This is a genomic window from Alicyclobacillus sendaiensis NBRC 100866, assembly GCF_001552675.1.
GTDB lineage: Bacteria > Bacillota > Bacilli > Alicyclobacillales > Alicyclobacillaceae > Alicyclobacillus > Alicyclobacillus sendaiensis.
Genome location: NZ_BCRQ01000008.1, coordinates 1 through 54,810, shown reverse-complemented (window position 1 = coordinate 54,810; position 54,810 = coordinate 1). Strand labels below are relative to the sequence as shown.

The window sequence follows — 54,810 nt, the reverse complement described above, 5'->3', positions numbered from 1 at the left end:
CTGGTCGAAGAGTCGCCTTGTCCTGTCATGACCGAGGAGAAACGGCAGGAGATGGGAGATGCCGCGGTGCGGGCCGCTCGGGCGGTGGACTATGTGGGCGCGGGCACGGTCGAGTTCATCTACACTCCGGATGGAGATTTCTACTTCATGGAGATGAACACGCGGATTCAGGTGGAACATCCCGTGACCGAGTGGGTCACCGGCGTGGATCTCGTGCGCGAGATGATCCTGGCGGCCGCCGGGGAGCCCCTCTCGGTCAAGCAGGAAGACATCGTGCTGAGAGGGCACGCCATTGAATGCCGGATCAATGCAGAGGATCCGTTCCGCCAATTCGCGCCTTCGCCGGGCACCATCCGGTCGTACCTGGCGCCGTCCGGTCCGGGTGTCAGGGTGGATTCCGCCTGTTACCCAGGCTACACCATCCCGCCATACTACGACTCGATGGTGGCCAAGCTCATCGTTTGGGCGCCGACCCGCGAGCAGGCCATTGCCCGAATGCTGTCCGCGCTCAGCGAGTACGAGATTGAGGGCATCCAGACGACCATTCCGTTCCATATGGCCCTCCTGCAGAACGAGCGTTTTCGCAAAGGCGACGTATCGACTCGCTTTTTGGAGGAAAATCCAATACTCTAGACGAAGAACGTTCGCATTCGTTCCATTCGCAGGGGGAGCCTGAAACGGGTGAGGAGGAAGATGGAGATGGCCGACATGCAGTACGCGTTGAGCGAGCGCGGTTCGGTGCACATTTCGGATGAAGTCGTGCAGATCATCGCGGGCGTGGCGACGAACGAGGTAGACGGCGTGCTGAGCACGAGCGGTTCGCTGTACGGGGGCCTCACGGAGTCCATCACGGGAAGAAAGAACATGGCCAAGGGCGTCAAAGTCCAATACGACGAAGCGGGTCACTCGTGCACCATCGACGTGTGGGTGCAGCTTCGGTTCGGCGTGAGCATCCCGGAGGTCGGGTACCAAATTCAGGAGCACGTGAAGTCTTCCGTCGAGTCGATGACGGGCCTGCGCGTCGACGCCGTGCACGTGCACGTCGTGGGCGTGGCCTTCCAGACGGATGTCGAGCGCGCCCAGGATGCGGATCAGATTGGAGCTGCGTTCTCGCAGGAGGAGCGCTCGTCGGGAGGGATTGAATGAACGTTGGCGATCGATTCCTCTTGTTCCTGTTGTCGATCTTCGGGCTCGTGTTGGGTGTGCTGCTCGCCCTGCTCGGCGCGGGCGTCATCTCGGTCACGTGGGCCGCGAGCGAGCTCATGGTGCAGCCCTGGAACACGGTGTGCCTTGTGGTGGGCGTGGTTGGCGCACTGCTAGCCATCCGCTTTCTGTTCTATCGATCGCGCCGCGGCGGCCCGGGCGTTCCCGCCGAGTCCGTGCTTCTGGCGGGCGATCATGGCCAAATTCGCATTTCGTACGAGACCTTGCGTCAGTTGGCAAACCGCCGCGGTTCTCAGTTGAAAGGGGCCGAGTCGTTTGACTCCCGCGTGCGACAGGGACGCGACGGCGTTCTTATCGCTTGCCGGATGCAGGTGTTGCCCGACATCGATATCGCGGCGCTCAGCCGAGAAGCGCAAGCCGCTGTCAAGGAGTACGTCGAGCGGACGGCCGGTGTCAAGGTGGAACGCGTCATCGTCCATGTCACGGAGATCGCCCCGAACGGGCAAGCAGGCAAGGCGTGGCGTGGCGCATGAACCGCCTGGAGCGAGCTTGGCACTGGTTTCAAGGCCGTCCGCGGAGATATCAGGGCGTGGCCGCCGGCATTTTGTTCTGGATCCTGTGGATGATCTTCGGGTTCTGGCGCGCCCTGCTCCTCTTGGTCTTCGCTGCCCTGGGCTATGCGGGCGGGCGCGTCTGGGAAGAAGACCAGTCCTGGCGGCGCATCCTCGAACGCTTGTTGACAGATCGATAGACGGAGTGAAGCCGATTGACTCGACATGAAGCCAGAGAGTGCGCGATGCAGGCGCTGTGCGTGCTCGATGTCCAGGGCGATCTCGGCGCCGGGGAGGCGATAGCCTCCGTGTTGGCCGAACGTGGGTTGGGCGCTGAGGCCGATGTGAGGTACATCGAAGAACTCGTCCAGGGCACGCGCCAGCATTTGGACGAGATCGACCAGTTGCTCGCCCGGCACATGGAGCGCTGGTCGCCGCAGCGCATCGGGCGCGTCGAGCGGAACGTTTTGCGCCTGGCTGCGTACGAGCTCTTGTTCGAGCCGGAGTTGCCGATTGCCAGCGCCATCGATGAGGCAGTGGAGATTGCGAAGACGTTCGCCACGGAGCAATCCGGTCGCTTCGTGAACGGCGTGCTCGCGAAGCTTTTGCCGGCCGTGGCGGACAGGCGGCGCGCGGACCGGCCGCTGTCAAGCCAGGAAACGGGGGCAGCGGGCGCGGTCGAACCGGCGCAGGAGGGCGTCGAGGATGGCGCGTGAAACGCCGCTCGTGCTCGGCGTGGATACGAGCAACTACACGACTTCGGTGTGCGCGGTGGACGCCATCCATGGGCGGATGGTGGCCGAGGCCCGGAGGCTGCTGCGCGTGCCGAGTGGAGAACGCGGCCTGCGCCAGAGCGATGCCGCTTTTCAGCACGTGCGGAACTTCCCCGAGGTGATGGCCGAACTCTTGGACAGGATGGCGGCACAGGGCGTGCGGCCTGCGTGGCGCCGCGTCGCTGTCTCCGTTCGGCCGAGGCCGTGGGCGTCCTCGTACATGCCCGTGTTTCAGACCGGACTTGCCGTGGCTGCCTCGTTGGCGCAGAGTCTCGGCGTTCCGCTGACCCGAACCTCGCATCAGGAAGGCCATCTCGCCGCCGCGGAATACTTCACGCCCCTGCATGGCGCCCCATTTGTCGCCGTCCATATGTCGGGAGGCACCTGCGACGTGGTTCTGGCGCGGCGCACGCCGTTCGGATATGCCATCTCGCGCCTTGGAGAGGGGCTGGACCTTCATCCCGGTCAGTTCGTCGATCGCGTCGGTGTCGCGCTGGGACTTCCGTTTCCAGCTGGACCCCACCTCGAGCAACTGGCGCGGCAGTGCGGAACCTCACCTGGCGCGCTGTTGTTGAAGTCCCCGGTGCGCGGCGCGAGCATGAGCTTCTCGGGGCCACTCACGGCGGCGCTGCGCGCCGCAGAGACCGGTGCGCCGGCTCACGAGGTGGCGCGGGCCGTCGAGGACTGCATCGCGCGTTCGGTCGCGAAGGCGGTGGAATACGCCGTTCGCCGCAGTCACACTGCGCGACACGTGCTCATCGCGGGCGGCGTCGCGTCGAATCAGTACATCCAGGGCACGATCCGATCGCGCCTGGCGCGGCGCGTGCCCGGCATCCGCGTGGCCTTTGCACCGCCGGAGTTCGCGCGGGACAACGCGCTCGGCGTGGCGACCATCGGCTACTGGCGCGAGTTGGAACGTTGACACCTTTGCAAAATCTCAAACAGAAAATTGTCGACAAAGCACATGGGCATTGATAGTCTTTTCGGACCTATCTTGCTATAATGAGGCGCGTAGTGTCGTGAACAAAGGAGGTTCTGCGTTGTCGGAGAACGTACAGGTGCCAGAGAATGTCACAGATATGCTGATCATCGGGGGGGGCCCGACCGGACTTTTCGCTGCGTTTTACGCGGGGTTGCGTAACTGTTCTTGTAAAATTATTGATAGTTTGCCTCAATTGGGCGGACAGCTTGCGATGCTGTACCCCGAAAAGTATATTTACGACGTCGCCGGATTTCCGAAAATTCGCGCGCGTGATCTCGTCGATCAGCTGATCGAGCAGGCCATGGCCTTCAAGCCGGGCGTTCACTTGAACGAGTCCGTCGAGCGGCTCGTCAAGCGAGAAGATGGGCTGTTTGAACTGCACACGAATCAGTCGGTGCACGTTGGCAAGGCGGTCATCATCTGCGCCGGTATCGGGGCCTTCACGCCGAGGCCGCTTCCTGCGGAGTCCGCGAAGCACTTTGAGGGGCGCGGCGTGGCGTATTACATCGATAAGATCGATCATTATCGCGGCAAGCGGGTGCTCGTGATCGGCGGGGGCGACACAGCGGTGGATTACGCATTGATGCTCGAGGAAGTCGCCGAATCGGTCACCCTCATCCATCGCCGCGACGGCTTCCGGGCTCATGAGGACAGCGTGCGCAAGCTGTTTGAGTCTCGCGTGCACGTGAAGACGTTCTACGAGTTGGTGGACGTGCAGGGTGGGAATTGGGTCGAAAAGGCCGTCATCGTGAACAACCAGACGAAGCAACACGAGGAACTCGAAGTCGACGCGATTGTGAGCGGCCTCGGATTTCACGCCTCGCTCGGCCCCATCAAGGAGTGGGGGCTTGAGATTGAGAAGAACGACATCGTCGTGAATTCCAAGATGGAAACCAACATCCCCGGCGTCTACGCAGCGGGAGATATCGTCACCTATCCGGGCAAGTTGAAGCTCATCGCGACGGGCTTTGGCGAAGCGCCGACGGCGGTGAATAACGCAAAGACGTACATCGACCCCAAGGCGAAGCTGTTCCCGGGTCACAGCACGAGTATGACGAACCTCGGGCACTGAGGATGGCGGACAGGCTGTTCGGCTCCGCGGAGCGGACAGCCTGTCGCTTTCTGTCTTCTGGATGGAGGCGTGAGGCGAAATGGCGCAGCGGTTGGACGGCAGACGAACCGCCGAGCGCGTGCAGGAAGCGCTCAGGCGGCGCGTGGATCAGCTCGTGTCGCGCGGCATCGTGCCCAAGTTGGTGATGCTCGTCTCCGAGGCGGACGAGATATCCCTTGGACACGTGCGGCGGAAGGCGCGCTTTGCGCGCGGAGCCGGGCTTGTGGCGGAAATCCGAACGTTTCGCCCGTCCGACGGCCCCGAGGCTCTTCGTTTGGCGATTGGCCGCCTGAACGAGGACGACGACGTGGATGCCATCCTGGTTCAACTCCCGCTTCCCGCAGGGTGGGACGAGGTAGACATGCTGTCGCACCTGCGCCCCGACAAGGATGTGGATGGGCTTCACCCGCAGAACCTGGGGCGGATCGCTTTCGGCCGGCCTCGGGTTTGGCCGTGCACCGCGCGGGGCATCGGGGAACTTTTGGAACACCATGAAATTGGTGTGCGCGGCAAGGTGGCGTGCGTGATTGGGCGGAGTCCGCTGGTCGGATGGCCCATCGCGCAGTGGTTCATGGCGCACGGGGCCACCGTGATACAATGTCATCGGCAGACGCCGTCCATCGCGGTGTGGACCAAACAGGCGGATATCGTCGTGAGCGCGGCGGGTGCACCGGGGTTGGTTGGCGCGGAGGAGGTGCGGCCTGGCGCGGTCGTGATCGACGTGGGAATCACGTACACCGAGGACGGGCCGCGCGGGGATGTGGATCCAGGTGCGGCAGCGCGCGCTTCGTGGATCACGCCGGTACCGGGCGGCGTGGGGCCCATGACGGTTGCGATGGTGGCCCAAAACGCTGTGGATTTGTGCGCGATGCGGCGAGGGAGGTAGACGTGGATGAACGCGCTGACGCGCGCCGCAGACGCGGCGGAGGCTGTGCTCTCCGTCACCGAACTCAATCGGCGGATCAAAGAGCGCTTGGAGTCGGACCCGAGACTCCTTCAGTGCCGCGTGGTCGGAGAGATTTCGAATTTCAAACACCACCCGAGCGGCCACATGTATTTTACGCTCAAGGATGAGACGAGCCGCATTCGCGCGGTCATGTTCAGCAGTCGAAATCGCCGCCTGCAATTTCAGCCGGAGGACGGCATGCGAGTCATTGCCTTCGGATCCGTCGGCGTCTTCGAGCGGGACGGCCAGTACCAGCTGTACGTGGAGGACCTGGAGCCGGACGGACTGGGCGCCCTGTACGTGCGCTACGAGCAGCTTCGCCAGCAACTCGCCGCAGAGGGGCTGTTTGCCCAGGAGCGGAAGCGGCGACTGCCTCGGTTTCCGCTGCGCGTGGGCGTCGTCACCAGCCCCACGGGTGCGGTTATTCGGGACATCTGCACGACTATCGAGCGACGTTATCCGCTCGCGCGTGTCGTCCTCGCGCCGGCGCAGGTGCAGGGTCCCGATGCGGCACCCACCATCGTGCGCGCCCTCGAGCTGCTGTACGGGCTGGAACCCAAGGTGGACGTCATTATCGTCGGTCGAGGCGGCGGTTCCTTGGAGGAGCTCTGGCCCTTCAACGAGGAAATGGTGGTGCGGGCTGTGGCGCGATCGCCCGTGCCCGTCGTGTCGGCGGTCGGGCACGAGACCGACGTGACCCTGTGCGATTTCGCGGCGGACGTTCGAGCTGCGACGCCAACGGCGGCCGCGGAGCTTGTGTGTCCTCACCAGGCTGAACTCCGGGCGTACCTGGAACAGGCTTTGGCGAGGGCGCGGAAGGCCGCCTTCGTCAAGGTCGCCTGGTGGCGGGATCGCCTATCCGATTTGGCGACACGGCCCGTGCTTCGCGATCCGGCGCGCATCATCGCCGCGAGGCGGCAGCTCGTGGACTACATCGAGACGCGCGTGCGCGAGGCGCAGCGCCGCCCCATTGGGCTTCGGCGTCGAACGCTGGCGGAGTTGGAACGAAGGCTTCAACGCGTGGAGCTCCGCGGGGCCATTCAGGCGCGAAGGCGGGACTTGATGCGGCTCGAGCACCAGTTGCAATCGCTCGCCGAGCGCCAGGTGCTCTTGCAGAGCCGAAAGCTCGACGCGATGATCGGCAAGCTCGAAGCGCTGAATCCTCTGGCCGTGTTGCGGCGCGGATACGGCGTGATTCTCGACGAAGACGGGCAATCCGTCATCACCTCGGCCCAATCGCTTGTGCCGGGCAAGCGAATTGGGATCCGAATGCACGATGGCACGGTGGAAGCGGAGGTGAAGGCGCGTGGAGGAGACGCGGGCGGCCGAGTGGAACAGCTCCGGTTGGACCTTTGAGCAGGCCATGCGGCGGCTGGAGGAAATCGTGCGCCAGCTGGAGGCAGGGGATCTGCCGTTGGATGCGTCCATCCGGGCGTACGAGGAGTCCATGAAGCTCGTGAAGTTTTGTCGGGAGCAGCTCGATAAGGCGGAATTTCAGCTCGAAAAGCTCGGTCAGGAGCTGGCGGACGAGTCCGTTTCGCCCTGACCGGCGCTGGCCAATCCGGGGGTGGATGTGTTGCAGACGTACCTCGAGGCGTGCAAGGCGGCGGTCAACGACTTTCTCGCGCGCTTGTTCGAACCGACGGGCCTTCACGCTCGGCTAAAGGAAGCGATGAAGTACAGCCTGATGGCCGACGGCAAGCGACTCCGCCCGGCGCTCGTCATCGCGACGGCCGAGACCTTTGGTGTGCCGAGGGATCGCGTGCTGCCCGCCGCCGCTGCGGTGGAGCTCATTCATTGTTATTCGCTGATTCACGACGACCTTCCGTGCATGGACGACGACGATCTCCGGCGGGGACAGCCGACGAACCACGTCGTCTTTGGCGAGGCCATGGCGCTCTTGGCCGGGGACGCGCTCTTGACGGAGGCTTTCCATTTGTTGTCTCGTCCGCTGGAAGGCGTCCCAGCCGAGAGGCAGTTGGCGATGATCCGCACATTGGCTTCGCGGGCCGGCGTGGACGGCATGGTGGGCGGACAGGCCGTCGACATCGAGCGCACGGGGGGGCAGGGGACCCTTCAGGACGTCGAATTCATTCACCTCCACAAGACGGCTCGGCTCATCCAGGCGTGTGTCGAGATTGGAGGCTATTTTGCCGATCTCGACGATCAGGTGCGGCAGTCGCTTTCATGTTACGGCGAGTGCCTGGGTTTGGCATTTCAGATGATCGACGACGTGCTGGACGTGACCGCGTCGACCGAGCAACTCGGCAAGACGGCCGGAAAGGACGTCGAGGAAGGGAAGCTGACCTATCCACGTTTCGTCGGCGTGGAGAGGACGCGCCAAATGGCACAAGACGTCATCCGGCGCGGCGAGCAGGCGTTGGCCCAGGTTGGGGTGCGCTCGGAACCGCTGCAGGTCCTCCAGGCGCTCATCGTGGAGCGGGACCGGTGACGGCGTCATCTCGCCGCAATGGAGAACGCCCCAGCGTCTCCCTCTGTGGGACCGCGAGCAGTGTGGTATAATGACGTTGAGCGCAGTCCGACGAAACGTCCCTGCGGGTGGCGCAGTATTCTAGTCAACCGTCCGCGCCTGAAGACGGGGCTAAAAATCCGTCAAAGGGCACATCGATGAAGTTCCTGGTGTGGGCTTGGGGCGCCCAGCCCTGGGCTCATGCTGGGAGTTAAGAAGGTTGGGCAGCCCGCAATGGCATGCGGGACGTGACCCAGCCTTCGCGGAGGCCCAAGTTCGTAGCTGGAACCATGGTTTTTGCTATGGCTTGGGGTATGAACCTGCATGCGGAGGCAATCTGTGTGCAGCGTAGCCTGCCTTGAGTGGTACTGAAGGATCCCAGGAATTCAGGTGGTCGGCCGCGGCCACGGCGCGACCACCGGTGCTGGGTGAAATCCGTACTGCAAAAGAGGCTAGGGCGCGGGAGCGGTTGTCGCGGAAAACGCCTAGACTGTTCGCCACGAGGCGAGGCTCCCTGAGGATTATAGTGTGGACTAAGTGGTAATCCAGTCTGGCTGTCGGCGACGCGGCCAAGGCGCTCTGAAAGGGAAACCGCCGGGACGGCGACGTCTCGGTGAGCGCTTGGGAAAACCTACTGGACCTAAGCCACAGCGTTTACTCAGGGAGTTGCCACCCGGGCATCGATACATACACGAATGGCGGCCGCGGTCCTGCGGCGCGCCGAGGGAGCGCGCGTGAGAAAGACGACTTCGAAAACCGCAAATTACGCGTTTGCGCTGACGATTGCCGCACTGACCTTGCCCATCAGTGCGGTTTTCGATACCTCGACCATTTTTCTGAATTCGGCCCGCTGGTACATCGGGGCGTCCATCGTGGTCGTGATTGTCCTGGTGGGGGCCTTGTTTGATATGCTCGGCATGGCGGCCGCGGCTGCGCGGGAGACGCCCTTTCACGCGATGGCGGCCAAGCGGGTGTTTGGCGCGCGCCGCGCCATTGTCATTGTGCGCAACGCGGAGAAGGTCTCGAGCGTGTGCAGCGACGTGATCGGCGATATCGCCGGCGTCTTGAGCGGTGCGGGCGCTCTTGCCGTGAGCGCTCAGGTAATCCAGGCCATTCAGGCGCACGGGTGGGCCCCGGAGGCGCTTCGCATCGGTATCACGGCGGTCATCACGGCGCTCACGGTGGGCGGGAAAGCCATCGGAAAGACCATCGCCATTCACTCCCCGACGCCCATCATCTTGTTTGCTGCGCGCGTGTGGGAGTCGTTCGCCGTGCTGTGGGGTCGACGCGCGCCGTCGCAAAGGCGGCGGGCGGATCGGGGGCGGGACGGATGACGAAGACGAGACTGGATCTCCTGTTGGTGTCGAGGGGGCTTTTTGCGAGCCGGGAAGCGGCCAGGCGCGCCATTATGGCCGGACTCGTGCGCGTGGACGGCGTGCGCGCCGACAAGCCGGGCTTGCGGGTCGCGGACGAGGCGCGCGTCGAGGTGGAGCGGCCGAGACGCGAGTACGCGTCGCGCGGCGGGCTGAAGTTAGAGCACGCGCTCGACACATTCGGCATCCGCGTGGACGATCGCGTCGCGGTCGACGTCGGGGCGTCGACGGGCGGGTTCACCGATTGCCTCTTGCAGCGCGGAGCCCGGTTGGTCTACGCGGTCGACGTGGGCTACGGCCAGCTCGCGTGGCGGCTGCGCCAGGACGAGCGGGTTCGCGTGATGGAGCGCACCAACTTTCGTCACGTCGACCCGCTGCGATTTGACCCGCGGCCAGATCTCGCGGTGATGGACGTGTCCTTCATCTCTATTCGCCTCCTGTTCCCCAAACTATCCGAGGTCTGCCGCAGCGACGCCGACATCGTGTCGCTCATCAAACCTCAGTTCGAGGCCGGGCGGGATCGCGTGGGCAAAGGCGGCATTGTGCGCGATCCGGAGGTTCATCGGGCCGTGCTCCTGGACATCCTGAAGAGTATCGAGTCCATGGGTTGGTGCTGCCGCGGGCTGACGTATTCTCCCATCACCGGGGGAGACGGAAACGTCGAGTTCCTGGGTTGGTTCCGCATGCATCCGGATGCCGACGAGACCATGCGGTGGATGGCGGAGAGCAGGCACATCGTCGAGGCCGCATGGGCCCGCCTGAAGAGCGGCACGGACCCGAACGGGGGCACGGCATGATCTCAACGCTTGCGCTGGCGTGCGCCCTCGCGGCGATGGCCATAGGGCTCCGATCGCTCGCCGGGGCGCTGTGGCATCGGAACGAAGAGGTTCCTGTGGAGGGGCTCAAGACCATGGGGCGGCGGTGGCTCGAGGCGAACGGGTACGAGCTCGTCCCCCACAGCGAAGGGGTCACCCACGTGACCCGGACGGCATCCGCTCGATGGTCCGGATCGCTTCGCCCGGACTTCATTGCGCGCAAAGAAGGGCGGGAGTATGCTGTTTTTGTTCGCACGGAGCCGGTCCCGGAGGAAGCGCTGCATGAGCGGTATGCATTGGTCGCTTTGCTGCACGGAGCGAGCGGCGTGATCGTCATCGATGTGATGCAGGAGTCCGTCCAGACCGCGCTGTACGAGTGGCACCGCCCGCGCCATGTTCGGCGCAAAGAAGCGGTTCGTCGCGCCCTGTGGGCGCTTGGCGGCGCGCTGGTGGCACTTGTCGCGTGGAAGCACGGCTGAGGATGGGGGAGGACGTTGCGCCAAATAGGCCTGTTGTACAATGTGCACAAGCAGGAAGCGTGCTCGGTGCGGACCGACATCTTCCGGCAGTTGGAACGAACAGGGGTTCGCGTCGTCGATGTGCCGATCGACCACGACACCGCCATTGTCGAGACGCACCCAGAGCTGAAATCCTGTGAACTCGTCATCGTGCTCGGTGGAGACGGCACGCTGCTCGGCGTGGCCCGCCAGTTGTCGCCGTTTCATGTCCCCATGTTTGGCGTCAACATTGGCCACCTCGGGTTTTTAACGGAGTCGGAACCTTCGCAACTGGAGATTGCGCTCGAGCGCATCATGGCGGGGGAGTACAACCTGGAGACTCGCCTGATGCTCGAGGCGTTCGTGTATCGGGATCTACGCGAGATCGCGCGTTTCACGGCGCTCAACGACGTGGGCGTGGGCAAAGGCTCGTTTGCGCGCATGGTCACGCTCGACGTCCACGTGGACGACGTGTACGTCGACACCTACACGGGTGACGGCGTGATTGTCGCGACACCCACAGGATCCACCGCCTACTCGCTGTCCTGCGGAGGCCCCATCGTGAGTCCGCATTTGCAGGTGATGGTCCTGACGCCGGTGTGCCCGCACACGCTGTTTTCCAGACCCTGCGTGATCGATGCCTCCTCGTGGGTGCGGCTTTCCGTGCATGCGCGGCACGGGGATGTGGAACTCGCGGTGGACGGGCAGGAGGGCATGCGGCTTCTCGCCGGAGACGAGGTATTGGTGCGGAAGGCTCCGTTCCAAGCGACGCTCGTGCGCTTGCCGGATCGCGAGTTTTTTGGCGTGTTGCGGAGCAAGCTCCACGGAGATCCATCCTCCACGTGAGGGGGGCGGAGACATGCTGCAGGAGTTGTATGTGCGCCACTTCGTGTTGATTGACGAACTGCGGCTTCAGCTCGATCGCGGCCTGCACGTGCTGACCGGTGAGACGGGGGCTGGCAAGTCGCTCGTCCTCGACGCCACGCGCGCTATCTTGGGCGGGCGCGTCGCGAGTCCTACGGCGTCGGACGGCTCGCCGGCGCTGGTAGAAGCGGTGTTCGACATCCAGGCGAACGAGGCGGCGGACCGGCTCCTTCAGTCGTGGGGCATTGATCACAGCGGCGAGATCGTCATCTCCCGGACGTTTCATCCGAACGGTCGGGCGCAAAATCGCATCAATGGCCGATCCGTCACAGTGCAGATGCTCCGAGAGCTCGGCGATACTCTGGTTGAACTCCAAGATCAACACGAATCCATCGCCCTCATGACGACTTCGTATCAGCGCCGCCTGCTCGATCTCTACGGGCAGCACGACGAGCTTGTGGCCTCGTGCGCCGACGCGTATCGCGCCTGGCAGGACGCGGCCCGCGACTGGCGCGAGGCCTTGGTGTCGGATCGCGAGCGCGCGCAGCAAATGGACCTCTACGCCCTCCAGGTACGCGAACTCGAGGAAGCCGGGCTTCGCCCCGGCGAAGAAGACGAGCTGCGCGCCGAACGCGAGCGCCTCAAGCGCGCGCAACAGATGGCGGAGTCGCTGGGGCAGATGGCGGCGCTTTTGGACGACGGGCAAGCCGGCGCCATTGCGAGACTTCACGAGGCTTGGCGCTTGGCCGCGGACTTGGCCGGATCGAGCGATCGCGTCGGCGAGATCGCCAAGCTGCTGGAGACTGCCCGCGTTCACGCCGAGGAAGCGTCCTTCACGCTTCACCGGTTCTTGTCGCGACTGGCGCACGATCCGGCGCGCCTCGCGGAGATTGAGGAGCGTCTGGCGCTCATTCGCAAGCTGTCGCGCAAATACGGCGCGACCACCGAAGAGATGCTCGCTTACCTCGAGCGCGCAAGAGCCCAACTGGACGCCTGGTCGAAACATGAGGAGCGCCTCGCAGAACTGGAGGCCGAGGTCGGGCGGCGCGAAGCCGCATATCGCGAGATCGCAGCGCGCCTTCACGAGGCGAGGGCCCAAGCCGCGAAGTCTCTCGGTGAGGCGATTTCCCGCTCGCTCGCTCGACTCTCGATGGCGGGTGCCCAGTGCGAAATCGAGGTGGCTCCGCGGGAGGACGCGCCGAGCGAACATGGGTGGGACGAGATTCGTTTTCTGTTTCGCGCAAATCCGGGTCAGCCCTTGATGCCCTTACAGAAAGTTGCATCCGGTGGCGAGCTTTCGCGCATGCTACTCGCAGTCAAGGTCGTGATCGCCAGCCTCGAACGCACGGACACGTTGATCTTCGACGAGATCGATCAGGGCGTGAGCGGAGAAGCGGCGCTGCGCGTGGCAGAGATGCTGAGAGAACTTGGACAAGAGAAACAGGTGCTCTGCGTCACCCATTCGCCGCAGGTGGCCGCCGCGGGTCATGTGCACCACCTCGTCGCCAAAGCATCGGAGGCCAATCGCGCCATCACCCGTGTGACGCGATTGGATGACGGCGGCCGCATCGAGGAGATCGCGAGGCTTCTTGGATCCGATTTGTCGGATGCGACGGCCCGGGTGCACGCGCGCGCCCTTTTGGAAAGCTTCCGAAGCCAGTCCACGTGACGGCGGTTCGGGGAGCTTTTTGCGGTCATACGACCACCCGCCGGGGGCACCTTAGATGCACGCGACACGAGGTGTTACTCACGGGAAGGGGGATGCACCATGGCGGGGTGGCTGCGCGCGCTCAAGGTCGCCGTCCTCGTGGCTGCGACCGCGCTCCTCTGGATTCCGCCGGTTCGCCACCTGGTGGAATTGCCCACATCGGTCGAAATGTCCACGGACGACGAGATGGCCCTGCAGTCGTCTCATCCCTTCTCCATGCATGCGTGGGTTCGGCCGGTCGATCCGCTTGAAGCCGTCACGGTAACCTCGGATGCGGGCGATTTTGACGTGACGGATCGCATCCTCGGCTTCATTCCATGGCGCACGCGGGTGCATGTGCAGCCCGCCGAACGGGTGGTAGTGGGAGGGCAGGCTGTCGGCATTCGCCTGCTGTCCGAGGGGCCCATGGTCATTGGATACCGGCGCGCGGCCCAAGGCGTCAGTCTCGCCGAGATGCACCACATCGAGGTGGGGGACGTGATTCTCTCGGTAGACGGTGTCCCCGTGCACACGGCGAAGGACCTGCAGGCCGCGCTCCGGGATAAGCGCGGGCCGTTTCGCCTGCTCGTGGCGCGGGGCGACAAGCTGCGCGAAATTGAGATTCGAGACGCGCGCGGTGTGCCAGAGCTTGGCGTCTACGTGCGGGACAAGGCGGTCGGCGTGGGAACGCTCACGTTTTACGATCCGGCCACGGGGCGTTTTGCGGCGTTGGGGCACCTCGTGACGGATGCCGACACAGGCCAGCCCATTCAAGGGCGCGGCTCGGTCTACCAAGCGGCCATCACGGGTGTCCAGGCCGGAAGGGCAGGGCAGCCCGGTGAGAAGAAGGGCGTGTTCACCGGCCTGAATCGCGCGGTGGGCGAGATCGACGAAAATACGCCGTACGGCGTGTTTGGGCGCATGGATCCGTCTTTCGCAATGCGCACTTCGCCGCTCGCCGGGCCCATTCCCGTGGCACTGCCGGGGCAGGTCCATCCGGGCCCAGCCGTTCTGTACACCGTGCTGCATGGCGAGAAGATCGAAGCGTTTCAAGTGGTGATTGAACATACCGCACGGCAGATGAGCCCGTCCACCAAGAGCATGATCATCCGGGTCGTCGACCCCAAGCTCCTTCAGGCCGCCGGGGGCATCGTTCAGGGCATGAGCGGCAGTCCCATCGTGCAGGACGGGAGGCTGGTGGGCGCCGTCACTCATGTGTTCGTGTCCGATCCCGTCCGCGGTTACGGCGTCTACGCCTACTGGATGCTGCATCCCAACCGGCACGAGCTCACCTTTGCACCCACCGGAGCCGATCGATTGCAGGCGGCGTGAGCCCCAAGGGCCACCGCGAGCGGGTGGCCCTTGTCGATTTTTCCTTGTCGATCTTTGTCGAAAAAGGTGACATAAAGGCGAATTTTTTTACATAGTTTTGACAGGAGTCTTGGGGTTTGCGTCGAATTGGTATGTCCGGAGAAGTGCAGAGGGGGTATGGTCGTGTCCACACGCATGAAGATCTTACTGGCCGATGACCACCATGAATTCGCGGAACTTTTGAGCGAATTCATTTCCGGGCAGCCGGATATGGAGGTTTGCGGGATTGCGCACAACGGCACCGAGGTGCTCAATCTGGTTCGCGAGACGAAGCCGGACGTGCTCATCCTCGACATCATTATGCCGGTATTGGACGGGCTCGGCGCGCTGGAGCGGCTTTCGGAAGTCACGGAACATCCGCCGAAGGTCATCATGCTGACCGCGTTCGGTCAGGAGAGCGTGACTCGGCGCGCCGCGGAGCTCGGGGTCTCCTACTTTATCCTGAAGCCTTTTGACATGCCCGTGCTGGCCGAGCGGATTCGCCAGGTGATGTTCGAGGCGCCCGCCCCAGTGGCGGCGACGTCTCCGGCGCCGATGATGGCCGCACCGTCGCCGCCGTCGCGCCGCTCCATTGACGCGCAGATCACGCAAATCATCCACGAGATTGGCGTGCCCGCGCATATCAAGGGATACCACTACCTGCGCGAGGCGATAGGGCTCGTGTATGAAGACGTGGAGATGCTCGGCTCCATCACGAAGGTGTTGTATCCGAAAATCGCGCAGCGATTTAAAACCACGCCCTCGCGCGTCGAGCGCGCGATTCGCCACTCCATCGAGGTCGCGTGGGGCCGGGGCAACATGGAGGCCATTCGCCGGGTGTTTGGGTACACGGTCTCGGCCTCGAAGACTAAACCCACCAACTCCGAGTTCATCGCGATGATCGCTGACCGGCTGCGAATGGAACACCGCGTGGGGTAGGTGGCTGAGCGGAGCGCCGCCGCTTCCTGCCTCGCCATGCCCCGGTCGCCGCGAGCGCGCCGAGAAGGGCGCAGGCTCCGCACCAGAGCCAGACCGTCTCGTCCTGATAGTACCAGGCGAGCGAAGCGGACCAGAGCGCATTCGCGAAGGACAGGACCGCGGAGGCCGACAACGTCCAGACGGCGGCGCATCCCGTCAGCACCCAGGCCAGGGCCGCGGTCAACTCCGCCGCGCCGGCAGCTTCAAGTTGGGGAATGCCAGCGGCCGCGCCGGCCCGTGCCAGCGCGAGCGACGACCAAATGCCATAACCGCCGAGGATCCAACATGCGGATGCGAGCGACACTTTCCACGTGCGCATCAGATCACCCCTTCGGGCGAAGTCTCTCGAGGACATGGTATGCATGGCGTTGAGCCTGCATGTCCCTCTCCGTCGATGCCTTTTGGCGGGTCAGGGCTGTTGTGATAATGTGTACGGCAGAGGGAGGTTGACACGATGCCGGCACCGCACACGCTGGACGGATGGTATGTGCTGCACGACTTCCGCGCGATCCGCCGACAGGCGTGGAAAAACACCGACCCGCACACGGCGGCCGCCGTGCTGCGCGACTTCAGCGCGTTTGCTCAGGGCGAGATCGAGGCGCAGCGCCAGCGGCTCGGCAGTTTCGGTCAGTTTGTCGTCGCGGGCACCAAGGCGGATCTTCTGTTTGTGTACATGCGGCCCACGATTGGCGAATTAAACGATGTCAAAGCGCGGTTTGAGGCGACGCGCCTGGCGGATTTCACGGAGCGCGCGTACTCGTACGTCTCCGTGGTGGAGTTGGGCGGATACCTGGCGAAACCGGGCGTGGACATTGAGCAAGACGAGGCACTCCAGCTGAGGTTGAAGCCCCCCGTGCCCGAGATGCGGTACGTGTGCTTCTATCCGATGAACAAGCGCCGCACACATCCCGACAACTGGTACATGCTCGATGAAGACGAACGGCGGAAGCATCTCATCGCACACGGCCAAATCGGGCGCCAATTCGCTGGAAAGGTCAAGCAGATCATTTCGGGATCCGTCGGACTTGACGATTGGGAGTGGGGCGTGACGCTCTACGCGGACGATCCCATCCATTTCAAGAAGCTGATCTACGAGATGCGGTTTGACGAGTCGAGCGCGCGTTTCGCCGAATTTGGACCGTTTTACGTCGGCGAACAGGTCGACGTCGAAGGCTTGACGAAGTGGATGATGACGCTCCACGGCTGAGAGGGGAGAGGACCGGAGATGGCGGATCTCGCGCGGGAAGTGGAGGCCATCCGCGGCGATCTCGTCGCGTGGCGCCGACATTTGCATGAGCATCCGGAACTCAGTTTTCAAGAACGGGAGACGGCGGCGTTTATCGAGCGCGAACTGGCGAAGATGGGGGCGTTCGAGATCAGCCGGCCCACGGAGACGAGCGTGGTCGCTCGCTTGGTCACGGGTCGGCCGGGCCGCGTTCTCGCGCTGCGCGCGGATATCGACGCGCTTCCCATTGAGGAGGAGACCGGGCTTCCGTTCGCTTCGAAGAACCCTGGCGTGATGCACGCGTGCGGGCACGACGGGCACACCGCCATGTTGCTCGGCGCCTGCAAGGTGCTCGCCGCGCACCGCGACCAACTTCACGGAGAGATCAGGTTCATTTTTCAACATGCGGAAGAATTGACGCCCGGCGGCGCTCAGGAACTGGTCGATGCGGGGGTTTTGAACGGCGTCGACGCCGTGATCGGCCAGCACCTGTGGCAAGACATGGAGAGCTGCCGCATCGGGGTGCGGGCCGGCGAACTCATGGCCGCGCCCGATACGTTTCACATCCGGATCATCGGGCGAGGGGGACACGCGGCGCAGCCCCATCTCACCGTGGATCCCATCGCCATCGGCGCGCAGGTGGTCGTCAGTCTGCAGCAACTCGCCAGCCGGCGGGTGGACCCGTTCGAACCGTTTGTGCTCAGCGTCACCAAATTCGTCGGCGGAACCGCGGACAACGTGATTCCGAGCGAAGTGGAACTTTGCGGCACGGTGCGCACGTTCCGAGAAGAACGCCGCGCCTGGGCCGCGCAGGCGATGGAGGCCTTGATCAAGGGAATCGCCGAGGCGCAGGGCGCGTCGTACGAATTTCGCTATGAGCGGGGCTATCGACCCGTGGTGAATGATCCGGAGCTCACCGCATTCGTTCGCGCTACGCTGGTGGAGGAATTCGGCGATCTCGTCACAGAGGCCGAGCCGACCATGGGCGGCGAGGATTTTTCGGCTTACCAGACGGTGGCGCCCGGTACATTTTTCTTCACAGGGATCCGGCGCGCTGACCGAGAGGCATATCCCCACCATCACCCGCGCTTTGACATCGACGAGGACGCGCTCGTCGTCGGGTGTCGGGCGCTTGTCGCGCTCGCGACCAAGTACCTCGGGCAGCCGTGAAGCCCGAGGCTTAGGCGTTCGTCTCCAGATCCAGCCGGAACAGTTCGTGGCCGTGCAGGCGCAGCCAAGCGCGCTGCGCCTTCCAGTCCGGCTGAAAGCGCGCCACCAGTCCCCAAAACTCCGGGCCGTGGTTCAAGTGAACCAGGTGGGCGAGCTCGTGAACTATCACGTAGTCCACCACAGCTTCCGGGGCCTGAATGAGCTTCCAGTTCAGGTAGATGTGTCCCTTGCTCGTGCAGCTCCCCCATCGGCTCCGCTGCGCCTTGATCGCCATGCGGGTCGGTCGAAGCGCCATTTGCTCCGCCCACATCGCCCCTCGCGCCAACAGGTGCCTGCGCGCAAGCTCGCGAAGCAGGAAGTAGACTTGCGCGTGCACGCCGTCCTCGTGCGCAGGCACCCACACGGTGCGGCGCTCGTGATCGACGCCGCCGTGGGCCTTCGTCCACGCGCGGATGACGTACCATCGGCCGAGAATTTGGACCTCGTCGCCCTCCGCGAGGCGCTTCGGCTTGGCTGCGGCCGCTTTCGCGTGGGCCTCCCTCAGCCAGTCCAGGTTCTGCCGGATGACCTGCTCCACATCGCGCGATCTCGCCCACGGCGGCGCACTGACGGAAAATCCGCGCTCATCCGCGCGAAGGACGATGCGCTTCTGCGTGCGTTTCCCGGTTCGCACGCGAATGGTCATCACGTCCTGACCTATTTCGATTTCGTACGCGACGATGGCTCCTTCATGGTTCCGAACGGTTGTCCATCTCATATCCCCACTTTACCGCAACGAAGCGCGACGCGCGATGTGCATACCCCAGACTCCCGGCGCGCACACTACCGCCAACACGCTCGTGTCTTGGGAGGGATATCTTCCATGCGCGCTCGCCGTGCTTTTGCTGCGGTTCCTGTTCTCCTGGCGCTTATGCTCTCCGGCGTCTTCACCGGCTGCGGGCGAGAATCGGAGGTGCATCCGTCCGCGCTCGTCGGGCAGATGCTGCCGCCCTCCATCGCCGATCCGCCGGCTCGCGTGCCGTTAGCGCACTATCAGATGCGCAACCCACATTTCGAAGTGCAGAGTCACGGGCCCGCCCTGCACATCTGGTCGGACGACCACGGTTGGAACGGCCACCGGGTCGATCTGTACTATGCGCCAGCCGCGATCGTGACTGCCTATCACGGCGACTACACGCTCAAGTCCGACGCGCATTTGCAGCACATCGCATCGGTTCCCATTCGTAGCAATCAGACGTGGTTCGCCGCGTGGAACGTCGGATCGTACAGGCTTCCTGACGAATTTTATCTGCTTGCCAAGACCGACGTGGGTCAAGCCACCATTGAAAAGGTGGCGTGGCAGCAGGGCCACTACGTCGAAGGCGGTGTGGACTCGCCGGTTCAGTGACGCGCTTACCGAAAGTGGGACCACGCGCTCCAGAGCCATTCGAACAATAGGCCGCCCGCCACCGAGATGACGAGCGAGGTCGCAAACCGCACGAATGTGAACGGTACGCCGAAGAACGGGAATTCGGCAGGGAGTCGCGCCAGGGAGGTCAGCTGCCAGGATGTGGTGAACGCCACGACCGCACCGGGCGAGGCATCGGCAGCGAGCAGGCTCACCGCAAGCGGGTAGACCGCAAACCGAGACCCGGTTCCGAGCATTCCAAGCGCGGCGCCAAACACGATGCCCGCGAGTCTCGCTTCACGCCCCAACCACCGCGCCACCCATTCGGGTTCGAGCCATTGGCTGACGAGTCCCGCGAGGAACATGGAGACGAGAATCCATGGCAGCGACTGCGCGAGCATGCTGATGGAGGAGCGAGCCGCTTCCAGGGCGTCGACCGGTTCCTGTGCACACGCTAGCGCGTATCCAAGCCCCGTCGCCATCGCGATCCAGACTAGTGTCCGATCCACGTCATCATCCCCGTTTCAAGGTGAACCGTTGAGGTGCAGCGCGTGTACGGTGGTCGCCCAGGTGTTGGCGTCGGACCAGGCGAGCGACCACACGGCGACGCCTGCCAGCCCGTCGTCGGTCACGAGCTTGAGCCAGTCCTCGTACGTCTGAGACGTGGGGTACCAGACCTCTGCGTAGCCCGTCTTGGTGGGATACTGGGTAAACATCAGATCGAGGGAGTCGTTCCATGTCCCGAGCGGCAACTTATACTGGTTGAGAATGGCTTGCACGGCGCCGGCGCTGACCGCGTCGCTCTGCACGCTCCCGTCCCTGTTGACGTACCAGAAGCGCGTGTAAAGCGGGATGCCGAGGACCAGCTTGTTTGCAGGTACGCCCGTGTCCAACAGATCGTTCACGCTGCGCTCCACCCAGGGGAAGTCGGCCACGGGGCCCGGGTCTGGGTCGGTGGCCCAGTGCTCGTCATACGCCATCAGCACCACCTGGTCCACTTCGTCCGCGAGCGCGGCGTGGAAGAACGCAGCGGAGTCATCGAGCTGCACAATGTCCGGTGTCAGGTCGAGCGAAAGATCAATCCCGAGCGAGTGCAGCCGAGCGTGAAGCTGTTGCACAAAATCTGTGAAACGATTTCGGTCGGCTGCCGCCACGTTCTCAAAGTCGAGGTTGATGCCGTTGACGTGATACGTGCTCGCCTGATAGGCGATCTCGTCGATCAAATTTGCCTCTGCGCGAGGATTGGCGAGAACTTCGTGCGTGAGCGATGCGGAGAACTGGTTATCCACGAGCACCCACACTTGGATGTGGCGTTCCTGCGCATACTGCACAACCGTCGGTAGGACGCTTCCGGACAAGTTGCCCGAGGCGTCCGCGAGGTGAAGCCAGGTCGGGCTGACGACGTTGATGCCAGGGTTGTCCTGGATCCAGCGAACGCACGTCGCCGGATCGGGCGAAGGAAGCCAACCGATGACAAGCGTGTGGCGACCGCCAGCCATGGCCGCGATGGAGTTGAGCAAAGACGTCTGCAGTCCGCCCGCTGGGTCGCCGGGCGCGACCTGCGGGAGCATGTTACGAAGTATGGCGGCTGGATTGAGGAACATGGACTGCAGTCGCTCGGCCACAGCGCGGAACGGGTTCGACGTCTGAAGTTGGTCGCCGGATGGCCCGTCATTCCCGAAGAGGGCGCTCACCTCGATGGAAGCGAGCGCTTCGACCTCCGACTGTGCCAAGCGGTCGCGGAGGGGTTGTCCAATCGCGGATGCCATGGAGATCACGAAGCCTGCCGCAAGGAGCAAGAGCGCGGAGACGGCTGCGATCAGTTCGGCGATGAGGCGGGAAGGTTTGCTGCGGTTCACGCGTAGCACGCTCCTCGTCCATTGAGCCTCTGGCCCATATCTATGACGAGAGCGCCGCCATTATGTAAACCACGCGCTACGGATTCGGCCTCCATTCGGCAGATCCGTCCGCGAAAAACTCCTTCTTCCAGATGGTCACCCGAGCTTTGAGGCGGTCGATGAGCGCTTGGCACGCCGCAAACGCCTCCTTGCGATGCGGGTGCGCGGCGCCACAAATGACCGCGACATCCTCCGGATACAGCGTACCCACGCGATGCCACACGAGCGCCTTCACGCCCGCAAACTCCTCTTCGATTTCGGTCACCAACTGCTCCAGCTGGACTCGCACCATCGCCTCGTACGCCTCATACTCGATGCGCTCCGTCTGCCGAGGGCCTGTCCAAGCGCGCACGGTGCCGAGGAAGAACACGCAACCTCCGTGCCGCGCATCGGACAACAGCGCCTCGGCTTCCTTGACGTCGAGGGGGTCCCTCGTGAGCCGCGCATAGGGATGTTCGTCCTCCCCACCGCCGACAGGAGGGATGAGCGCGATCTCGTCGGTCGCGTGGACGCGCCGGGAAGGATCGGCCAGTTCCAGGTTCACGGCAACCATGACGTGCTCAAGCGCGTCGCGGAGCGATGGATAGGCTTCCGTCAGCGCGCGCAGGACATCGTCGACCGTGGCGTCGTCCGGGACGTCCAACGCCAATTTGTCTCGCCCGGCGATCTCCTTTACATTTGCGAATAGGCGAATCTCGACACGCATCACAGGATCACCTCGAGGTCCAATCAGTTGCGAGAAGGAGCGATGGACGTGGATGTTCAGGATGTGTTCCATCATTTTACTCCCGAAGGGCGCCCGCACATGGTGGACGTCAGCGAAAAGGCCGTCACCACACGCGTGGCGGTCGCGGAAGCCTACATCCGCATGTCGCGGGCGACGCGCGATGCTATTGTACACCACGCGATGGGCAAAGGCGACGTGGTGAAGGTGGCCGAGATCGCCGGCATCATGGCGGCCAAGCGGACGAGTGATCTGATTCCGCTCTGCCACCCGGTGCCGCTGCACCACGTCTCCGTGCGCATCGACGAAGAGGCGCTGGAAGCGGACGCGGCGGTCTTTCGAGTCCGAGCCGAAGTGCGCACGTCGTATCAGACCGGCGTGGAGATGGAGGCGCTCACGGCTGCGTCCGTCGCCGCGCTCACGGTCTACGACATGTGCAAAAAGGCGGATCGCGACATGACCATCGCGAACGTGCGCCTGGTGTTCAAGGACGGCGGGGCGAGCGGAAGGTACGAGCGGGACGGCTCCGGTGGTTCGGACGGCCGTTGAGCGTTACAATAGACATCGGCAAGCGACCTTGAGAACAGGGATGATGATTCATGGGCAAGCCAGAGCCGAGCGTTCGCGCCGTGCAGGCGGGCACCACCAAAGCCCGCCCGGAATGGCTCAAGATTCGCGCAAAGACGGGTGAAAACTACAAGCAACTCAAGGAAATCATGCGCACGCAGTCGCTGCACACGGTGTGTGAGGAGGCGCATTGCCCTAACTTGTTCGAATGCTGGGAGATGCGCACCGCCACGTTCATGATCCTCGGCGACATCTGCACGCGCGCATGCCGCTTCTGCGCCGTCCACACCGGCCGCCCGAACGAGCTTGACCTGCGCGAGCCGGAGCGCGTGGCGGACGCTGTCGTCGCGATGGGGCTCGAACACGTCGTGATCACGAGCGTGGCTCGCGACGATCTCGCCGACGGCGGCGCCTCCATATTCGCGGAGACCATCCGCGCGGTGCGGCGGAAGGTTCCGACCTGCAGCGTGGAAGTGTTGATCCCGGATTTCGACGGGAACTGGGATGCACTCGCCGTGGTGCTGGACGCCCACCCGGACGTGCTAAACCATAACATCGAGACCGTGCGCCGGCTGTCGGACTCGGTGCGCTCCCGGGCGAAGTACGATCGCACGCTCGAGCTGCTCCGCCGTTCCAAGGAGATGGCGCCGGATATCCCCACGAAGTCGAGCATCATGGTGGGGCTCGGGGAGACGTTTGAGGAGATTTACGAGACGATGGACGATCTCCGCGCGGTGGACGTCGACATCCTCACCGTGGGCCAGTACCTCCAGCCGACGGCGAAGCACCTGCCGGTCGTGCGGTACTACACGCCCACCGAATTTCTGCGCCTGCGCGGAGAAGGGTTGAAGCGCGGCTTCAAGCACGTGGAGTCGGGACCCATGGTTCGCAGTTCATATCACGCGAAAGACCAGGTCCCATGGCGCCAGTCGAAGATGGCCGCGCGGAGTGGGGAGTGAGTTCGTTGGCCACGTCGCTCGTTTGGCATTCGCTCGGCGTCGTCCCGTATGACGACGCCCTGGACATGCAGGTGAATCAGGCGCTCAAGCTTCTGAACCTCGAAGACGACGCGCAGACCGTGTTCGCGCTCGAGCATCCGCGGACCATCACGGTCGGCCGCAACGGGTCGGAGGCCAATATCCTTTTGCCCATCGAGGTTCTCACCCGCAAGGGATTCGAGGTGCGCATGGTCGATCGCGGCGGCGACGTCACGTATCACGGCCCTGGGCAGTGGGTGTTGTACCCCGTGCTTCATCTCGCGCCGTGGGGCAATGACGTGGCGCGATTTGTCCGCAACCTGGAGGAGGTCGTGATTCGCGCGCTCGCCGAGGACGGGATCGAGGGGCGCCGCATCGATGACCTGCCCGGCGTGTGGGTAGGCGAGGACAAGATCTGTGCGGTCGGTGCGCGGGTGAAAAAGCGCCCGTCGGGCGAATTCGTCACGTATCACGGCATCGCGCTGAACGTGAACACGAACCTCGAGGACTTTGACGTGATCGTCCCGTGCGGCATTCGCGATCGCGGCGTGACGAGCGTCGCCGCCGTCCTGGGAGAACCGCAGGACATGAAGGCGTGGGAGGACCGGCTGCGCAGGCATTTCGCCGAGGTCTTCGCCTGCGACGTCATTCTCGCGGAGGCTCCCGCGTGAGCGGGGAATCGGGTGCGGCCGACGACAAGTCGGCCCTCGCTTTCTTTCTGGAGCTCTTGCGGATGGATAGTCCGTCGGGGAGCGAGCGACGCGCGGGGCGGGCCTGCGCCGCCTGGATGGAGGACATGGGCCTGTCCGTCGCCTGGGAGCCGGTGTCCCTCGGGGACGCGGTCTCCGCCAACCTTTGGGCGTTTGCGCCGGGCGATCCGGCGCTCGATCCGGTCCTCGTATGCGCGCACCTGGACACGCGGTGGGCCGGGGTCCCCGATGTGCGGCGGCGATCCGACGGATGGATAGAGAGCGGCAACGACGTGCCGCTCGGCGCGGACGATAAGGCCGGTGTGGCCGCCGTGATGGCGGGGATGGCGCGCATCCTGCGGGAGGGCCGCCGCCATCCGCCCATTCACATCTTGCTGTCGGCCGGAGAGGAATTGGGAAGCGCCGGGGTTCGCCAGTCCCGGCGGATCGCCTTTTCGGCGAGGCGCGCCCTCGTCGTCGATGCGGAAGCGCCGGTGGGCACGCTGGTCGAGGCGGGCTACGGCCAAGCGCGCGTATGGCTTCGCTATGCTGCGCGCGGCGAAGCCGATCGGTTCTCCGTGTGGCGGGCCCTGCAGGAGGCGACGGTGCGCACCGGTTTCGGGCTGACCTGCGAACTGGTGCGCTTTGTGCCGTCGGATGCGGGTTGCGAGGCGGAAGTGGCCGTGTGGTTTTCGCCGGATGTCGACGGGCGGATCGCCAAGGCGCGCTACCGGTCGTGGGTGGCCGAACTCGAGCGAAGCACGGGGCCTCGCGACGTGCGGTCCGAGCTCGTGTACCCGGCGTACGACGTGCGGGCCAGTTCGTGGCTTCACGCCGTGCGGAGCCGGATGGAGCGCGGGGGTGGGCCGGTCACGTGCGTGCGGATGCGAGACGGCTGCGACGCGAACTGGCTCGCGTCCATGGGCCTCTTGCCCATCAACGTCGGGGTAGGCTACGAGTCGGCACACGCGCGGGCGGAGCGCATCCATGAGGAGAGCCTCGTGCGGCTCACACGACTGTTGGTCGCAGCGCTTTCCGAGCCATAGAACAGGGGGGCGACACGCATGTGGGAGCAGACGGTAGCGGAAGAGCGGCTGTTTGCCGGCCGGATCATCGATGTGCGTAGGCTCACGGTGAAACTGCCGAATGGGCGGACGAGCACGCGCGAGGTGGTGCTTCATCCGGGGGCCGTGGCCGTGCTCGCAGAAGTCGAGCCGGACAAAGTGGTTTTGGTGCGCCAGTTTCGCAAGCCGTGTGAACAGGTGTTGTGGGAAATTCCCGCTGGCAAGCTCGAGCCTGGGGAGGAACCGGAACAGGCTGCGGCGCGAGAGCTGTCCGAGGAAACGGGGTATCAGTGCCAGGCACCTCTGGTGCCAGTGCACGCCTTCTACACAGCGCCAGGCTTCAGCAACGAGAAGCTGTACGTGTATTACACGAGGGATGTGAAGCGCGGGGCGCTGCACCCTGATAGCGATGAGTTCGTGGAGTCTCAGGTGTTCGCGCGCGACGAGATCCGTAAGATGGTGGAGGCCGGTGACATTCAGGACGCCAAGACGCTCGTGGCGCTCTACTGGTGGATGGCCAGGCCGTGACGATGCAGGCGTTCGCCGATTTTCACGTTCACACGGGAGCCGCGCGCGGCCGGCCCGTCAAGATGGCCGCGTCGCATCAACTGACGGTTTCCGCGTCGCTCGACTGGGCCATGCGTGTGAAGGGATTGCACATCGTGGGGCTCGTCGACGCGGTCTGCGATCCCGTGCTGGAGGAGATCCGCCAGCTGCGTGACGCGGGGCTTCTCGTGCCGGTCCCTGGCGGGGGATTGTTGTATCAATCGTCGCTTTTGGTCGTGCTCGGCGCGGAGGTGGAGATCCGCGTATCGCCGCGCGGCGCCGCGCACTTCGGCTGTTGGCTGCCGACGGTCGAAGCGGCGGCCGACTTTCAGACATGGTTGAAAACGGTTCAGTCGAACACGAGCCTGTCGTCTCAGGTCGCCCGAACCGAGCCCGTCCGATTGGCGGACGAGGTTCACGCCCGGGGCGGCCTGCTCGTCGTGCATCATGCGTTCACGCCGTTCAAGGGGCTCATCGGGAGCGCGGCGGATCGCCTCGCGGACGTCTTGCCCCTTTGCGCCGTCGACGCGATCGAGCTCGGGCTGTCGGCTGACGCCGACATGGCGGATCGCCTGAGAGAAATGCGGGAATTCACGTTTCTGTCCAATTCGGACGCCCACAGCCTCCCCTCCATCGCGCGCGAATTCAACGTGCTGGCCGTGAACGAGCTCTCGTTCGCGGAGATTCGAGCCGCGTGCCGCCGCGCGGATGGGCGATTTGTGGAGGCCAATCTGGGGCTCTACCCGCCGCTCGGCAAGTACTATCGCACGCGATGTCGAAGGTGTGGAGCCATCGTGGCGCCGCATCCGTGCACCTGCGGCGCCGACGCGGACATCGTGCAGGGCGTGTGGGACCGGATTGAGGCCATCGCGGACGACGATGTGCCCGTTCATCCGCCGTGGCGGGCGCCGTACCGCTACATCGTGCCCCTTTCGTTTGTTCCGGGCGTGGGGCCCCGCACGTATGCGAAATTGGTACAGGCGTTCGGCGGGGAGGCACCGCTCGTCTTCCAGCCGCCGTCCGAACGGGCTATCGCGGAGGTGGTCGGCGAAAGGCTGGCTGCCCGAATTGCAGCCGCGTTGAGCGGCCGCATGGCGGTTTCACCAGGCGGGGCCGGGCGCTACGGGCGCATCGAGGAAGCGTGACGGCGTGTCCCCCGCGAGTCTATCAATCGATTCCGCGTCATAGAATGGTCGTGTCTACGCTCTCGGTTCGAGAAGGAGGCACGGCCATGAGAACAAGCGCGTGGATGGCCCGGAGGCGGCCGCCCTTCTCTTTCGCGCTCGGCTGGTTTCGGCTTCGGCGGTGGCTGGCGCGCCGACTGTCGCAAGAGGCGCATATCATCGCGTTTTTGCTCGGCATGGTCCTCTCCGGCGCCGCCTTTGGCGGCATTGTGGCGGCAGAACTTCGGCCGGCGGACAAGCTGGAGCTCGCCAACCAGTTGGAGGCCTTCCTGTTGGCCACGCTGCACGGTCAACTGGCCTCGGGCAGCGCCGTGTTCGCGACCCGGCTCGTCTCGGATGCGGCTTGGCTCGCGCTCGTGTGGCTGGCCGGTTCTTCGGCCGTCGGGATTCCCATCGTGGCGGCGGCGGTGTTCGCCCGCGCGTTCGAGACCGGTTTCGCCGTGGCGTTCACTTCGCTCCAATTTGGCTGGAAGGGATTCGCGGTGGCTTCCCTCGGCATTTTTGTGCATCAGGCCATCTTTCTGTTCGCCTTCCTCATCGCGAGTGTAAACGCCATCCGCTTTTCGTACCAAATCGTCGCCCAATCCGTCCCCCTTTATCAGTGGACGATTCAGTTCCTGAGGTATACTGGGAGAAGCGTGATGTGCTTGGGCGGCTTGCTGCTTGCCGCTGCCGTCCAGGCGTTCGTCGTGCCGCCGATGGTCAGTCGGCTGCTGGGAGGATGAAAATGGCAGCGTTTATTCGCCGCAACGAGCCATTCACCTGTGCGCATTGCGGCCTGCACGTGGAGCCGGCGGAACGAACGTGCCGCAATCACTGTCCTCGCTGCTTGTATTCCCTGCACGTGGACGTGGAGCCGGGCGATCGCGCCAATCCGTGCGGCGGGCTGATGGAACCGGTGCGCGTCGAGTACCATTCGAAAAAGGGGTACCAGATTGTCCATCGCTGCACCCGCTGCGGCCAAGAGACGCGCAACATCGCGCTCCTCGACGTTGACGTGCAGCCGGACGACCGCGAGCGGCTGTACGAGCTCATGCGATACCCGAGGTGAGCCCGGAATCCCTGGAGCAGGGAGTGGAATTTTGTGAATCCGGATATCCGCACCTTTCTCGATCATCTCCGGCTGGAGCGGGGCCTTTCGGACAATACGGTCGCGAGTTACGCGCGAGATCTCGAGGATTTCTGCCGGTATCTCTCGCGCGATGAGCGTAACCTCCGGGATGCGGACAGGACCGCGGTTCTCCGCTATCTGTCCGATCTGAAGCAGCGAGGCATGAAACCGACGACCATCGCTCGTCGAATGTCCGCGCTGCGCTCGTTTTTCCGCTATCTCCTGCGCGAAGGCGCTGTTCAGGGCGATCCGACCGCAGACATCGAGGTTGCGTCTCCGGATGAGCACCTGCCTCGCGTTGTCTCCGAAACGGACGTCGAGCGGATGATCAGCGCGGTGCGCCGGCCGGATGCCATTGGATTGCGCGATCGCGCCATGCTGGAGACGCTCTACGCCACGGGGATGCGGGTGAGCGAGCTCGTGACGCTTTCGCTCGAAGACGTGGAGCTCGCGGCGGGGTTCATTCGCGTGTTCGGGAAGGGCAAGAAGGAGCGCGTGGTTCCCTTGGGCGAGATGGCGCAGGATGCGCTCGGACTGTACCTTCGGTATGGCAGGCCGGTACTGGTGCGGGACCGGTCAGAGAACGCGGTGTTCCTGAATCGCCTCGGGCGCCGAATGACCCGGCAAGGTTTCTGGAATATCCTGAAGGGCTACGCGCGGCAGGCGGGCGTGTCCGATGGCGTGACGCCGCACACGCTTCGGCACTCGTTTGCCACGCATCTGCTGGAAGGCGGGGCGGATCTCCGGGTGGTGCAGGAGCTTTTAGGTCACGCCGACATCGCCACGACGGAGCGGTACACGCACGTCACGCCGCACAGGCTTCGCGAAGTGTATCGCAACGCCCATCCGAGGGCGCGATGACGAATGGGAGGATACGGGTTGGACAAGCGCGTCGTTTGGATTGTTCTCGACAGCTGTGGAATCGGCGCGGCGCCGGATGCCGCGCAGTACGGAGAGGCGGATGTGCATAGCAATACCATCGCGCACGTCGCCGAGGCGGTGGGGGGGCTGCGCGTGCCCAACCTCGAACGCCTCGGCCTCGGGCGAATTGCGGCCATCGCCGGCGTGGCGCCGAGCGGCGTCGGCGGGTACGGCACGATGATCGAAAAATCCTGCGGCAAGGACACGACGAACGGCCACCTCGAGTTCGTGGGCATCGTGCTTTCCCAGCCGATGCCGACGTATCCGAACGGGTTTCCGCCCGAGATCATCGAGCCGTTTGAGCGGTACGTGGGCAAACCGGTCCTGTGCAATCGCCCCGCATCAGGCACTTGGGTCATCGAGGCGTACGGGCGAGAGCATCTTGAGACGGGCAGGCCCATTGTCTACACCTCGGCGGACAGCGTTTTCCAAGTCGCGGCGCACGAAGGCGTGGTACCGGTGGAGACGTTGTACGACTGGTGTGAATATGCCCGATCCATCCTGGTCGGTCCGCACGCCGTAGGCCGGGTCATCGCGCGGCCGTTCGTCGGCGAACCCGGGCGGTTTGTGCGGACGGATCGCAGGCGGGACTATTCGCTGGACTTCGGGCCGACGGTGCTCGACGAGATCGAGGCCGCCGGATACCCCGTCGTCGGGATCGGCAAAATCGCAGACATCTACAACCACCGCGGGATCACGCGCGCGGTGCACACCGCGGACAATCGGGATGGCATGCGAAAGGTCGTGGAGGCGATGGACCACGAGCGCTCGGGTCTGATCTACGCGAACCTGGTGGATTTTGATTCGAAGTACGGGCACCGAAACGACCCGGTCGGGTTCGCCCGCGCCATCGAGGCGTTTGACGCGGATCTCGAGGGGGTGCTCGCGCGGCTCGGCTCGGATGACCTCCTCATCATCACGGCCGATCACGGCTGTGACCCAACGGTCCCTGGGACCGACCACACGCGCGAACGCGTCCCCATTCTCGCCTACCACGTGAACATGGATCGGCCGATTGACCTCGGCGAGCGCGACACCTTCGCCGATCTCGGCGCGACCGTGGCAGAATACTTTGGCGTGCCAACGCCATCCGTGGGAAGGTCGTTTCTCCGCGATCTCGGCCTTGCATGACCCTATCTCCCCCGCGCGTGTAGTGCCGCTTCGTCTTGCACACACTAACGCCGATTTCGAATCGGTGGACTCCGAGAGAGGAGGTTGCAGGATGAAGCGGCATTCGTTCGCCCTCGGGCTCGGCGTTTCCGCTCTGTGTCTCCTCGCGGCGAGCGCCGCGCCCGAGATTGCCCTCGCGGCCAGAGCGCCCGCAGTCGTTCAAACTCGCGAGGCAGGGGACGTCGGATCGGCGCAATCCGCGCCTGTCACGAGCGTCGATCTCGCCAAACAGGCGAAATCCGCAATCCTGATGGATTTTGCGACCGGAAAGGTGCTCTACGCGAAAAACGCTCATGAGCGGCTGCCCATGGCGAGCATCACGAAGATCATGACGCTGCTTCTCATTTTTGAAGCCATTGACAGCGGCAAGCTGAAGTGGACTGATCGCGTCCAGGCGAGCGAGCGAGCCGCGAGCATGGGCGGTTCGCAGATCTTTCTCGAACCCGGCGAGACGATGACCGTGCGGGATCTCGTGAAGGGCATCGCCATCGCCTCGGCCAACGACGCCTGTGTGGCCATGGCCGAGCACCTGGACGGAAGCGAGGAGGCGTTCGTTGCGCGCATGAACCAGCGCGCGAAGGAACTCGGGCTCACCGATACGCACTTCGCGAACTGCAACGGGCTTCCGGCTCCCAACCATTACTCCAGCGCGCACGACATCGCGGTCATGTCGAGAGCGCTTTTGATGCACCCCGAGGTCACAGCCTTCACGTCCGTGTACAGCGATTACCTGCGCAAGGACACGGATCATCCGCTTTGGCTGGTGAACACCAACAAGCTCGTCCGCTTTTACGACGGCGTCGACGGGCTCAAGACGGGTTACACTCAAGAGGCGAAGTACTGCCTGTCGGCCACAGCGAAGCGCGATGGTTTTCGCGTGATCGCCGTGGTGATGGGCGAGCCGAGACCCACGGTGCGAAATGCCGAGATTGCGGCAATGCTGAATTACGCGTTTGCGCATTATAAGTCGGTTCAGGTGTATCCCCGCGGCCACGTGGTCGGACAGGTCGCGGTCAAACGCGGCACGCGCGATCGCGTCGATGCGGTGACGGCCGAGCCCGTCGCGTTTGTCACCGAGCGTTCCAGCCATACTGCGTACACGACGGAGGTCCAGTGGATGACGCTGAAAGCCCCGGTGTCCCGTGGCCAGGTGGTGGGACGGGTTCTCGTGAAATCCGCTGGCCAGGTGGTGGCGAATGTGCCGCTGGTCGCGAAGGACGACGTGCCGAAGGCCACATTCTTCCAAAGTCTCGGCAAGACGGTGAAGAAAGTCATTACCTTCGGGCAAGCACGTTGAACACGCCTTCGAGCGCCGATCGGGACGCGCCGCCCCAGGCGGCGCGAACCATGTCGATTGGGCGCGCTTTTTTTTATTGGCTGGGAAATGTGTTCGGTCGCGGAACGACCCAGAACCGATCCGGCAGGCTCCATGCTGGTTCGCGCGCGCACTGAGCCGCCCGCGCGACCGCCTCCTCGCAGAGCTCGAGGATCTCCGAGGTGTTCCCCTTGCACAGGTATACTTCGGCCTTGAGGTGTAGATAGCCTGGCGGCGCAACGTCAGGGCGCTCGTCGACAAGCCGGTCCAGGGCCTGAAGTTCCGCCTCGGCCCGGTCGAGATCGCCCAACTTGAGGCTCAGCGCGGCCGCGAGCAGGTGAAGTTGGGCGCGGATTTCGGGGGCCACGCGGGTCGTCGAAAGCGCCTGAGACACGCGCGCCACGGCCTCGGCGGGTCGTTGAAGCGCCTCATACGTGAGCGCCAATTCGTGATCCAGCGCGACCTTGAGCACTTCGTCGCGAGGGCTGACCCGATGCTCGAGATCCGCGAGATGGGACAGGGCGCCCGCGGCGTCTCCGCCGAGTCGCAAGAACGCCCCCAGATTGATGCGACAGCGCATCGCCAAAGCCTTGTTGCCGGCGTCCTCGTGCAGTTCGATGGCGCGCCGCGCATGGTGCACAGCCGCACCGTAGTCGCCGAGGGCCGCCGCTGCACACGCGAGCCCGTGGTGGGCATGGGCGCGATCGACGGCGGACATCGGTTCCGCATCGCGGGCGAGGATCCCTTCGTAGAGGGCTCTGGCCTGCTCCATGGGACCATATTGAAGCAGAAGCCGCGCGAGGGTCATCTCGATCTTCAGGCGAAGGGGCATCTGAAGTCCGGATGCTGCAAGCGCCTGGCGCGCGCGCTGCAGGTACAGGATGGCCTCCTCATCTCGTTGCAACCGGCGCCGCGCGAGTGCGCCGTAATAGTAACCCCGTACGACGCTCGACATGTCGCCGCGCGCGAACCCGGCGAACACCAGCGCGTCGTAAAGCCGAGCGGCCTGTTCGTAATCGCCGGCCTTCAGATAACAGTCGCCCATATCCTGAAAGACGAGTTCGGGGCGAAACTGCGAGTGGAGCGGCCAGGAGAGCGAGAGAAAGTGCCGAATGGCCTCCTCGTATTGACCTTGCTCTGCAAGCTGCTTGGCGCGGCGGTAGGTGTGCGCTTCCTCCGAGGAGCCCGCGAGCTCTCGCTGGAACTCGGAGACATCGACCTCGAGGCGCTCTGCGATCTGTGCCAACAGTTGCGCGGACGGCATCGTCCTGTCGGATTCGATCTGGCTGATCATGCTGGCCGTCGCGAGTCCGCGAGCGAGCTCGGACTGGGTCATACCTTTCGCCTTGCGAAGCGCGCGGATCTTTTGACCGAGCGTCTCCATACTTCGCCTCCTATCTTCTCCTTTCCATTGTACCGCCAGAGACATTCGCGCGTCATCGCTTGGATGTCGAATTCAGTAGATTCACCACTACTTTTGTCAATGGGCAGGAATTCCCCGTTTAGGCCGTGAATTTCTTGACCAGACCGCATAAGGAGAGGGGATGCAAGGTGTCCGTCGAGACCAAATTGGAGCGAGGGATTGTGGTCATCGAGCTGAAGGGAGAGCTCGACCACCACGCGGTGGAGCAAATCAGAGACCGCATCGAACAACAGCTGGCAGAACACGGATACCGGGGCCTGGTCATGTCGTTTCGCAACATCGACTTTATGGACAGTTCGGGCCTCGGGCTGATTTTGGGCCGATATCGCACGGTCTCCGAGCACGGAGGCAAGATGGCGCTGTGTGAAGTCAATCCGACGTTGAGACGGCTGTTCGAAATGTCCGGATTGCTGAAGGTGATTCCCGTCTACGACTCTGAAGAAGCTGCGGTGGCAGCCATCCTGGGAGCGTGATCGCGGTGGAACGCGTGGCCGAAGACGTGCGCGTGGACAACTATCTGCGCCTTGTGTTTCCGAGCCGGTCGGAGAACGAGTCGCTGGCTCGCGTGGCGGTCGCTTCGTTTGTGGCGCCCCTCGATCCGACGATGGAAGAGCTGACGGAACTGAAGACGGCGGTGTCGGAAGCCGTGACCAACGCCATCATCCACGGGTACCCGGACGAGATCGGCGAAGTGGTCGTGGAGTGCGCCCTGTACGGGAATCGGGTGCACGTGACCGTCGAGGACCGGGGCGTGGGCATTCCCGACGTGGATCTCGCCAAACAGCCGATGTACACGTCCCGCCCCGAGCTCGAGCGGTCGGGCATGGGCATGACCATCATGGAGACGTTTGTCGATAAGCTCGAGATCGAGTCAAAGCCAGGAGAAGGAACGCGCGTCACGCTCATCAAGACGTTCCGCACTGCCCCTGACGTGATGTAAGGGGGGGTCGCACGTGGATCAGGCAAAGGAGCGTCCCGTTCCACACCATGTGAATGAGTATGAGAAACTTTCCGACGAAGAGGTCCGGGAGCTTCTGGAGCGAAGCCATCGCGGCGACGCGGAAGCGAGGGAGCGGCTCATCGTCCACAATCAGCGCCTCGTGTGGGCCGTGGTTCAGCGATTCCTGGGGCGCGGTTATGATGCGGAAGATCTCTTCCAAATTGGGTGCATTGGCTTGATGAAGGCCGTCGACAAGTTCGACCTGTCTTACGACGTCAAGTTCTCCACCTATGCTGTCCCGATGATCATCGGCGAGATCCAGCGGTTCTTGAGGGACGACAGCACGGTCAAGGTCAGCCGAAGCCTCAAGGAGACGGCGAAGCAAATTCGCCACGTTCGAGATCGGTTGGCCAAGGAACTCGGGCGCCAGCCCCATATCACGGAAATTGCCGAGGCCATGGGCATGGAGCCGTCGGAAATCGTCTTTGCCCAAGAGGCCCTTCGCGCGCCGGCGTCCATTCACGAGACGGTGTACGAAAACGATGGCGATCCCATCTATCTGATGGATCAAATTGCGGACGAGGAGACCGAGGGCAAGTTCGACAAAGTGGAGTTGCACGAGATCATCGGGCGACTTCCCGAACGCGAGCGTTTTATTGTGTACATGCGGTTCTTCCGCGATAAAACGCAGAGTGATGTGGCTCGCGTCCTGGGCATTTCTCAGGTACAGGTGTCGCGTTTGGAAAAGCGAATCCTTCAGCAAATTCGCCAGGAATTAGAATGATGGAACATGGAAAACCTTGACGCCGCCTAACGGCGGCTTTTTTCGTGCCTTTGGGGCATGTTACGTAGATGAGAACAGATGGGGGGATTTGTATGCCAATCGCCACGCCTGAGGAACGAGCCCGATATCAGGCTCTTGCGCGTCGCCTGACCCCGGGACGGCCGGTGGTCCGAAACACGGCGAGAGCCTTCGTCGTCGGCGGGCTCATCTGCGAACTTGGCCAGGTCATCCAAGCGCTGTTCGTGCGGTATGGGGGCTTCAAGCCGGCCGAGGCTGGAAATCCGACGGTGGCCGTGCTGATCCTGCTCGCTGCCATCTTTACCGCCATCGGGGTATACGATCGGTTTGCCCAGTGGGCCGGAGCGGGTTCGGCCGTTCCTGTTACTGGTTTTTCCAACACCATGACGTCTGCCGCGATGGAACACCGCAGCGAAGGATTTGTCGCGGGGATCGGGGGCAACATGTTCAAGGTCTCGGGACCCGTCATCGTGTACGGCGTCGTCAGCGCGTTCTTTATCGCGCTCATCCGTTACGTGGTGGAGCACCTCTAGAAGGGACGATGAGGCATGGCCAGGCTGGGGCGTTCCACGTGGGACTTGGGCGAACGCCAGGTGGCGGTCATCGCCACCTCGACCGTCGCCGGCACCTTGGAGGCGCAAGGCCCGCTCTCGGACAGCTTCGACCTCTCCTTGAATGACGATCGCGTTGGCCAAGACACCTGGGAACGGGCGGAGCAGACAATGTTTCGCCGCGCCGCTGAGATCGCGTGTGAAAAAGCGGCCATCCGTGCGAACGATGTCGATCTCGTCGTTGGCGGGGATCTCAACGCACAACTCACGTCGTTCTACATGGGACTTCGGCCTCTGGCCAGGCCAATGCTCGGCGTGTACAGCGCTTGCGCCTCCCTCTGTGAGGGATTGGCCGTGGCCAGCCTGGCGGTGGCGACCGGGTTTGCCGACGTCGTCCTGGTGGGCACGTCGAGTCACACAAGCACCGCCGAGCGCCAGTTCCGATATCCCACGGAGTACGGCGTTCAGCGCCCGCCGACGGCCCAGCGCACCGTCACTGGGGCCGGTGCGGCCGTCCTCGCGCGAGGTCGTGGACCATGGCAAGTCACGCACGCGACCATCGGAGAAATCGCCGATTTCGGTGTCAAGTCGCCGTGGGAAATGGGCGCGGCGATGGCGCCGGCGGCGTTTGACACCCTAAGGCAGCACCTCGCGGACACGGGCCGTTCTCTGGACGACTACGATCTCGTCGTGACAGGCGATCTCGGCCGCGTCGGGCTTCGCATCTTGCGCAACCTGCTCGTTGAGCACGGGGTGGCGTCCCCGGCTGCTGTCGAGGAGCGGGTGAACGATTGTGGCGCGATGATCTATGACGAGCATCAACCGGAGGTCTTTTCAGGCGGCAGCGGCGCAGCGTGCAGCACCCTGGTCACGTTCGGTCACCTGTTTCGGGAGATGAAGCGCGGACGTCTTCACCGGCTGTTGGTGTGTGCCACTGGAGCGCTTCTGTCACAGGTGAGCGCTCAGCAAGGGGACACGATTCCATCCATCTCGCACGCCATCGCATTCGAACGGGGGGATTGACATGTCGGCGTGGACATTCTTGTGGGCGTTCGTCGTGGGGGGCGCGATTTGTGCCATCGGACAGGTGATCATGGACACCACCAAACTCACGCCGGGTCACGTCATGTCCATGCTCGTCGTGGCTGGTGCCATCGCGGATGGTTTGGGCGTCTACGACCCGCTCATCAAGTTCGCCGGGGCGGGGGCGACCGTGCCCATCACGAGCTTTGGCAACGCGCTTGTGCACGGCGCCCTGCACGAGGCGAAGGTTCACGGGCTGATTGGCGTGATCACCGGCATTTTCGAGGTCACGAGCGCGGGGATCTCGGCGGCCATCGTGTTTGCGTTTCTGGCCGCCGTGTTCGCCAAACCGAAGGGGTGACGCGCTTGAACCATCCGAGGTCGGACACCCGGCGCGTGATTGTCGTTACGGACGGCGATCGCGTGGCCGCTCGCGCACTCGACCTTGCCGCGAAGCGCACGGGGTGTTCGTTCGTCGCGCAGAGCCGAGGGAATCCCACGCGGATGAGCGGCGTGGAACTCGTGCGCTGCGTCCAGGAAGCGCCGCACGACCCGGTCATCGTCATGCTCGACGACAACGGCGATCCGGCTGAGGCCAGCGGTGAGTCCGCGCTGCGAGTCCTCTCCGCGCATCCTTCCGTCGAGATCGCCGCCATTCTGGCCGTCGCGTCGCACACGTCGGGTGTGCGAGGCACGCCCGTCGATTTCAGCGTGGATCGGAATGGTCGCCGCGTGGAGCGGGCCGTGGATAAGGAAGGGCGTGAGACGGGCTCGTACCTCGTCGCCGGCGACACCGTGGACGCGCTATCCGGCTTGGATGTGCCGCTCATCGTGGGCATCGGAGACATCGGGAAAATGGGCGGGCTCGACGCGCCCGCCCGAGGCGCGCCCGTCACCACGTGTGCCATCGAATGGGTCCTCATGGAACTCGCCTGGCGCGCGGGGCGGCGTGATCTCACGCCGGAGGACCGTCGCCCACAACGCCACACGCTCCGCGGCATACAATCCAGTAGGCGATGGAGGGGGTGAGACGACGTGCTCAGTATCCTGGCGTTTCTGCCCCGAATCTTCCGCTACTTTGGCATGTTTCAGATGTTCTTTGGCTTCGTGCGCCCCTTCTGGCCGATGATCGCGCGCGTCTGGCGCCGACCGGCGATGTCGATGGCGTGATGGCTCCGCCACGCGCGCCGCGTGCAGTATAATAGCCTGCATGGACATTCGCGCAAGACAGGGGATGAAGGGTACGAAGCTTTTGTACGCCGGACCGGGTACGGTTCATCGTTGGATCGAGGTCATCGAAGACAAAGGCATTCGCCAGATGCGTTTCGGCCGAGACGGTGGCTGGCAGGGGGCGCTCGATCTCGCCCGCCCCGAGCGCCCCGTCTTTCCCTACCAGCGCGCGTTCACGGCCCTCGTCGAGGCACATGAGCCCATCCGCGCGTTCCTCGCGATCGGCGTGGGGTCGGGGACAAGCCTTCACCACGTTCACCGGTTGCATCCACAGGCGGCGCTTCATGGCGTCGAGATCGACGAGACGGTGCTTTCCCTGGGGATAGAGTTTTTTCAGGCCCCTTCTCACCGCGAGGCCGATTATTGGATTGGCGATGGTGTGCAGTTTGTCTCGTCGCCACACGCGGCCACCTACGATCTCATTTTCGTGGACGCGTATCTGAAGCAGAGCATCTATCAGCCCTGCCTTGCGCCGGAGACGGCGTCGTGTCTGGCTCGCGTGACGTCCAGTCGGGGCACGGTGGTGTACAATCTCATCGCGTCCGGATACCGATCCGCCCATGTGAGAGGCTTTTTGGACGCCATGCGCCCGGCCTTCCCGGTGCTGCTGGATCTTCCCGTGGGCGTTCCGCTCACCGCGCAAAACCGGCTGCTCATCGCCACGCGCGACCAGGACCTTTTGGCACGGCTTCGGCACGTGTGCACGCGCGCCGGCGGGATCGACCTCGAGCGCGTATCTTGGTCATTGCGCCTATCAGCGCTGTAAACGCGCGTGATATAATGCCGGTATCCATTCACCGGCAGGAGGCATCGGATTGTTCGCTTCATGGCTCAGTCCCGTGTGGATCTTGCGCTTTGCCATCGTCCTCGCGAGCCTCGTCGTCCACGAGTTCGCGCACGCGGCGATGGCGACTTGGCTTGGCGATTCGACGCCGAGGCGCCAAGGGCGCTTGACGCTGAATCCCGCGGCCCATCTCGATCTGACGGGCCTCATCGCCATGTTGGTGGCGCCCATCGGTTGGGCTCGTCCCGTCGAGATCCATCCCGGTGCCTTTCGCCGTCCTCGCGCGGGCATGGCGTGGGTGGCGCTGGCTGGGCCTCTGGCGAACGCCATCTTGGCGGCGCTCAGCTTTGGAATCCAAAACATTCCTTTCGTTTCGACGTCAGATACCTTGCAGCAGGTGTTCGGCCTTGCCTTCGAGGTGAACGTCGCCCTGGTGCTCCTGAATATCCTGCCCATCCCGCCCCTCGACGGATGGCGCGCGTTGTCCGCACTGCTGCCCGTGCGTTGGCGTCTCTCCATCGCTTGGCTGGACGCGTACGGACCGTGGCTCTTGTTGCTCATCTTTCTCCTTCCGCCCACAAACCGCGCGTTTTCCGATCTCGTCTACGCCGTGATGTCGTATTGCTACGGCGCGTGAGAGGAGGCGCAAGGTGTCCTACGAAGTTCGACTCGCCCAGTTCGAAGGACCGCTGGACTTGCTCTTGCATCTCATCCGCAAAAACGAGATAGACATTTACGATATCCCCATTGCCGCCATCACAGAACAATATCTTCAATATTTGGATGACCTCGAGCGGTGGTCACTCGACGTCGCGAGTGAATTTCTGGTCATGGCGGCGACGCTCCTTTCCATCAAGTCGCGCATGCTGCTTCCGCGGCGCGTTGCGGCACCCGACGAGGAAGACGATCCGCGGCTCCCCCTTGTCCAACAGTTGCTCGAGTACGAGCGGTGCAAATGGGCAGCGTCGCAACTCGCCGATCTCGCCGCTCGAAACGCGAAGGTGTACAGCCGGGAGCCGATGGATCTCCGGCCGTATCGGCCGGATCGCGCCGCGGACGCACTCGATGTCACGCTTTGGGATCTCGTCGATGCGTTCCGAAAGCTGTACCTTCGTCTGCCGCCGTCGGAGCGCGTCGCGGAAATCCGCGGAAAGGTCGAAAAGGTCGAGGAGTGGATGGAGGAGATCTCGGAACGCATGCGGCGATATCGGTCGGCAGAATTCACCTGGCTCCTCGGCGGGCGTTTTACCCGGGAGGCGCTGGTCGCCGCGTTTCTCGCCATTCTCGAACTGCTTAAGGATGGTCGCCTGATGTGTCGGCAAGGGGAGCCGTTTGGGCCCATTGAACTTGTCTGGACGGGGGATTGAGGATGGAACTCGTCGCTGCGTTGGAAGCCGTGTTGTTCGCTGCCGGTTCGGAGGGCATGACGACTCGAGAAATTGCGCAAGTGCTCGATGTTCCGGAGGGCCAGGCGCGAGACCTGTGTCACCTGCTTGCCGCTCACCTGGAGGAGCGTGGCGCGGGGCTCACGCTGCTTCACACAGGAGACGCATGGCAGCTCGTGACGCGACCTGAGTTTGCTCCCTATTTTCGCCGGATGGCGGATCAACCTGCTCGCTCCAGCCTGTCACAGGCCGCGCTCGAAGTGCTTGCGATTATTTCATACAAACAGCCCATCACGCGGGCCGAGATCGAGGAGATCCGAGGCGTGCAGTCGGATCGCGCGCTTGCCACACTGATCCACCGAGGGCTCGTGCACGAAGTGGGGCGGCAGGACGGCCCAGGGCGGCCGATTCTGTACGGGACTACGATGGAGTTTCTGCGCCAGTTTGGGCTGAGATCATTGGACGAGCTGCCGCCGTTGCCCGATTTTGCGGAAAGAGAGGGTCGGCCTGATTTGTTTGCGATGTCGTCGGACCTCGCGCGCGACTAACCGATTGCATATCGACCAGGTTTTGGGTGCACCCTAGGGCGTGAGTGCGAGTGAGGTGCCTGCACCCATGGAGTACGGTTGGATCGGCGTCGCATGCGGATTGTGTGTGGCGGCGTGCGCGCTTTTGATGGCGGCTCCCATCCGCGTGGAGGTCGAATACAGGCGGGCGGGATCGGACGAAATCCGCGCGCACGTTCGCGCGATGTACGGGTTGGTCCGGCTGCGGTGGCGTTGGGTGAGTGGGAGAGGTGATGAGAAGCGCGCGCGGAACGCGGGAGGTTCTCAACCTCAGCCCACGCGCGGCACCTCGATGTCCCTCGGCGCCTGGAAATCGTTCGCCCATCGGGCCGTTCGTGCGCTCGACCGCATGGCGCCACACGTCCACGTCGAAGAATTGCGGCTCGAAGCCCGAATGGGCGCCGGGGAATCCGTGCGCACGGGCATGCTCGTGGGGATCTGCTACGCGGCCATCTACACGGTGCTCGGTTGGCTGTCGAGCCGCGTGAGAATGCACCAGGTTCCGACCGTTTCCATCGCCCCCGCATTCCAGGATGCCTTGTTGACCATCTACGCAAGGAGCATAGTGCGCATTCGGACGGGGTACGTTATAGCTGCAGGACTTCGCTTGTTGACGGCTTGGAAGAGGAGGGCTTCGTGACGTGGATCATCCGATTCAAGGCCTCATGCAAACCGCGATGTCGAATCTCCGCGAGATGGTGGACGTGAACACCATCATTGGCGATCCGGTCGAGACGCCTGACGGGACCGTGATCTTGCCGGTCTCGAAAGTCGGGTTTGGTTTCGCCGCGGGAGGGAGTCAGTTTGAGGGAGGGGATGCGCAGGGGCAGGGGCAAGGGGATCTCCCGTTCGGAGGCGGGTCCGGGGGTGGCGTGTCCATTACACCCATTGGTTTCCTCATCGTGAACGGAAACAACGTTCGCCTCTTGTCCGCGGATCACCAGAACCAGTTGTACGATCGGCTGATCGACCTTGCGCCGGCCATGTTGGAGCGGCTACAAAGTCTTTTCTCAAAGCAAAAGGCATCGGACCCGCCTGTGATGTGAGCCGCGTCATACGGCTGCCACATTCGGCATACTCCTTGTAAGGGACAAGTCCGCCCAGCAGGGGGTGCCGTGCCGTGATCGATTTCATCTGGCTTGCGTTGTTCATTTCCGGCGTCGCGACTGCTATGGTCACGGGTCGCATGCAGATGGTGTCGAGTGCCATTCTGAAAGGCGCGGAAAGCGGAGTGGACCTGTGCATCGGTCTCATCGGCGCTATCAGTCTGTGGATGGGGGTGATGCACATCGCTGAGCGGGCTGGTGCCGTGGCTTGGCTGGCCCAAAAGCTTAAGCCCGTCGCTCGCCGCCTGTTCCCTTCGGTGCCCCCGGATCATCCGGCCATGGGCGCCATCTTGGCGAACATGAGCGCGAACCTTCTGGGCATTGGCAACGCCGCGACGCCACTTGGCCTCAAGGCGATGGAGGAACTGCAGAAGCTGAATTCCCATCCAGACACGGCTTCGGACGCCATGTGCACGCTTCTCGCGCTCAATACGGCAAGCATCACCTTGATCCCGACGACCGTCATTGCGCTCCGCATGCAATATCATTCTGCACATCCCTCCGCCGTGGTCCTCACCACCTTTGTTGCCTCGCTCATCGGCACGTGTGCGGCGCTCGCCTTCGACCGTTTCTTTCGAGCCCTTTCGCATCGGAGGCAGGTTCGATGAGCGATGCATTGGCTCGGGTCAGTGAATGGATGCTCCCTCTCGTCGTGAGCTCGATCTTGGTCGTGGGTGCGTGGCAGCGGGTACCCCTGTACCAGACGTTCGTGCAGGGCGCCAAAGGAGGCTTTTCCACAGCCGTTCGTCTGATCCCGCATCTCGTCGCGATGATGGTCGCCGTCAACGTGTTTCGGGCTTCCGGTGCGATGGACGGGCTCATTCACCTGCTCAATCCCGTTCTGACCTGGCTGCACGTTCCCGCCGAGGTGGCGCCCATGGGCATTCTCCGCCCCATCACCGGGCAGGGCAGCCTGGCCTTCATGATCGACATTTTTCAGAAACACGGGCCTGATTCCCATCTGGGGCTGCTCGCTTCAACCATGCAGGCGTCTTCCGACACGACGCTGTACATCTTGACAGTATATTTTGGAAGCGTCGGGATCTATCGTTTTCGATACGCGCTCGCCGCCGGGCTCCTGAGCGACTTCGTCAGCGTGTTGGCCTCAGTGTTCGCAGTGTGGCTCATCTCTGGTATGATACAGGTCTAGTGAACCTGGCTCGTTTGCGCAGGAGGATGGGAGTTCGGATCAGGATGGAACGATTGCAGAAGGTATTGGCCCACGCTGGCGTGGCGTCGCGGAGGAAATGCGAGGAGTTGATCCGCGCTGGGCGAGTCAGCGTCGACGGCCAAACGGTGACGGAGTTGGGCGCAAAAGTGGATCCGTCGCGCCAGCGCATCGCGGTGGATGGCGTGCCCATTGAGCTTGAGCAGCCCGTGGTTCTCGTCTTGAACAAACCCGTTGCGTACTTGTCCACGGTATCCGATCCACTGGGTCGGCGCACCGTCATGCAGCTGTTGCCCCCAATGCGAGAACGGGTGTACCCGGTCGGTCGGCTCGATTACGACACGAGCGGGTTGTTGTTGTTCACTAATGATGGAGAACTGACGCAGCGGCTCCTTCACCCGTCGCGCGAGATCGAGAAAGTCTACCGCGTTTCGGTTCGGGGCATTGTCGATCGCGAAGCCCGGCGCGCGCTGATGGAGGGGGTGGAGCTCGAGGACGGCGTGACCGCCCCGGCGAAGGTGGAGGTCCTGCGGCAGGCGGATGGCGAGGACGGCGTCGCCGTCGTCCATCTTGCGATTCACGAAGGAAGAAATCGCCAGGTCCGCAGGATGTTTGAACGCCTCGGGCTGCCCGTCGTCCGCCTAAAGCGCATTGCGTTTGGCCCCGTGTCGCTCGGTCATCTCAAGACTGGGGAATGGCGCGTGCTGACCCCAGACGAGTGGGTCGCTTTATACCAAGCTGCAGGCATGGTGCCTCCCCCTTACCGACGGCCGACCATCCGGCGCGGGCCTCAGGATAAGCGCGCCCCGCGAACGCCTTCACAAGAGCGCCATCCGCGTCGGGACTGAACGCCTGCGCGTATGGACGAGGGTTTGGACAGCATCCTAGACGTGAGGGGGTGCTGTTACGATGAGCAAGTTCGTGCGGATGGCAGCTGCACTCGTCGCGCTGTGCGTGGCGACGGGGTGCGGTCGAGTGGACAACGCGTCGCAAGCCGCCAACAGCGTCGCACAGGCCACCAAGCAGGCTGGAAACGCGGTGGCCAACACGATTCAGCGAGCAGGGCAGGCGGCGGATCGCGTGGGACAGGCCATGGGTAATCCAGCGGCCGTGAAGTTTCGCGAGGCTCACGACATCGCTTCCAATTTGGTGCGATCCGGCTATGCGCGGCGGGCCATTGCCTTTGTGATGGGCGATGTGGCTTATGTCGCGATACAGGCGCCGTCGGGGGCCGGTTCCGGGCAGCGAACCAAGGCTCAGATCGCAGAACACGTGAAGGCCGCCTTTCCAGCGATCCGCCAGGTGTACGTGAGTGAGAATCCAGACGTGTACGCGAGGTTTGAACAGTTTCAGCGGATGATGTTGCAGGGCCAACCCGTTCAAGCCGTCTGGAAGAGTTTCAAGACTTCCGTCGAGCGCATGTTTCCCTCCTGAGCGTCTCCCATGTGCGGCCGGCCGAGCTTAGGCTCGGTCGGCTGCATTGTTTGCCAAACGTTGATGGCCGTATAATGGGGACGCAAGGGGCCACAGGCGGAGGTGTAGGCATGGCACAGACGCGGATCTTGGTGGTAGATGACGAAGAACGGATACGCCGATTGGTTCGCATGTACCTCGAGCGAAACGGCTTCGAAGTGGACGAGGCGGCCGATGGCAAAGAAGCGCTTCACAAAGCCTTGAGTCAGGCGTATGCCCTCATCATTCTGGACTTGATGTTGCCTGGGATGGACGGTAGAGATGTCTGCGCGCAAATTCGGCAACACAGCAACGTGCCGATTGTGATGCTCACCGCAGCGGGCGACGAGGCCAATCGCGTGCACGGTTTTGAGCTCGGCGCCGACGATTACGTGGTCAAGCCGTTCAGTCCCCGCGAACTCGTCTTGCGTGTCAAGGCGTTGCTCAAGCGCACCGGTGCAATGGAGTACAGCCGGAATGCCATCCAAACCTTGACCTTTCCGGGTTTGGAAATTCAAATCGATGCACGCCGCGTCGAGGTCAACGGCCAAGAGGTCAACCTGACGCCGAAGGAATTTGACCTTTTAGTCTATATGGCGCAGCGCCCCGAAAAGGTCTTCAGCCGCGAAGAACTTCTGAGGGATGTCTGGAACTATCAGTTTTTTGGAGATCAGCGCACGGTGGATACGCATATCAAGCGGCTGCGCGAAAAGCTGGGCCAGGCTTCTCCTGAGGTGAGCCGATACATTGTGACCGTATGGGGCGTCGGGTACAAGTTCGAGGTGGCCTCGTGATCCCGAACAGCATCGTCGCCAAGATGTGGATGACGATTGTCGGCATGGTGTTTGTCATCCAGGCGCTTTTATCGGTCTTGCTCCAGCAAGTCTTCAACAAGTATATCGTGACCCGGGAAGAGGCGAGCCTCACCCAGCTCGCCCTGACCATCGAATCCGTGCTCGCAACGGGGGCCTATCGTTCCATCAAAGAGCAGGTCGCGAGCGACATCGCCAAGCGCGTGGAGCGCGCGACGGTGGTCTACGGCATTCCGTATACCGCCAACTCGGCGTTGAAACAAGCCTATCACTCCATGACGCCCCAAGAACGACAGGCCTTGTCCCGCGGCCAGCCGGTCACGTTGAGCGGGACTGCCGGCAAAGTCCGCCGGCTCACCGTGTACGTGCAGATCCCGGTCGCTGAATCGCCACAACCGGGCCTCCTCGCGGTGTCACAGGACACGAGCGTGCTCGACGAACCGCTGCGGGAGATTCGCAACATGGTGCTGTTTGACACTGTGCTCGGCGTCATTCTGGCGACCGGATTCGCGTTCGTCATCTCCAAAAACCTTTCTCGGCCACTCGTCGATATGACGCGAGCTGCCGAGGAGATGGCGCGAGGGCACTATCGTCAGCGCGTCCGCGTGGTGACCAACGACGAGGTGGGGCGGCTGGGGCATACCTTCAACGCGTTGGCGCGTCAGTTGGCGGAAACCATCGAGCAACTGACGATGGAACGAGAAGGGCTGCAGCGGATTCTCTCGTCACTCCAAGACGGCGTGGTCGCGACCGATTTGGATGGCCGCGTGGTGTTGGCAAATCCTCCGGCTAAGCGTCATCTTCGCCACCTCTCGGTCGCGGAGCGAGGCATTGTCGATGAGGACAGACTCCCCGACCGGCTCATGAGCCTGTGGGTGCGCGTGCGCGAGCAGCAGGATGCCGTGTACCGCGAGGACACCTGGGACGGGAGGACCATCGGCATCACGATGCTGCCCTTGTACGAAGCGGACGGCACGACCTTGCGCGGCGCACTCTGCGTCCTCCGCGACATTACCGAGGAAAGGCGGTTGGATCGGCTCCGCAAGGACTTCATCGCCAACGTGTCGCACGAACTCCGGACGCCGCTCAGCATGTTGCAGGGCTACACGGAGGCGCTTCTCGACGACATCTCGGACGATCCCGAGATGCGGAAAGAGCTCACGGAGATCATTCACGACGAAACCCTGCGCATGAAGCGGCTCGTCAACGATCTGCTGAACCTCGCGCAGCTGGAGAGCGGGCAATTCGAACTCCACTTCACTCGTCTCGACCTCACGCAGGTCATGCGAAGGGTGGCGCGCAAGTTTCAAGCGCTTGCCAGCGACGAGGATCATCTGGCGTTCGAAGTGTCGATTCCGGACGGTCCCGTCATGGTGGACGGCGACGAAGATCGCCTGGAGCAAGTGTTTACGAATTTGCTCGACAATGCATTTCGCCATACAGCGAAGGGTACCATTCGTTTTGAGTTGGATATTCGCCACGACTACGCCTACGTGCGCGTGGCCGACACGGGCAGCGGCATACCGGAAGAAGATGTTCCGTACATCTTCGAGCGCTTCTACAAGGCGGACAAAGCCCGAACGCGGTCGCGGTCAGGTACCGGACTCGGTTTGGCCATCGCCCGGCAGCTCGTCATTGAGCATCGCGGCGAGATTCTCGTGGAAAGCCGCCTTGGGGAAGGGACCACGTTTACCGTGGTATTGCCGCTCGCTTCTCCGAACCCTCGCGGCGAAGGAGAGGGCGCGTCATGACCTGGGTTTACGATGCCAAACTGTATGACACCAAGTTTCAGGCTTCCTGCCGCGTGGCTCGGCTTGAGGACGCCGGTGTGGCGTCCTCAAGCAAAGCGCGCTATATTTCGGTTTTTCAGACGAAAAGCGGCCGATACGGGGTGAAGATGTTGTTGACTCACGATTCGTCGGAGTCTGAACGGCGTTCGAAGTAGCGCAGTCTCGTCAGCAGGTTCTTCTTCTGGGCCAGCACGTCAATTAATTGCCAAAGAAAGGATGACTCCTCCTTAGACAATTGGCTCATCCGGTGTGCGGCTTCCAAATAGGGGAACGATTCTTCGTTGAGCACAAAGTGTTGGAGTGGCGTCGGCAGTTCGTAGACCGAATTTCGCATCCGCTTCGGCTCATACGTCATCTCAGGATCGCACAGCACCTGCAGAGGTACCCCGAGCGCGTCGGCCAATCGCTTCGCGTAATCCAACGATGGGCGCCGCTTGTCGCGTTCGATGGACGAAATGTGAGGCGTGGACACGCCCGCTCGCATGGCGAGCTCCTGTTGTGACCAACCACGGCTCTGGCGGATGGCTCTCACACGTGCACCAAAGGAATCCTTCATGGTGGCTCTCCTCCCCGAAACCCCTCATGGTATGACTCACGGACACTGTATCAAGGCTTCGACTTCATTGTAAATGCAAAAATGGGAATAAACTTTACTGTTATGTACGATCGATCTGCATCACCTCGGAAAGGATTTGTTGAATGTTATACTACTGTTCTGGCAAACCGTCTGCCAAGAGGGTCCATCGACATTTGTGGACTTGGCCAAAGTCTCACCTGGTTGCGATCACGGGCGCAGGGATCAGCGTGGAAAGTGGGTTACCGACCGTCGACGATACCGTCGCGGGAATCCCACTCCGGCGCTTGTTTCAGCCGACCATCTGGCGGGAAGAGCCTCTTGCGGCATTTCGCGCGTATCGCGTGATCGTCAGCGAGTGGCGGCGCAAACGTCCGAATCGAGCTCACTTGGCGCTGGCTCGCGCAGAGGTCCCCATCATCACGCAAAACATCGATGGTCTGCACAGGGCCGCCGGGAGCACGAGCGTGATCGAGCTGCACGGCAATCTCCGCGAGTTGAGATGCGATGCGTGTGGCGGGATTTTTCAGTCCGACCTGGTGTGGAAAGAACCCATTCCGACGTGTCCAACCTGCGGTGAGTTTCTTCGCCCCGGCTTCGTCTTGGAGGGCGAAGAGGTGCGCCACATTGCGCGAGCCGTCGACTGGGTGGCCGAAGCGCGGGGATTGCTCATTGTCGGCACGGAACTTCATATGACGCCCGTTCGCGAGTTGTACGAGCTAGCGAGAGGGCGAAACGTCCCCATCGCGTGGGTGGGCGATCACGCGGAGGATTGGGTTCCCTATTTGCTCGGAGAAGAAGGGCGGTCACATTCTCTTTTTTGCCCGGGTGAAGTATAGTAACAGCAGCGAAGGCGGTCTTGCCGCAGCGCATGTTCTCACAAAGATGAGGGGATGTTGTGGATTCGGACAAGCTTCATTACGTGCTCGTGACGGATCGCAGCCGAAAGGCGCGATCTCTGCGTCAACTGTACGAGACGCTCGTGGCGAATCGAGCGGATGCCGCACGCCTCGAAGTCAACATCGGTGACATTCGCGGAGAGGCCGGCATTGAGCTGCGCGAGCGGGATCGGCATCGCGTCCTTAGCCTTCGCCTGCAGGATGAGCACATGAGTCCGTATTGCCAAACCAACATGAACTTGTTTCAACTGCTCATGCTGGACGAGCGCACCGAGATGATCCTTTACCGCGCGAAGCGCGCCTGGCTCTTGGTGTTCCGCGGCGTTGCCAGTGGGCCGCGCCCTTTCGGCACGCAGGGCTACGACCCGCGATAGTTCATGCCAAGCGCACGCGCCAGGGTTTTCGGGCGCGACGCAAAATCTGCAGGCTGTACTCGCAAAGTGCGAACAGCACACCGGCAAGGACGAAGTCGGCGATGAGCGATCCGGCCAGGGCGAACGTGTCGTAGATGCCGTGTGCGATGGCGGGCGCGATATACCCCCACGCTCGTGAGGCGCGCAGAAATCGCGCGCGTGCGAACTGATATCCCATGATGATGGCAAACATGAAGTGCGCCGGTACGGCGGTGACTGCTCGGACGACCGCGGTCCAGAACCCGGAACTCGTGACGTACAGGACATTTTCAACCGTCGCGAAACCGAGACCTATGGCGCACGCGTAGACGATGGCGTCGACGGGCGCATGGATACGGCCGCGATCGAGCACCGTTCGCTCGAACACGGCGGCCTTAAGAAACTCCTCCACCATGCCGGCCACGAAGAAGGCCGTCGCCAACAGCCCGCGCCATGTGGCGGGTTGGGCGGAGGCGTGATTGAGGAGCGCTCGCTCGATCACGCCGGCCGGCAAGACCACTAGGGCGCCCAGCACAAACAGCTTTGCGACTTCCCGCTTGGGTTCAGGGTGGAGCTTGTCATAGGTGTAGATCAGCGCGAGGAAGAGCAGCCCGGGTAGAACGGCGAGCGCGATGTACATCTGTGGTTCCCTCTTTCCTGAAAGGTTGCTAAAGGCGGTTGTAGTGTTTCGTCTGGGGGACGGTTTTATGTTGTGGATGGGCGACTTGCGCGAACTCGAACCGACTTTCGGCGTGCCTATCGCGTATAGACTGAAATTGGCAAGCGAGGACGGCTTGCGTTCGATTCCCATTTCGGTGGGGGACACCCTCGTGTTTCGGCCGACGGGCACGCTTCGCTGCGTGGCCTGTGGGAGAAGGGTCAAGAAGCTGTATCAGCACGGGTATTGCTTCCCGTGCGTGCGGACGCTGGCGGAGTGCGATCTGTGCATCGTGAAGCCGCACCAGTGCCATTTTCACCTCGGGACGTGTCGCGACGCGGGATTTGCGGCCGAACACTGCATGGTCCCTCATTATGTGTACGTCGCGTGGAGCAGCGGTTTCAAGGTGGGGATCACGCGGAAGGGGCGCCAGCTGAAGCGATGGATGGATCAGGGCGCGGTGGAGGCCGCCGTGATCGCCGAGGTTCCGGATCGGAAGACCGCCGGAGATCTGGAAGTTCATATTGCACAGTGGATGGCTGACAAGACGAATTGGAGGAAGATGTTGGCTGATGAGGCCGGGCCGGATCGACCTCTCGCGGAGGTGGCGCGCGAAGTCCAGGCTTCTATCGCGGAAAGCTACCGTCCCTATTTGGTTGCCGATCTGCGGCCGGAACGTCTTGCGTATCCCCGGGAACCGGGCTTCAGGATCGCGCTCCACTCGCTTGCGCTGACCTCGGACGAGCCGGTGGGCGGCGTGATTCGAGGGATCAAAGGTCAATACCTCTTGTTCGACGACGGCGTGTTCCATGTGAAGCGCTGGGCGGGGCATGAAGTCGTCGCCGAGTACTGCGCCTCGTCATGTTCGGCGGAGGTGGGGGCAAACTAGGCTGGGAGGGGTTCGCATGACGTGGATTTACGAAGCGCGGCTGTACGATTCGAAGGCGGTCGCCATGTATGTGGCGATGAACCTACGCGATTCCGGCGCGCGTCAGCGACTGGACGCCTCGTCCGTTCAGGTCTACCGCACGCGGCGAGGCAACTATGGCGTGAGATACCGGACCTTCGAGGCTTAGTGGCACGCGGCACGCGTCATCCGCTTGGCGAATACAATGAACAGCGCATCGTGGATCGGCCTTGATCCCGCCAAGGGGTGATGACAGGTGAAAAAGACTCATTCCGCGCCGGGCAAGCGTGCCGCTCAGCCTCATCTCCCCAACTTCGTCCGGCTTGTGGAGCGATACAAGAAGTGCGTTGTGGGGATTGAAGTCATCCAAACCCCCTATCGAGACCGCGCGCTCTTTTTCCCGTGGGAGCGGCCTTTGCCGCGAGAAGGGCGCACAGCCCTCAACATCGGCACGGGATTTATGTTTCATTCCAAGGGCTACATTCTCACCAACGAACACGTCATCGCGGAAGCGGATCGGATCATGCTGCGGGTGTTCGGGCGCAAGGACCTGGTGGAAGCCGATCTCATCGGGCGAGATCGGAAGCACGACATCGCTGTCCTTTGGGCGAATATCCCTGTACCCTCTCCGGTGTTGCGGCTTGGCCACAGCAAAGATGTGCAGGTCGGCGAGTGGGTCGTGGCCATCGGATCTCCGCTCGGCCTGGACCACACGGTGACGGTCGGGATTGTGAGCGCGAAGAACCGGCCGCTGCAGATAGGTGATCGAGAGTACCCCAACCTCATTCAAACGGACGCCGCCATCAACCGCGGCAACAGCGGCGGACCGCTCATCAACCTGCGCGGCGAGGTCATCGGGATGAACACGGCCGTCTCTCAAAGCTCCCAAGGAATTGGGTTTGCCATCGCTGCCGACGTGCTCCGCCAGCGCGTCAAGGCCATCCTGGGCGATGTGTGACCAGGAGGGGCCGGATGGTGCACCTACCCATCGCCTCGCGGGTGTCGGCTGCTTCAAGAGCCGCGATGGATGTGGCGCCGCAGATAGAAGCGTTGACGCGGATTTTGCTCGTACCATGCTCGCATGATGCAGTGGATCGTCCAGGTAGGTCGCGGGACAAGTTGCTCAACTTCAGCGGTGATGTCGACCAGCCGGACATGATGTCCATCAATCACGATCCCGTCCGCCAATTCAGCCCATGTGTGGCGAGTGCAAGCGGATCGCCAAAAATTGTGCATGGAACTCTCGCTGTAGATGTGGGACTGTCCGTTCTCAAGCAACATCATGAGCGCCGAAGGAAGAAACATCACGTCACCCGGAGGCTCCACGCAAGCCTCGTAGATGCGAACGATTCGGGTCAAGAGAGCCCCTCCTTTTGTGCCTAAGTATACCAGTTCTCCTGCCTGCGCAAGTGCCCGGACCACCCGCCAGTTCGCCGCATAGGATTCAGCAAGGGGAACCTGGGATGGACTACTTGGATGCCTTGGGCCGAGCAGGCATCATCGGTGCGCACCCTGGCGGATGGGCGTTGACTGAGTGGTGGCTTGAGCGAGTACCTCTATCGGCGGCGGCCTCCGTGCTTGAGGTGGGATGTGGCACAGGCGGCACGGCCCTGGCGCTCGCTCAACGAGGCATGCGCGTCACCGCGCTCGACGTCCGACAGGAAATGATTGATCACGTACGAGCCCGAGCGCGACAGGCGCATCTCCCGGTGAACGCGGTCGTGGGCTCGGCGGATCGCTTGCCCTGGCCGCCTGCGTCATTTGACGCCGTGATCGGCGAATCGGTCCTTGTATTCGCGGATATTCCCGTTGTGTTGCGAGAAGTTCGCCGCGTGTTGAAGACAAGCGGACTTGCTCTGTTTGTCGAGATGGTGGCGCCCACGGATCCCCCGCCGGGATGGCACGACGAAGCCGCGCGCGTCTACGGAGCCCGCGAGGTGCCCACACTTTCGAGTTGGAGGAAGTGGTTTCTCGCGGCGGGCTTTCAGCCCGTGATCTTGCGCGCGGGCGACATCCGGAGTCTCGAACAGGAGGCAACGCCGTTTTGTCTCGTGGAGGATGTCCACGCCGCCATGATCGCGGATCCGGAGGTCGGGATGGCATTGGCCGAGCACTTCGCGTGGATGGAGCGTTTCGGCCACACGCTTGGCTACGGCGTGTTTCTGCTCGTACCGAGAGCGTCGGATCAGGGCTCGATCCACTCGTCAGGGACTTTCCACGGCATAAATTGCAGATAGTCGGAGCTAACCAGCTGGTACTGGACGCCGTCGATCTCGCCATTGAACGAGAACCGATGCGCAGGCCCGTGCAAATGACCGTATACGCATGCTCGCACGCCATAGGCAACGAGCAATTCATGAAATGGTGAGTGTGGATGATTCGCGTCCACCGGCGGGTAATGCATCAGACACAGAATCGGCTTTTCCTGTTTCACCGCTGCTTTCAGCGACAACTCGAGGCGCACCATCTCCCGCTTGAGGATGGGTTCATCCTGTTCCTGGTTGTACGAGGGGTGATGGGGCAACGTCCATCCTCGAGTGCCTGCGAAACACACGTTGTCAAGGACAAGGCAATCGTTCTGCAGGGCGTATGCGCGTGGTGGCAGCGCCCTTCGAACTCGCTGAATTCCTCCCCACCAAAAATCGTGATTTCCTCGAATGAGCACCTTTCGGCCAGGAAGGCGTCCGATCCACGCCAGGTCGGGCGCGGCCTCTTCTAACTTCATCGCCCAAGAGATGTCGCCTGGGATGACGACGATGTCGTGATCTTGGATTCGCTCATGCCAGTGACGCGCGATCTTGTCAGCGTGATCTCGCCACTCCTGTCCAAATACGTCCATCGGCTTGGTATTCGATGTATCCAGGTGCAAGTCTGCGATTGCGTAGATGGCCACGGCGTCTCCCCCTCGACCGTTCCATGATATCACACGCAAAGAAGTCGCCTGCCCGGGGGCGTTCTTTGCGAGCGATGGAATTCTCCTCGCCGTCATCGACGCGGGTGCCTTCGAGGTGTTGAATGGGAACGGGGGATCTCGATGTGGACGGAAGAACAATGGGCCGTGATCGAACCCAAGAGCGCTTCGTCGGCGGTGGTGGTGGCGGCGCCTGGGAGTGGAAAAACCACCGTCATGACGGAGCATCTGGCTCAGGTCATTGCAACGGGTCGAATTCCCGCGCAGCGCATCCTCGCCATGACGTTCACGCGGCAGGCTGCTGAACACATGCGTCAAAAGTTGCGTAAGCACGAACGACTCCGCACCGTGGATGCCGAGTCGTGCGCCATGGGTACGTTTCACGCCGTCTTTTTCCGAGCGCTGTTGGAGGCGGATCGCCAAGTGTATCCTGTGCTCGGTCAGCGCGAGCAATACGCGCTCATGCGAGAGGCCATAGCCGACGTGTTCGGTGAACGCCATGCCACCAGTATGTACGAGATCCAGTCGTATCTCACGCTGTACAGCCGGACGGTCGGTGGACAAAAGCAGGGTGAGGTGGAGGAGAAGAGCAAGAGAATCTTGGCGTCTTATGTCCGCAGAAAGCGGGAGAGGAGCCGATGGGACCATGACGACATTCTCCTCGCCTCGATTGACCTGTTGGAGTCGGGATCGTCGGCGAAGAGCCGGCTCTTTCAAATGAGCTATATTTTGGTGGACGAGTTTCAAGACACGAATGGGCTACAGTGGGCTCTTCTCACGTCCCTTGTAGAACGAACCGGCGCTTTCGCCTTCGTGGTTGGCGACGATGACCAATCGATTTATGCCTTCCGAGGCGCTTCTCCCGTGTACCTCCAGCGTGCGGCTGAAGTGCTCCCCAACGCGCAACAATATTTGCTCACCGCGAATTTTCGCTCCGACCGAGCCATCCTGCGCCATGCGGGGCAATTAATTCGCCACGTGAGGATTCGCGTGGACAAGCCTTTACGGGGCGTGCGCGATGCGGAGGGAGTCTGCCTCGCATGTGAGGTCCAGGACCGTGCGGCGCAATGGCGGCTTGCCGCGCAGTTGATCCGGCGCGCGACGCTTGAAAGGCAGTCGATGGCGATTCTTGCCCGCACGCGCAGCCAGTTGGCGCTCGCGTGGACAGAGCTTCGCCGAGCATTCGGAGGCGAATGGGATCTCCTCGCGAAGGGGATCGAATTTCGCACATTTCACGATAGCAAGGGCAAGGAGTGGGATGTCGTCGCGCTGCTTGACATGGCGGTGCCGTTCGACGTGACGTTGGATTCCGATGAAGAACGTCGTTTGTTGTACGTTGCGATGACGCGAGCGAGACACGAGTTGTACGCGCTCGTGCCGCGGGTATGGGGCGGCGTTGCCATGCGTGCGCACCCATTTTTGCTGGAGTCAGGGATCAAATTTGGCCGAGTGAACGGGCGGAATCTTGGTTCGAAATTGGGTGAAAAATCGCTGGACTTTTCGGGGTGTAACTAATACAATAGAGTCAAATCAGATCTGTTATACATCATCTGTTGTAGATCAACGCAGAAGGAACAACGGATTTAACCCTGGGGGAGTGGTGAAGATGACGAGGAGTCATCCGGTGAAGGGTGGAGAGTTGCAGGGCTCAGTGTTTTCGCACGAAGTGGATTTTCGCTCCTCTTCGGAGGCAAAGCGGGAATTTGCTGACACGGAAAATAAGCAGTGGGTTCAGGAGCGCCTCCTGGATTATTATCACGGGAGTCGGGGATAAGCTGGTTCGTTGGATAGAGGTTCGTCCCTGCAGCGGAGATGAACAGGATAGAATTTCGCAGGCGCGCCGAAGAACAACCGGCGCGCGTTTTCTGTGTTCAAGCCTTATAAGGTGCGTGTAAAGCGCGGGGGTGCGAAAAGTTGCTCCGCAACCC

At 62.8% G+C, this 54,810-nt stretch carries 69 protein-coding genes (1 of these 69 only partly in view); 59 read left to right on the top strand and 10 right to left on the bottom strand.

The genetic code is table 11. From position 1 onward, the window contains the following. The 18 genes from accC to spo0A all read left to right on the top strand — a co-directional run. Positions 1–633, top strand: partial view of an acetyl-CoA carboxylase biotin carboxylase subunit gene (accC, locus tag AS26_RS03075; protein WP_062306039.1) — the end only. Its footprint begins 711 nt before the window's first position; only the last 633 of its 1,344 coding nucleotides appear in the window; the start codon falls outside the window, past its left edge; its stop codon occupies positions 631–633. Positions 634–699: 66 nt separating this feature from the next. After that, on the top strand, positions 700–1,146 hold the full coding sequence (locus AS26_RS03070; RefSeq protein WP_062306069.1) for an Asp23/Gls24 family envelope stress response protein: 447 nt from the start codon (positions 700–702) through the stop codon (positions 1,144–1,146). Continuing rightward, on the top strand, positions 1,143–1,697 hold the full coding sequence (amaP, locus tag AS26_RS03065) for an alkaline shock response membrane anchor protein AmaP (protein ID WP_062306037.1): 555 nt from the start codon (positions 1,143–1,145) through the stop codon (positions 1,695–1,697). The genes AS26_RS03070 and amaP overlap by 4 nt, the downstream gene beginning before the upstream one ends. Then, on the top strand, positions 1,682–1,915 hold the full coding sequence (locus tag AS26_RS03060) for a DUF2273 domain-containing protein (protein WP_245629577.1): 234 nt from the start codon (positions 1,682–1,684) through the stop codon (positions 1,913–1,915). Before amaP ends, AS26_RS03060 begins: the two co-directional genes overlap by 16 nt. A gap of 15 nt (positions 1,916–1,930) precedes the next feature. Continuing rightward, positions 1,931–2,431, top strand: coding sequence for a transcription antitermination factor NusB (nusB, locus tag AS26_RS03055; protein WP_062306034.1), 501 nt, complete (start codon positions 1,931–1,933; stop codon positions 2,429–2,431). Further along, positions 2,421–3,410, top strand: a complete 990-nt coding sequence (locus tag AS26_RS03050) for a tRNA (adenosine(37)-N6)-threonylcarbamoyltransferase complex transferase subunit TsaD (RefSeq protein ID WP_062306032.1) — start codon at positions 2,421–2,423, stop codon at positions 3,408–3,410. The genes nusB and AS26_RS03050 overlap by 11 nt, the downstream gene beginning before the upstream one ends. A 118-nt stretch (positions 3,411–3,528) precedes the next feature. Further along, complete coding sequence (locus AS26_RS03045) at positions 3,529–4,542, top strand: NAD(P)/FAD-dependent oxidoreductase (protein ID WP_062306031.1); 1,014 nt, start codon at positions 3,529–3,531, stop codon at positions 4,540–4,542. A 79-nt stretch (positions 4,543–4,621) separates the two neighbouring features. Continuing rightward, positions 4,622–5,467, top strand: coding sequence for a bifunctional 5,10-methylenetetrahydrofolate dehydrogenase/5,10-methenyltetrahydrofolate cyclohydrolase (locus AS26_RS03040; protein WP_062306029.1), 846 nt, complete (start codon positions 4,622–4,624; stop codon positions 5,465–5,467). A 6-nt stretch (positions 5,468–5,473) separates the two neighbouring features. After that, complete coding sequence (xseA, locus tag AS26_RS03035; RefSeq protein WP_062306028.1) at positions 5,474–6,883, top strand: exodeoxyribonuclease VII large subunit; 1,410 nt, start codon at positions 5,474–5,476, stop codon at positions 6,881–6,883. Further along, entirely contained in the window at positions 6,834–7,073 is a 240-nt protein-coding gene (xseB, locus tag AS26_RS03030; RefSeq protein WP_062306026.1) for an exodeoxyribonuclease VII small subunit, read from the top strand. Before xseA ends, xseB begins: the two co-directional genes overlap by 50 nt. A gap of 27 nt (positions 7,074–7,100) precedes the next feature. Then, positions 7,101–7,979, top strand: coding sequence for a polyprenyl synthetase family protein (locus tag AS26_RS03025; protein WP_245629576.1), 879 nt, complete (start codon positions 7,101–7,103; stop codon positions 7,977–7,979). Positions 7,980–8,731: 752 nt separating this feature from the next. Then, positions 8,732–9,331, top strand: a complete 600-nt coding sequence (locus AS26_RS03020; RefSeq protein ID WP_062306068.1) for a CNNM metal transporter family protein — start codon at positions 8,732–8,734, stop codon at positions 9,329–9,331. Further along, entirely contained in the window at positions 9,328–10,167 is an 840-nt protein-coding gene (locus AS26_RS03015; RefSeq protein WP_062306022.1) for a TlyA family RNA methyltransferase, read from the top strand. The genes AS26_RS03020 and AS26_RS03015 overlap by 4 nt, the downstream gene beginning before the upstream one ends. Continuing rightward, a complete protein-coding gene (locus tag AS26_RS03010) occupies positions 10,164–10,664 on the top strand; it encodes a hypothetical protein (RefSeq protein WP_062306021.1) in 501 nt (166 codons plus the stop codon). The genes AS26_RS03015 and AS26_RS03010 overlap by 4 nt, the downstream gene beginning before the upstream one ends. A 15-nt stretch (positions 10,665–10,679) precedes the next feature. Continuing rightward, positions 10,680–11,528, top strand: coding sequence for an NAD(+)/NADH kinase (locus AS26_RS03005; protein WP_062306019.1), 849 nt, complete (start codon positions 10,680–10,682; stop codon positions 11,526–11,528). A gap of 13 nt (positions 11,529–11,541) precedes the next feature. Next, entirely contained in the window at positions 11,542–13,215 is a 1,674-nt protein-coding gene (gene recN / locus AS26_RS03000; protein WP_062306017.1) for a DNA repair protein RecN, read from the top strand. 99 nt (positions 13,216–13,314) lie between these two features. Further along, the gene (gene spoIVB / locus AS26_RS02995; protein WP_062306016.1) at positions 13,315–14,565 is read left to right on the top strand and encodes a SpoIVB peptidase; all 1,251 of its coding nucleotides are present in this window, start codon (positions 13,315–13,317) and stop codon (positions 14,563–14,565) included. 174 nt (positions 14,566–14,739) lie between these two features. After that, positions 14,740–15,522, top strand: a complete 783-nt coding sequence (spo0A, locus tag AS26_RS02990) for a sporulation transcription factor Spo0A (protein ID WP_174519913.1) — start codon at positions 14,740–14,742, stop codon at positions 15,520–15,522. On the opposite strand, the gene AS26_RS02985 is transcribed toward spo0A, so the two are convergent. Next, complete coding sequence (locus tag AS26_RS02985; protein WP_062306013.1) at positions 15,473–15,880, bottom strand: hypothetical protein; 408 nt, start codon at positions 15,878–15,880, stop codon at positions 15,473–15,475. The genes spo0A and AS26_RS02985 overlap by 50 nt on opposite strands. A gap of 135 nt (positions 15,881–16,015) precedes the next feature. Between AS26_RS02985 and hemQ the strand changes: the two genes are divergently transcribed. After that, entirely contained in the window at positions 16,016–16,768 is a 753-nt protein-coding gene (gene hemQ / locus AS26_RS02980; RefSeq protein ID WP_062306011.1) for a hydrogen peroxide-dependent heme synthase, read from the top strand. A gap of 18 nt (positions 16,769–16,786) precedes the next feature. Further along, the gene (locus tag AS26_RS02975; protein WP_062306010.1) at positions 16,787–17,956 is read left to right on the top strand and encodes a M20 family metallopeptidase; all 1,170 of its coding nucleotides are present in this window, start codon (positions 16,787–16,789) and stop codon (positions 17,954–17,956) included. Positions 17,957–17,966: 10 nt separating this feature from the next. Here the strand turns inward: AS26_RS02975 and AS26_RS02970 are convergent, their stop codons facing one another. After that, positions 17,967–18,713 (bottom strand): M48 family metallopeptidase, encoded by a 747-nt coding sequence (locus AS26_RS02970; RefSeq protein ID WP_062306008.1) that lies wholly within the window; start codon positions 18,711–18,713, stop codon positions 17,967–17,969. Positions 18,714–18,818: 105 nt separating this feature from the next. Here AS26_RS02970 and AS26_RS02965 point away from each other — a divergent pair, with 105 nt between their 5' ends. After that, the gene (locus tag AS26_RS02965) at positions 18,819–19,343 is read left to right on the top strand and encodes a hypothetical protein (protein ID WP_062306007.1); all 525 of its coding nucleotides are present in this window, start codon (positions 18,819–18,821) and stop codon (positions 19,341–19,343) included. 5 nt (positions 19,344–19,348) lie between these two features. Here the strand turns inward: AS26_RS02965 and AS26_RS02960 are convergent, their stop codons facing one another. From AS26_RS02960 to AS26_RS02950, 3 genes are all read right to left on the bottom strand, one after another. Beyond that, positions 19,349–19,852: a permease gene (locus AS26_RS02960; protein ID WP_062306005.1), complete on the bottom strand. Its 504-nt coding sequence runs from the start codon at positions 19,850–19,852 to the stop codon at positions 19,349–19,351. Between the two features lie 15 nt (positions 19,853–19,867). Next, the gene (locus AS26_RS02955) at positions 19,868–21,202 is read right to left on the bottom strand and encodes a glycosyl hydrolase family 18 protein (protein WP_062306003.1); all 1,335 of its coding nucleotides are present in this window, start codon (positions 21,200–21,202) and stop codon (positions 19,868–19,870) included. Positions 21,203–21,278: 76 nt separating this feature from the next. Next, on the bottom strand, positions 21,279–21,947 hold the full coding sequence (locus AS26_RS02950) for a molybdenum cofactor biosynthesis protein (RefSeq protein ID WP_062306001.1): 669 nt from the start codon (positions 21,945–21,947) through the stop codon (positions 21,279–21,281). 48 nt (positions 21,948–21,995) lie between these two features. Between AS26_RS02950 and moaC the strand changes: the two genes are divergently transcribed. From moaC to AS26_RS02895, 11 genes are all read left to right on the top strand, one after another. Then, a complete protein-coding gene (moaC, locus tag AS26_RS02945; RefSeq protein WP_281176937.1) occupies positions 21,996–22,514 on the top strand; it encodes a cyclic pyranopterin monophosphate synthase MoaC in 519 nt (172 codons plus the stop codon). A 50-nt stretch (positions 22,515–22,564) separates the two neighbouring features. Further along, positions 22,565–23,491: a lipoyl synthase gene (lipA, locus tag AS26_RS02940; RefSeq protein WP_062305998.1), complete on the top strand. Its 927-nt coding sequence runs from the start codon at positions 22,565–22,567 to the stop codon at positions 23,489–23,491. Between the two features lie 5 nt (positions 23,492–23,496). Beyond that, a complete protein-coding gene (lipB, locus tag AS26_RS02935; protein ID WP_062305997.1) occupies positions 23,497–24,180 on the top strand; it encodes a lipoyl(octanoyl) transferase LipB in 684 nt (227 codons plus the stop codon). Next, entirely contained in the window at positions 24,177–25,244 is a 1,068-nt protein-coding gene (locus AS26_RS02930) for a M20/M25/M40 family metallo-hydrolase (protein WP_062305995.1), read from the top strand. The genes lipB and AS26_RS02930 overlap by 4 nt, the downstream gene beginning before the upstream one ends. 18 nt (positions 25,245–25,262) lie before the next feature. Beyond that, a complete protein-coding gene (locus tag AS26_RS02925) occupies positions 25,263–25,790 on the top strand; it encodes an NUDIX hydrolase (RefSeq protein WP_062305994.1) in 528 nt (175 codons plus the stop codon). A 2-nt stretch (positions 25,791–25,792) separates the two neighbouring features. Then, positions 25,793–26,953, top strand: a complete 1,161-nt coding sequence (locus AS26_RS02920; RefSeq protein ID WP_062306066.1) for an endonuclease Q family protein — start codon at positions 25,793–25,795, stop codon at positions 26,951–26,953. 86 nt (positions 26,954–27,039) lie between these two features. Then, positions 27,040–27,717, top strand: a complete 678-nt coding sequence (locus AS26_RS02915; protein WP_062305992.1) for a stage II sporulation protein M — start codon at positions 27,040–27,042, stop codon at positions 27,715–27,717. 2 nt (positions 27,718–27,719) lie between these two features. After that, positions 27,720–28,043 (top strand): RNHCP domain-containing protein, encoded by a 324-nt coding sequence (locus tag AS26_RS02910; RefSeq protein WP_062305991.1) that lies wholly within the window; start codon positions 27,720–27,722, stop codon positions 28,041–28,043. A gap of 33 nt (positions 28,044–28,076) precedes the next feature. Next, the gene (xerD, locus tag AS26_RS02905; protein WP_062305989.1) at positions 28,077–28,964 is read left to right on the top strand and encodes a site-specific tyrosine recombinase XerD; all 888 of its coding nucleotides are present in this window, start codon (positions 28,077–28,079) and stop codon (positions 28,962–28,964) included. Positions 28,965–28,982: 18 nt separating this feature from the next. Next, on the top strand, positions 28,983–30,155 hold the full coding sequence (locus AS26_RS02900) for a phosphopentomutase (RefSeq protein WP_062306064.1): 1,173 nt from the start codon (positions 28,983–28,985) through the stop codon (positions 30,153–30,155). Between the two features lie 91 nt (positions 30,156–30,246). Beyond that, positions 30,247–31,491, top strand: a complete 1,245-nt coding sequence (locus AS26_RS02895) for a D-alanyl-D-alanine carboxypeptidase family protein (RefSeq protein ID WP_062305987.1) — start codon at positions 30,247–30,249, stop codon at positions 31,489–31,491. Positions 31,492–31,564: 73 nt separating this feature from the next. Here AS26_RS02895 and AS26_RS02890 read toward each other — a convergent pair whose 3' ends face one another. Next, positions 31,565–32,893, bottom strand: a complete 1,329-nt coding sequence (locus AS26_RS02890) for a helix-turn-helix domain-containing protein (RefSeq protein WP_062305986.1) — start codon at positions 32,891–32,893, stop codon at positions 31,565–31,567. A 167-nt stretch (positions 32,894–33,060) separates the two neighbouring features. On the opposite strand from AS26_RS02890, the gene spoIIAA reads away from it, so the two are divergent. From spoIIAA to AS26_RS02795, 20 genes are all read left to right on the top strand, one after another. Further along, a complete protein-coding gene (spoIIAA, locus tag AS26_RS02885) occupies positions 33,061–33,405 on the top strand; it encodes an anti-sigma F factor antagonist (protein ID WP_062305985.1) in 345 nt (114 codons plus the stop codon). A 5-nt stretch (positions 33,406–33,410) separates the two neighbouring features. Then, positions 33,411–33,872 carry an anti-sigma F factor gene (gene spoIIAB, locus AS26_RS02880; RefSeq protein WP_062306063.1) on the top strand — a complete coding sequence of 154 codons (462 nt, stop codon included), beginning with the start codon at positions 33,411–33,413 and terminating at the stop codon, positions 33,870–33,872. A 13-nt stretch (positions 33,873–33,885) separates the two neighbouring features. After that, positions 33,886–34,656: an RNA polymerase sporulation sigma factor SigF gene (sigF, locus tag AS26_RS02875; RefSeq protein ID WP_062305983.1), complete on the top strand. Its 771-nt coding sequence runs from the start codon at positions 33,886–33,888 to the stop codon at positions 34,654–34,656. Between the two features lie 92 nt (positions 34,657–34,748). After that, positions 34,749–35,207 carry a stage V sporulation protein AC gene (spoVAC, locus tag AS26_RS02870; protein WP_062305981.1) on the top strand — a complete coding sequence of 153 codons (459 nt, stop codon included), beginning with the start codon at positions 34,749–34,751 and terminating at the stop codon, positions 35,205–35,207. 15 nt (positions 35,208–35,222) lie between these two features. Next, positions 35,223–36,248: a stage V sporulation protein AD gene (spoVAD, locus tag AS26_RS02865; RefSeq protein WP_062305979.1), complete on the top strand. Its 1,026-nt coding sequence runs from the start codon at positions 35,223–35,225 to the stop codon at positions 36,246–36,248. A gap of 1 nt (position 36,249) precedes the next feature. After that, positions 36,250–36,609, top strand: coding sequence for a stage V sporulation protein AE (gene spoVAE, locus AS26_RS02860; RefSeq protein WP_062305977.1), 360 nt, complete (start codon positions 36,250–36,252; stop codon positions 36,607–36,609). A gap of 5 nt (positions 36,610–36,614) precedes the next feature. Further along, positions 36,615–37,277, top strand: a complete 663-nt coding sequence (locus AS26_RS02855) for a stage V sporulation protein AE (protein WP_245629575.1) — start codon at positions 36,615–36,617, stop codon at positions 37,275–37,277. Positions 37,278–37,283: 6 nt separating this feature from the next. Further along, positions 37,284–37,418 (top strand): hypothetical protein, encoded by a 135-nt coding sequence (locus AS26_RS14820; RefSeq protein ID WP_281176936.1) that lies wholly within the window; start codon positions 37,284–37,286, stop codon positions 37,416–37,418. Positions 37,419–37,482: 64 nt separating this feature from the next. Continuing rightward, positions 37,483–38,244 carry a spermidine synthase gene (locus AS26_RS02850; RefSeq protein WP_245629574.1) on the top strand — a complete coding sequence of 254 codons (762 nt, stop codon included), beginning with the start codon at positions 37,483–37,485 and terminating at the stop codon, positions 38,242–38,244. 49 nt (positions 38,245–38,293) lie between these two features. Next, positions 38,294–38,899 (top strand): site-2 protease family protein, encoded by a 606-nt coding sequence (locus AS26_RS02845; RefSeq protein ID WP_062305974.1) that lies wholly within the window; start codon positions 38,294–38,296, stop codon positions 38,897–38,899. 13 nt (positions 38,900–38,912) lie between these two features. Further along, positions 38,913–39,629, top strand: a complete 717-nt coding sequence (locus AS26_RS02840; RefSeq protein WP_062305972.1) for a segregation and condensation protein A — start codon at positions 38,913–38,915, stop codon at positions 39,627–39,629. 2 nt (positions 39,630–39,631) lie between these two features. Beyond that, positions 39,632–40,195 (top strand): SMC-Scp complex subunit ScpB, encoded by a 564-nt coding sequence (scpB, locus tag AS26_RS02835; protein WP_062305970.1) that lies wholly within the window; start codon positions 39,632–39,634, stop codon positions 40,193–40,195. 67 nt (positions 40,196–40,262) lie between these two features. Beyond that, positions 40,263–40,853: a DUF2953 domain-containing protein gene (locus AS26_RS02830; RefSeq protein WP_062305968.1), complete on the top strand. Its 591-nt coding sequence runs from the start codon at positions 40,263–40,265 to the stop codon at positions 40,851–40,853. A 1-nt stretch (position 40,854) separates the two neighbouring features. Next, positions 40,855–41,259, top strand: coding sequence for a GerW family sporulation protein (ytfJ, locus tag AS26_RS02825; RefSeq protein ID WP_083515960.1), 405 nt, complete (start codon positions 40,855–40,857; stop codon positions 41,257–41,259). 74 nt (positions 41,260–41,333) lie between these two features. After that, the gene (locus tag AS26_RS02820; RefSeq protein WP_062305967.1) at positions 41,334–41,927 is read left to right on the top strand and encodes a nucleoside recognition domain-containing protein; all 594 of its coding nucleotides are present in this window, start codon (positions 41,334–41,336) and stop codon (positions 41,925–41,927) included. After that, the gene (locus AS26_RS02815; protein WP_062305965.1) at positions 41,924–42,469 is read left to right on the top strand and encodes a spore maturation protein; all 546 of its coding nucleotides are present in this window, start codon (positions 41,924–41,926) and stop codon (positions 42,467–42,469) included. Before AS26_RS02820 ends, AS26_RS02815 begins: the two co-directional genes overlap by 4 nt. A gap of 44 nt (positions 42,470–42,513) precedes the next feature. Then, positions 42,514–43,335: a pseudouridine synthase gene (locus AS26_RS02810; protein WP_062305964.1), complete on the top strand. Its 822-nt coding sequence runs from the start codon at positions 42,514–42,516 to the stop codon at positions 43,333–43,335. Positions 43,336–43,396: 61 nt separating this feature from the next. Then, positions 43,397–43,921: a YhcN/YlaJ family sporulation lipoprotein gene (locus tag AS26_RS02805; protein ID WP_062305962.1), complete on the top strand. Its 525-nt coding sequence runs from the start codon at positions 43,397–43,399 to the stop codon at positions 43,919–43,921. 110 nt (positions 43,922–44,031) lie between these two features. Next, positions 44,032–44,733, top strand: a complete 702-nt coding sequence (locus AS26_RS02800; RefSeq protein WP_062305960.1) for a response regulator transcription factor — start codon at positions 44,032–44,034, stop codon at positions 44,731–44,733. Next, positions 44,730–46,502 (top strand): ATP-binding protein, encoded by a 1,773-nt coding sequence (locus AS26_RS02795; protein ID WP_062305959.1) that lies wholly within the window; start codon positions 44,730–44,732, stop codon positions 46,500–46,502. Before AS26_RS02800 ends, AS26_RS02795 begins: the two co-directional genes overlap by 4 nt. 157 nt (positions 46,503–46,659) lie before the next feature. Here the strand turns inward: AS26_RS02795 and AS26_RS02785 are convergent, their stop codons facing one another. Next, a complete protein-coding gene (locus AS26_RS02785) occupies positions 46,660–47,097 on the bottom strand; it encodes a helix-turn-helix transcriptional regulator (protein WP_062305955.1) in 438 nt (145 codons plus the stop codon). Between the two features lie 248 nt (positions 47,098–47,345). Here AS26_RS02785 and AS26_RS02780 point away from each other — a divergent pair, with 248 nt between their 5' ends. Further along, positions 47,346–47,954, top strand: a complete 609-nt coding sequence (locus AS26_RS02780; protein WP_245629573.1) for an SIR2 family NAD-dependent protein deacylase — start codon at positions 47,346–47,348, stop codon at positions 47,952–47,954. 59 nt (positions 47,955–48,013) lie between these two features. After that, positions 48,014–48,388: a hypothetical protein gene (locus AS26_RS02775; RefSeq protein WP_062305952.1), complete on the top strand. Its 375-nt coding sequence runs from the start codon at positions 48,014–48,016 to the stop codon at positions 48,386–48,388. A gap of 1 nt (position 48,389) precedes the next feature. Here the strand turns inward: AS26_RS02775 and AS26_RS02770 are convergent, their stop codons facing one another. Then, positions 48,390–49,046 carry a PrsW family intramembrane metalloprotease gene (locus AS26_RS02770; RefSeq protein ID WP_062305951.1) on the bottom strand — a complete coding sequence of 219 codons (657 nt, stop codon included), beginning with the start codon at positions 49,044–49,046 and terminating at the stop codon, positions 48,390–48,392. A gap of 67 nt (positions 49,047–49,113) precedes the next feature. Here AS26_RS02770 and AS26_RS02765 point away from each other — a divergent pair, with 67 nt between their 5' ends. The 3 genes from AS26_RS02765 (at position 49,114) to AS26_RS02760 (ending at position 50,929) form a co-directional block, all read left to right on the top strand. Then, on the top strand, positions 49,114–49,953 hold the full coding sequence (locus AS26_RS02765) for a DUF2797 domain-containing protein (protein WP_062305949.1): 840 nt from the start codon (positions 49,114–49,116) through the stop codon (positions 49,951–49,953). Between the two features lie 16 nt (positions 49,954–49,969). Continuing rightward, the gene (locus tag AS26_RS14390; RefSeq protein WP_169793464.1) at positions 49,970–50,140 is read left to right on the top strand and encodes a hypothetical protein; all 171 of its coding nucleotides are present in this window, start codon (positions 49,970–49,972) and stop codon (positions 50,138–50,140) included. A gap of 87 nt (positions 50,141–50,227) precedes the next feature. Further along, positions 50,228–50,929 carry a S1C family serine protease gene (locus AS26_RS02760; protein WP_062305947.1) on the top strand — a complete coding sequence of 234 codons (702 nt, stop codon included), beginning with the start codon at positions 50,228–50,230 and terminating at the stop codon, positions 50,927–50,929. Positions 50,930–50,982: 53 nt separating this feature from the next. Here AS26_RS02760 and AS26_RS02755 read toward each other — a convergent pair whose 3' ends face one another. Further along, positions 50,983–51,330 (bottom strand): hypothetical protein, encoded by a 348-nt coding sequence (locus AS26_RS02755; RefSeq protein ID WP_062305946.1) that lies wholly within the window; start codon positions 51,328–51,330, stop codon positions 50,983–50,985. Between the two features lie 104 nt (positions 51,331–51,434). Between AS26_RS02755 and AS26_RS02750 the strand changes: the two genes are divergently transcribed. Then, entirely contained in the window at positions 51,435–52,208 is a 774-nt protein-coding gene (locus AS26_RS02750; RefSeq protein WP_062305944.1) for a class I SAM-dependent methyltransferase, read from the top strand. On the opposite strand, the gene AS26_RS02745 is transcribed toward AS26_RS02750, so the two are convergent. Next, complete coding sequence (locus tag AS26_RS02745) at positions 52,157–52,864, bottom strand: metallophosphoesterase (RefSeq protein ID WP_062305943.1); 708 nt, start codon at positions 52,862–52,864, stop codon at positions 52,157–52,159. The genes AS26_RS02750 and AS26_RS02745 overlap by 52 nt on opposite strands. A 141-nt stretch (positions 52,865–53,005) precedes the next feature. Between AS26_RS02745 and AS26_RS02740 the strand changes: the two genes are divergently transcribed. Then, complete coding sequence (locus AS26_RS02740; protein WP_062305941.1) at positions 53,006–54,397, top strand: UvrD-helicase domain-containing protein; 1,392 nt, start codon at positions 53,006–53,008, stop codon at positions 54,395–54,397. Positions 54,398–54,810 lie beyond the last annotated feature (413 nt).

Excerpts from the sequence above, each read along its gene's own strand:
- AS26_RS02975 (WP_062306010.1), top strand. The coding sequence starts at position 16,787 with ATGGCGGATCTCGCGCGGGAAGTGGAGGCCATCCGCGGCGATCTCGTC.
- AS26_RS02895 (WP_062305987.1), top strand. The coding sequence starts at position 30,247 with ATGAAGCGGCATTCGTTCGCCCTCGGGCTCGGCGTTTCCGCTCTGTGT.
- hemQ (WP_062306011.1), top strand. The coding sequence starts at position 16,016 with ATGCCGGCACCGCACACGCTGGACGGATGGTATGTGCTGCACGACTTC.
- scpB (WP_062305970.1), top strand. The coding sequence starts at position 39,632 with ATGGAACTCGTCGCTGCGTTGGAAGCCGTGTTGTTCGCTGCCGGTTCG.
- recN (WP_062306017.1), top strand. The coding sequence starts at position 11,542 with ATGCTGCAGGAGTTGTATGTGCGCCACTTCGTGTTGATTGACGAACTG.
- spoVAD (WP_062305979.1), top strand. The coding sequence starts at position 35,223 with ATGGCCAGGCTGGGGCGTTCCACGTGGGACTTGGGCGAACGCCAGGTG.
- AS26_RS02950 (WP_062306001.1), bottom strand. The coding sequence starts at position 21,947 with ATGCGTGTCGAGATTCGCCTATTCGCAAATGTAAAGGAGATCGCCGGG.
- AS26_RS02890 (WP_062305986.1), bottom strand. The coding sequence starts at position 32,893 with ATGGAGACGCTCGGTCAAAAGATCCGCGCGCTTCGCAAGGCGAAAGGT.
- AS26_RS02785 (WP_062305955.1), bottom strand. The coding sequence starts at position 47,097 with ATGAAGGATTCCTTTGGTGCACGTGTGAGAGCCATCCGCCAGAGCCGT.
- AS26_RS02965 (WP_062306007.1), top strand. The coding sequence starts at position 18,819 with ATGCGCGCTCGCCGTGCTTTTGCTGCGGTTCCTGTTCTCCTGGCGCTT.
- AS26_RS02765 (WP_062305949.1), top strand. The coding sequence starts at position 49,114 with ATGTTGTGGATGGGCGACTTGCGCGAACTCGAACCGACTTTCGGCGTG.
- AS26_RS03010 (WP_062306021.1), top strand. The coding sequence starts at position 10,164 with ATGATCTCAACGCTTGCGCTGGCGTGCGCCCTCGCGGCGATGGCCATA.
- AS26_RS03070 (WP_062306069.1), top strand. The coding sequence starts at position 700 with ATGGCCGACATGCAGTACGCGTTGAGCGAGCGCGGTTCGGTGCACATT.
- AS26_RS02830 (WP_062305968.1), top strand. The coding sequence starts at position 40,263 with ATGGAGTACGGTTGGATCGGCGTCGCATGCGGATTGTGTGTGGCGGCG.
- AS26_RS02910 (WP_062305991.1), top strand. The coding sequence starts at position 27,720 with ATGGCAGCGTTTATTCGCCGCAACGAGCCATTCACCTGTGCGCATTGC.
- amaP (WP_062306037.1), top strand. The coding sequence starts at position 1,143 with ATGAACGTTGGCGATCGATTCCTCTTGTTCCTGTTGTCGATCTTCGGG.
- AS26_RS02985 (WP_062306013.1), bottom strand. The coding sequence starts at position 15,880 with ATGCGCACGTGGAAAGTGTCGCTCGCATCCGCATGTTGGATCCTCGGC.
- AS26_RS02770 (WP_062305951.1), bottom strand. The coding sequence starts at position 49,046 with ATGTACATCGCGCTCGCCGTTCTACCCGGGCTGCTCTTCCTCGCGCTG.
- AS26_RS02970 (WP_062306008.1), bottom strand. The coding sequence starts at position 18,713 with ATGAGATGGACAACCGTTCGGAACCATGAAGGAGCCATCGTCGCGTAC.
- AS26_RS03015 (WP_062306022.1), top strand. The coding sequence starts at position 9,328 with ATGACGAAGACGAGACTGGATCTCCTGTTGGTGTCGAGGGGGCTTTTT.
- AS26_RS02915 (WP_062305992.1), top strand. The coding sequence starts at position 27,040 with ATGAGAACAAGCGCGTGGATGGCCCGGAGGCGGCCGCCCTTCTCTTTC.
- AS26_RS02925 (WP_062305994.1), top strand. The coding sequence starts at position 25,263 with ATGTGGGAGCAGACGGTAGCGGAAGAGCGGCTGTTTGCCGGCCGGATC.
- AS26_RS02740 (WP_062305941.1), top strand. The coding sequence starts at position 53,006 with ATGTGGACGGAAGAACAATGGGCCGTGATCGAACCCAAGAGCGCTTCG.
- AS26_RS14390 (WP_169793464.1), top strand. The coding sequence starts at position 49,970 with ATGACGTGGATTTACGAAGCGCGGCTGTACGATTCGAAGGCGGTCGCC.
- AS26_RS02750 (WP_062305944.1), top strand. The coding sequence starts at position 51,435 with ATGGACTACTTGGATGCCTTGGGCCGAGCAGGCATCATCGGTGCGCAC.
- spo0A (WP_174519913.1), top strand. The coding sequence starts at position 14,740 with ATGAAGATCTTACTGGCCGATGACCACCATGAATTCGCGGAACTTTTG.
- spoVAC (WP_062305981.1), top strand. The coding sequence starts at position 34,749 with ATGCCAATCGCCACGCCTGAGGAACGAGCCCGATATCAGGCTCTTGCG.
- lipA (WP_062305998.1), top strand. The coding sequence starts at position 22,565 with ATGGGCAAGCCAGAGCCGAGCGTTCGCGCCGTGCAGGCGGGCACCACC.
- xseA (WP_062306028.1), top strand. The coding sequence starts at position 5,474 with ATGAACGCGCTGACGCGCGCCGCAGACGCGGCGGAGGCTGTGCTCTCC.
- AS26_RS02805 (WP_062305962.1), top strand. The coding sequence starts at position 43,397 with ATGAGCAAGTTCGTGCGGATGGCAGCTGCACTCGTCGCGCTGTGCGTG.
- spoIVB (WP_062306016.1), top strand. The coding sequence starts at position 13,315 with ATGGCGGGGTGGCTGCGCGCGCTCAAGGTCGCCGTCCTCGTGGCTGCG.
- AS26_RS02850 (WP_245629574.1), top strand. The coding sequence starts at position 37,483 with ATGAAGGGTACGAAGCTTTTGTACGCCGGACCGGGTACGGTTCATCGT.
- spoVAE (WP_062305977.1), top strand. The coding sequence starts at position 36,250 with ATGTCGGCGTGGACATTCTTGTGGGCGTTCGTCGTGGGGGGCGCGATT.
- AS26_RS02810 (WP_062305964.1), top strand. The coding sequence starts at position 42,514 with ATGGAACGATTGCAGAAGGTATTGGCCCACGCTGGCGTGGCGTCGCGG.
- AS26_RS02800 (WP_062305960.1), top strand. The coding sequence starts at position 44,032 with ATGGCACAGACGCGGATCTTGGTGGTAGATGACGAAGAACGGATACGC.
- AS26_RS03040 (WP_062306029.1), top strand. The coding sequence starts at position 4,622 with ATGGCGCAGCGGTTGGACGGCAGACGAACCGCCGAGCGCGTGCAGGAA.
- AS26_RS03050 (WP_062306032.1), top strand. The coding sequence starts at position 2,421 with ATGGCGCGTGAAACGCCGCTCGTGCTCGGCGTGGATACGAGCAACTAC.
- AS26_RS02920 (WP_062306066.1), top strand. The coding sequence starts at position 25,793 with ATGCAGGCGTTCGCCGATTTTCACGTTCACACGGGAGCCGCGCGCGGC.
- AS26_RS02815 (WP_062305965.1), top strand. The coding sequence starts at position 41,924 with ATGAGCGATGCATTGGCTCGGGTCAGTGAATGGATGCTCCCTCTCGTC.